Source organism: Olsenella uli (assembly GCF_016900775.1).
GTDB lineage: Bacteria > Actinomycetota > Coriobacteriia > Coriobacteriales > Atopobiaceae > Thermophilibacter > Thermophilibacter uli_A.
Genome location: NZ_JACJKN010000012.1, coordinates 1 through 56,819, shown reverse-complemented (window position 1 = coordinate 56,819; position 56,819 = coordinate 1). Strand labels below are relative to the sequence as shown.

Here is a 56,819-nt window from a genome sequence, read left to right as displayed (position 1 = left end):
TGGGACGAGATCGACCACGTGGCCGCCTCGGTGATGTTCGGCGGCCGGCTGATCCCGCGCTTCGCCATCTTCACCAAGCAGAACGGCCACTATGCGTTCTCCACCCGCAACAACCACGCCACGCTGCGCGCCATCCGCGACCACGTGGGCAACGAGAAGGTCGTGCGCTCGCTCAACTTCTTCGATGTGATAACGGCGGGCCTGCGCGGCCTCTGGCGTCGCATCACGCGCCGGGCGTGACGGGGGACGGGGGAGTTGCCGGCGCTCCGGCCGCGGTCACATGGTAGATATGTGACCGGGGCCGGAGCGCCGGCAACTCCCCCGTCACGACGGTGCTAGACTACATACCCGTATGCAGCACGACAAGAAAGGCGTCCCATATGGCAACCATCAGCACCGCAGACTTCAAGAACGGCATGGGCCTCAAGATCAACGACAAGTACTACACGATCGTTGAGTTCCAGCACGTCAAGCCCGGCAAGGGCGGCGCCTTCGTCCGCTACAAGATCCGCGACCTCAAGAGCGGCCGCGTGATCGATCAGACCTGCAACGCCGGCACCAAGTTCGAGAACGTGCAGCTCATCACCAAGGAGATGCAGTACCTCTACAACGACGGCGACACCTACTACTTCATGGACAACGAGACCTACGAGCAGGTGGAGCTCCCGGCCGACTTCATCGGCGACAACGCCAAGTGGTTCAAGGAGAACGACAACGCGCAGCTCCTCTACGCCGACACCGAGCTTCTGGGCGTGGAGCCCCCGATGTTCATCGAGGCCGAGATCACCGAGACCGACCCGGGCTTCAAGGGCGACACCGTCCAGGGCGGCACCAAGCCCGCCACCATCGAGACCGGCGCCGTGATCCAGGTCCCGATGTACCTCAACCAGGGCGAGCGCATCAAGGTGGACACCCGCACCGGCAAGTTCGTGAGCCGCGTGTAGCAGCTGCCGCAGCGCAACCATGACGGCCGTCGCCCCAGGGCGGCGGCCGTTTTTTCGCGCGGGAGGGACCGGGTCCGGGGCCCCGCTTGCGAGATTGCTTTATTACGCTAAAGTATTGCGGGGCATGACGCGAGGAGGGAGACCAATGCACGAGCGAGCAGCCGAGAAGAACGAGGTCACGAGGCTCCTCGCCGCGCTCTGCTCCCTCGAGACGCCCGAGGAGGCGCGCGCGTTTCTCGCCGACCTCTGCACCGCGCGCGAGATCGACGACCTCTCGCAGCGCCTCGAGGTCGCCTCGATGCTCTCCGCCGGCGCGTCCTACGTGGACGTCTCCCAGGCGACGGGGGCCTCGTCGACGACGGTGTCGCGCGTCTCCAAGTGCCTCAACGGCCCCGCAGGCGGCTACCGGACGGTCCTCGCGCGCATCGGCGACGGGGCGTGACGTCGTTTCCGTCCGGGCGCTGCGCTACGATTTCTGGCGAGAAGAACCGTCGAGCCGTGAGGACCGCATGTCGCTGCATGTCGTGAGAACAACCGAGGAGCCCCTCGTCGGAGCCGTCGTCGAGGGGGCGCTGAGAGAGGCGCTCGAGGCGGGCGGGCGCGCCGCGCTGCTCGTCCCGAGCTTCGCCCAGGCGCTCGACGCCGAGCGCACGCTCGCCGCGCGCGGCCTCGCGCTCGGCGTCACCGTCACCACCCCCTCCGCCTGGGCCCAGGAGCGCTGGGAGGTGTGGGGGGACGGCCGGCGCGTCGCAGACGCCGTCTCGCGCGAGGCCATCTGCGCGCGCGTCCTCGCCCGCGCCGCCGCGCGCCCCGCAAGCCCCCTGCGCGTGTCGCCCGGCACCTCCGCGCTGCTCGCCCGCCTCGTGCGCCGCGGCCTGCCCTGGATGCCCGACGCCTCTGCGGCCGAGGGCGTGACGGCGGCGGAGCGCGCGCTCGTGGGGCTTCTCGGCGCCTACCGGGAGGAGCTCGCGGCCGCCGGCCTCGTCGAGGAGTGCGAGGTCATGGCGGGCCTCGCCGGCGTGCTCGCGGACGGGGGCGTCGCGGCCCCCGGGATGGTCCTCGCGGGGTTTCCCGAGATGCCCCGGGCCGTGCGCGAGCTCGTCGTCGGGCTTGCGGCAGGCGGCGAGGTGACGGTCGTGTCCCGGGCGGGCGCGGGCCCCGCGCTCGCCGGGCGCGAGGCGCTCGCGGCGGAGCTCTGCCGGCTCGCCCGCGCTCGCGGCGTCGAGGCCCGAGAGGCCCGGGCGGGCGACGCTGGCGCCGCCGTCGCGCGCGCGGGCGAGCTGGGCGCCCTTCTCGACGCGCTCTTCCGGGCCGGGGGCGCCCCGTGCCGCCCGACGGGCGCCGTGCGCGTGCTGCTGCCCGCCGGTCCCTCGGCGCGCGCGGAGCTCGTCGCCCGGGAGGTCGCGCGCCTCGCGGGCGAGGGGGCGTCCGAGGTCGTCATCGTGGCGCCGGACGCTGCCGCCGCGTGGCGCGAGCTCTCGGCGCGCCTCCTCGCGCGCGGGGTCTCGGTGCGCGCGCAGCTCACCCTCCCCGTGGATAAGACCGAGTGCGGCCGCGCCTACCTCCAGTTTGTCCGCGCCGTCGCGCGCCTCTCCGAGCTCGCCCGCTCCTGGCCTCCCGCGGAGCCGGTGGAGGGCGGCGTGCGCGTGGCGCTCGCCGACATGTCCTGGTGGCCGCCGCGCGAGCTCTCGGACTTCCTCCTCTCGGAGATCTCCCACGTCGGCGCCGCCCGCGCCCGCGCGCTCGACGCCTCCTGGCGCGCCAACCGCCTGCTCACCCCCGTCGCGCTGCTCGAGCAGCTCTCGTCCGAGCGCGACACCTCCCTGCAGGTGGCGGCCGCCACGCGCGAGCTCATGCGCGGCAGGCTCGGGTCCGCGGCCTCCAAGCTCCTCTCGTCGTTCGTGCAGGGCGAGGACGCCGCCTCGCCCGTCGCGCCCGAGGCGGCGGCCGTCCTCTCGGCCGTCCTGGCGGCGGCCAAGTGCCTGAAGGAGCTCGGGCTCACGGCAGACCCCGCCGAGCCCGGGGCGGTCCCCCTCGCGGAGCTCGTCTCCGTCGCCGAGGCCGCGCTCGCGGCGCAGCCCGCCTCGATGCGCCTCGAGCATGCGGCCCCGGGGGCCCGCTGCGTCGCGCGGGTCGTCCCCCCGTCCGCGGCGGCGTCCCTCGCGCCCGGCTCGGCCGACGCGCTCGTCCTTCTCGGCCAGACCTCCACGGAGTCCGCGGTCCCCGTGGCGGACGACGTGGCGTCGGCGCTGCTCGAGGCCTATGGCGTGGAGCCCCGCCCGGACGCGCTCCCCGCCGCGCGCGACGCCTTCCGCGCCGCGCTCGCCGCCGCCCGCTCCCACGTGGTGCTCGAGCGGCCGCTCTTCGGCGCCGACGGCCGCCCCGCCTATCCCTCCGTCATGCTGACGGAGCTCCTCGCGTGCTACGGCCTTGCGGCGGACGCGGGCGCGGAGGACCTGCGCCGCGCCCTGGGCGGCGCGTCCGTGCGCATGGGGTCGGAGACGGCCGTGGGGAAGAACGCCGCGGCGACTGGCCGCGCCCCCGCCCGCGTGGGCTCCGAGACGCCGGCCCCCGCCGGCCGGATCGACGACGCGAGCCGCCCGCTCGTCTCGCCGCCGCCCGAGGGCATCCCGGCCGAGGAGGCGCGCCCGCTCCTCTCGGCCTCCCAGATAGAGACCTACCTCGAGTGCCCCTACAAGTGGTTCAGCCTGCGGCGGCTGCGCCTGCGCGACGCCGACGCCGGCTTCACCGGGGCCGAGATGGGCACCTTCGCCCACCGCGTCCTCGAGGTCACGCACCGCGACCTGCTCGCCCGCGCGCTCGAGCGCAGGCTGGGCGCGCACGTGCTCGAGGACCTGCGCGCCGCGTCCCCGGACGCCATGCAGTCGGAGGAGTACCGCGCGCGCGTGGAGGAGCTCGTCGCCCTCGCGCAGGCGGCTCCCGCCGAGCGCGTCCCCGGCTCGGCCCCGCGCTCGCCCGAGGAGCTCGAGCGCGCCCGCGCCGTGCTGGAGGAGGAGTTCGACGCGCACCTCTCGCACCAGTACCAGCTCATGGGCAAAAAGCGGCCCCGCCCGCTCCCGCAGGCGCTCGTCGCCCACAGCGCGCAGCAGGCCGGGCAGCTGCGCGCCCTCAGGCGCGACCTCGCGACGCTGCTCGACTACGAGGCGGGCCTCTTCGAGGGCTTCGAGCCGCGCCTCTTCGAGTGGGGGTTCGGCCGCGGCGGCGCGGAGGTGGAGTACGCCGGCGTGCGCCTCACCGGCACGATCGACCGCGTGGACGTGGACGCCCACGGCCAGGCGGTGGTGATCGACTACAAGCACAAGTCCGACGTCGGCTTTGCGCGGGAGTACGACGTCTTCCCCAAGGGCGGGCCCGCGCCCGGCGCCCCGGCGCTGCCCCGGCGCGTGCAGTCGCTCATCTACGGCCAGGTGGTGCGCCGGGCCTTCCCCGGCCTCGCCGTGCGCGCGGCGGTCTACCTCTGCACCAAGGGCGGGCATGCGCTCGCCGGCGCCGTGGACGAGAACCTCGCGGAGAACGTCTTCGGCGGCCGCGCGCCCTCGGCCGCGCGCCTCGAGCGGGTCTGCGTCCCGCGCGCGGAGGGCTTCGGCCGGGCGGGGGAGCGCGGCATGGAGGCCCTGCTCGACTCCTGCGAGGAGGCCGTCGCGGCCGCGATCTCCCGCATGCTCGCGGGCGACATCGAGGCCGCGCCGGTCGATGCCGACGCGTGCCTGTTCTGCCCGGTGCTCAACTGCGAGAGGAGGCTCAGGAAGTGAGCGAGAAGGACCTGGCGCCCGCGATCGACCTCTCCTGCCTGAACGAGCGGCAGCGCATCATCGCCGAGACCCTGGACGAGCCGCTCTTCGTGGAGGCGGGCGCGGGCTCGGGCAAGACCTTCACCCTCACGCAGCGCGTGGCCTGGGCGCTCTCGCCGGGCTCGGGCGCGGGCGGCGCCCCCTTCCTCGACGGGCTCGACCAGGTGCTCGTGATCACCTTCACCGAGGCCGCCGCGCGCGAGATCAAGGAGCGCGTGCGCTCCACCCTGCGCCGCGCGGGCATGGGGGAGGCGGCGCTCGCGGTGGACGAGGCCTGGATCTCCACGATCCACGGAATGTGCCGGAGGATCCTCTCCCGCCACGCGCTCGACCTCGGGCTCGACCCGTCCTTCTCGGTGGTCGCCGACTCGCGGCAGCAGGCCCTGTTCGAGCGCGCCATGGACGACGTCATGCGCGCCGCGCGCGGCGAGGCCGCCCTCGCCCCCGTCTTCGCCGAGTTCGAGCTCGGGACCTCCGCGCCCCAGGGCGGCTACACCGGGGCGATGGGGCTCGTCGAGCGCCTCGTGCGGGAGGGCGGGTCGCTCCCGGGCGGGCTTGACGACCTCGCGCCGGCGCCCCGCGACCCCGGCTCGGTCGCCGCGGCGCTCCGGGACCTGACGATGCGCGTCGAGGAGCTCGGCGCCCTCCGGCTCACCGCGGCCGCCGCCGCGAAGGTGGGGCCCTCCCTCGAGGCGCTGCGCCGGCTGGAGGGGGCGTCCCCCGCGGAGCTCACCGCCGAGGCCGTCTCCGCGGCGCTCTCCGAGGTCTCCCTGCCCCAGGCGCGCGGCGCGATCAAGGGCGAGGTCGCCGCGGCCAAGTCCGCGCTCGCCCTCGCCCGGGCCGAGGCCGAGTTCGCGCGCGTGGCGCCGCTCGCGGAGGGCCTCCTCGAGCTCGCCCGCCGGGTCCGCGCCCGCTACGACGAGCTCAAGCGCGAGCAGGCCTGCCTCGACAACGACGACCTCGTGCGGCTCGCCCTTCTCGCCGTGCGCGACCACGAGGAGGTGCGCCGCGCGTACGCCGGGCGCTTCCGGCTCGTGATGGTGGACGAGTTCCAGGACACCGACGAGATGCAGCTCGAGCTCATCGGCCTGCTCTCCGGGCAGGGCGCCCGCCATCTCTGCACGGTGGGCGACGCCCAGCAGTCGATCTACCGCTTCCGCGGCGCCGACGTGGGCGTCTTTCGCGGGCGCGGCGCCCAGGTGGACGAGAGGAACGTGGTCAGGCTCGACACCAACTACCGCAGCCACGCGGACGTGCTCGCGCTCGTGGAGCGCGTGTGCGCCGGCGGCGCGCCGGGCCAGGGGGCCATGCCCGACTTCATGCACCTCGACGACAGCCCCACGCGCAAGGACCGCTATCGCGCCCGCGAGCTGCCGCGGATCGACATCGAGGTCTGCGCGGGGCAGGGCCAGTCGGGCCGGGCGACCCGCCACCAGACCGCGACGATGGCGGCGCAGGTGGCAGACGCCCTCGCGCGCTACCGCGACGCGGGCGAGCGGCCCGGCGACATGGCGCTGCTCCTCGGCGTCACCACGCACGCGGACGCCTACATCGACGCCATCCGCGCGCGCGGGATGGAGTGCGTGGTCACGGGCGGCTCCACCTTCACCTCCACCGACGAGGTCAAGGTGGTCCGCGCGCTGCTCCACGCCCTCGCCAACCCCGCGGACACCCAGTCGGGCCTCTTCCCCCTGCTCGCGAGCGAGATGTTCGGCCTGGACGCCAACGACTTCTGCGAGCTGGGGACGCGCGCCCAGGTCAAGCTCGACGCCCCCACCAAGCGCACGATCGACCGCGGCCTCGCCGACATGGCGTTCTATCGCGACGCCGCGCCCTCCGAGCGCCTGGCCCGCGCCCACGAGGTCCTCGCCCGCGCGCTCGACGACGTGCGCCGCCGGCCCGTGGCCGACGTCGTGGCCGACGTCGTGCGCGACTCGGGCTGGCTCGCCCGCCTTGAGGCGGGCGGGCCGGAGGGGCTCGCCCGGGCGGCCAACGTCCTGGCGGCGGTGCGCTACGTGCGCGACCTCACCTCCGAGCTCGGCCTCGGCGCCGCCCGCGCCGCCACGGAGTTCGACCTCTGGCTCGCGGCGTCCAAGGTCCCGCCCGCCTCGCTCGCGGGCGGGGAGGGCGAGGCGGGGGAGGGCACCGTGCGCGTCATGACCGTGCACGCCTCCAAGGGCCTCGAGTTCGGCGTCTGCGCCGTGGCGGAGTGCTGGGGCAACCCGCGCGGAGAGGCGCAGATCGCCTGCGGCCCCGCGGCGGGCGGCGGGCGCGTCTTCGTGCTCCGCCCGGCGGAGGCGCCCAGGCTCGCGGACGTGGACCCCGAGGAGCTCGAGGAGGGCGCGGACCGCTCGCGGCCGATGCCCCTCGCGGCGCGTTACCTCGCGCTGCGCGCGGCGGACGACGCCGCCGAGGCCCAGGAGCGCGCGCGGCTGCTCTACGTGGCCCTCACGCGCGCCCGCGAGGCGCTCGTGGTGGGCGTCTCCGCGGCGTCCGGCAAGGGGGGCGTCTCCTCGGCGCTTGCCGCCTCCGCGCTCGCGGCGCTCTCGGGCGGCCCCTGGGACGGCGCGCCGGGCGTCCGCGCGGTGGACTACGGCGGGTCCGCGCCGGCGCGACTGCGCTGCGTCGTCGTGGAGCGGCAGGGGAGGGGCGCCGATGCGCCCGTCACGGCCAGCTCGGACGGCGCGCTTCCCGGCTTTGACGGCGAGCTGCCGGCGGACGCCGCCGAGCTCGCCCGCTGGGGGCTTTCCGACGCGGCCCGTCCGGCCGACGACGGGCCCGCCCCCTTCGACCTCTACGAGGCCGACCCCGCGGCGCGCCCCGGAGCGCCCGGGACCTGGCGCGCCCGCGAGGGGGTCTTCAGCTACTCGAGCGTGCACACCCTGCTCGACGCCGCCGACGGGGCGCCTCGGGCGCTCCCCACGCGCGAGGAGCGCGAGGCGGAGGCGGCGGGCGCCCCCGCGGCCGAGGACGCCGACCGCGCCACCAACCTGGGCTCCGCCTTCCACGAGCTCGCCCAGGCGATGGTCGAGTCTGGGCGCGCCGTCGGCGAGGCGCGCGTGTCCGCGCAGGTCCGCCGCTGGAACCTCTCGCCGCGCGCCGAGGCGCGCCTTCGCGCGGCGCTCGCGCGCTGGGAGGGGTCGGCCGTCCGCGCCGAGGCGCTCTCGTGGCCGCTCGTCCGCGCAGAGGTGCCGTTCTTCCAGCGGGTGGACTCGCCCTACGGCGACTACCTCGAGGGTGCCATCGACCTGCTCTGCACGGACGCGGGGGCGCGACGGGCCCTCGTCGTGGACTACAAGACGGGAGATGCCGGGCTCACGCCCGAGGAGGTGCGCGGTCGCCACGCGATGCAGGCGGAGTTCTACGCCGGCGTCCTGCTCCGCGAGGGCTTCGAGCGCGTGGCGTGTGCCTTCGTCTGCGTGGAGCGCGACGACCCGGACGCGCCCGGCGAGCCCCTCGTGGCCCGCTACGAGTTCGGCGGAGGGGTCCCGCTCCCATAGGGTGCCCGTCCCGCTCCCAACCTGTCGCCAGGCCCCCGCACGGTCAACGTGCGGGGGCCTGGCGACGTTTCTCCGGCAGAAGGTGTCGCCAAGCCTCCGCTCAATCGGCGCGTGGGGGACTCGCGACAAACCCGGCGCCGGGAACGTCGCCTCAGCCCCGCGCGGCCGCCGCGCGGGGCCTTGGCGACAGAGCCGCGCGGTTCTGCGCTGTTCCGTGCGGTTCGGGGCCGCCGTTCTTCCCGCCGGCGGAACATGACAGAAAGCTGCCACGAAACTGCATGGAGAATAAATTATAGACTTAAATTATAGCTAGATAAATATACGAACTTGTGATATTCCCGATAGATGTGGAGGAGGTGCGTCAAAAGAGAGGGGGTCGCATGAGTCGGGCCGTGGAGCGGGAGGTCGCGGAGCTGCTCGCCGAGGCGGAGGGGCGCGGGCGCTGCCTCGCCCTGAGGGGGCGCGGGGCCGCGCGCGTCTATCGGGCGCTCGAGCGGAGGGTCGCCGCGGGGAGGGTGGTCTCGCCCGCCCGCGGGCTCTACGTGAGCGCGCGCCGCTGGGAGGGGCTCAAGGCGGACCAGCGCACGCTGTTCCTGGCGCGCGGGCTGCAGGACCAGCATCCCGACTGGGTGTTCTGCGGCCCCACGGCCGCCGTCGCGTACGGGGTCGACGTTTCGTGGTCGCTCCAGGGAAACGTCCACGTTGCGACCACGCGCGCCGGGCACAGCCCCAACGGCCCGCTGGTTCACCGCCATCCCATCCTGCGCGCCGGGCCCGGGGAGGGCCGCATCGAGGTGGTCGGTGGGCTGCGCGTCACCGGCCCGGAGCGGACGCTGTTCGACTGCCTCCGGGGGACCGACTTTCCGCGCGGGCTCGGGATGATCGACTCCGCCCTGCGCGCCGGCGTGGTCGCGCGCGACGAGTTCGCGTCGTATGTCGAGTCCATGCGCGACGGGTCCCGGGGGAGGGACCTCGTCCGCGGCACCCTCGCCTGGGCGGACCCGAGGAGCGAGAACGGCGGGGAGTCCATCGCGCGGGCGCGCATGCTCCTGCTCGGCTTCGTGTGCCCCGAGCTGCAGGTGGAGGTGCCCAACCTCGTCGAGGGAGGCGCGCCCTTCCGGGCGGACTACTGCTGGGTGCGGGCGGACGGCGTCGTTATCCTCGGCGAGCTCGACGGCACGGACAAGTACGTGGAGGAGGGGATGACGCGCGGCCGGAGCCTCGAGGAGGTGCTCGCGGACGATAAGGACCGCGAGTCGCGCATCACCCTCTACGACGTCGTGGTGATGAGGTTTCGCTTTGGGCTGACGGACGACCCGGTCGCGTTCGCCGCGCACCTCGACCGCTATGGCGTGCCCCGGCGCGGCTCGGAGCTGGCGTTGCCGGACGGCGCGCGCATGGTCCCGGACTGGGAGGCGCTGCGGCGCGTCCGCTGACGGCGGCTCGCCAGCCCCGCGCCGCGGAAATGTCGCCCGGGCCCCGCGGCCCGTCCCGGCGGGGGTGCGGCGACGTTCTTCGGGCGGGAAATGTCGCCCGGGCCCCGCGCAACTTGCCTGCGGGGGATTCACGACAGACCCGGGGCGGGAAGCGTCGCCGCGGCCCCGCACAGCCGCCGCGCGGGGGATTCGCGACAGGCCCGGGGCCGAAAATGTCGCCCGGGCTCCGCACGTCCTTCTCGCCTGCCGTCGTGAAGAATTCCTGTGGTCGTCACCTGCGCAAACACGGAGGTCCGCAGGTCGGGCGCCCCGCCGCCCGCCGCCGCGCGTCCGGGGCATCGGCTAGACTAGGTGACACACGACTGACGCACAGCTGACGGGACCCACGCATGGCATTCGTTCACCTGCACAACCACTCGGACTTCTCGATCCTCGACGCCGCCACCCGCGTCTCGGACATGGTCAAGCGCGCCGTGGACCTGGAGATGCCGGCGCTCGCGCTCACGGACCACGGCTACATGTTCGGCATCCCGGACTTCGACCTCGAGTGCCGCAAGTACAACGACGCCCAGAAGGACATGGGCCAGTGGCGCCACGACGTCGAGTGCTTCCAGAAGGGCTGGGAGCTCGAGGAGCCCGAGCCCGACGCCGCCGACGCCAGGCCCCACGACCGCGTCCACGCCCAGTGGGCCTCAGACGTCAAGATCTGGAACGAGACCCACGACCTCGACGCCGTGCGCGCCAACCGCCCCTCCCTGCTCATCAAGCCCATCTTTGGCTGCGAGGCCTACTTCATCACGGACGACTGCATCGAGAAGGGGACCAAGCAGCACCGCTACCACCTGATCCTGCTGGCCAAGAACGAGACCGGCTACGTCAACCTCATGAAGATGATGAGCGAGGCGGCCTCGGGCGAGATGTTCTACTACTACCCGCGCACCACGCTCGACATGCTACGCCGCTACCACGAGGGCATCATCTGCACGTCGGCCTGCGTCTCGGGCATCATCCCGCGCATGTACTTCCAGGGCCGCCCGGACGAGGCCAAGCGCTGGGCGCTCACGTACCGGGAGATCTTCGGCGAGGACTTCTACCTCGAGGTCCAGGACCACGGCCTGGCCGACCCCAACTGGGGCGGCTTCACGGACCGCACGCTCTCCGAGCAGATCCTGCGGCTCGGCCACGAGCTCGGCATCAAGGTCATCGCCACCAACGACAACCACTACCTCACGCGCGAGGACGCGCCCACCCAGGACGTGCTCTCGTGCATCGGCACCGCCTCCAAGCTCGACGACGAGAACCGCAAGCGCATGACCGGCACCGAGTTCTACCTCAAGAGCGAGGCGGAGATGCGCGAGCTCTTCTCGTGGGCGCCCGAGGTCATAGAGAACACGCTCGAGGTGGCCGAGAAGTGCAGCTTCGAGCTCGACTGGTCGCACATGTACCTGCCCAAGTTCCCGGACCTCGACCCCGGCGAGACCTCGGAGGAGCGCTTCCGCAAGGAGTGCGAGACGGGCCTCGCCCGCCGCTACGGCGAGAACTGGCGTGAGCTTGAGATCGGCGGCGAGAACGTCCGCGAGCGCTTCGAGTACGAGTACAAGGTCATCTGCGAGAAGGGCTTCGCCGACTACTTCCTGATCGTCCAGGAGTACGTGCGCTGGGCCAAGCGAAACGGCATCGGCGTGGGCCCCGGCCGAGGGTCGGCCGCCGGCGCCATCGTGGCCTACGCGATGGACATCACGACCTTCGACCCGCTCGACAACGGTCTCATGTTCGAGCGCTTCCTCTCCCCGCAGCGCTCCGAGATGCCCGATATCGACATGGACTTCGACGACGAGCGGCGCCTCGAGGTCGTGGAGCACGTCCGCCAGCTCTACGGCCCCGAGCGCGTCTGCCACGTCATCACCTACTCCACGATCAAGGCCAAGCAGGCCATCAATGACGCCGCGCGCGTGCTGGGCTTTCCCGTCTGGCAGGGCCAGAAGCTCTCGAAGATGCTCGCCAACGACCCCAAGCTCACGCTCGACCACGCCCTCCACAAGTCCGAGAAGGCGCCCGACCAGTACTCCCCGGACTTCGAGGACGCCTATAAGAACGACGCCGACTCGCGCTCCATCATCGACGCGGCGCTCTCCATCGAGGGCATGCACCGCGGCGAGGGCGTCCACGCCTGCGCCGTCCTCATCGCCCCCACGCCGGTGAACGACCACGTGCCCACCAAGGTGGACACCAAGGGCGGCGTGGAGATCACCCAGTACGAGGGCCACTCGGTCGCGGACATGGGCCTGCTCAAGATGGACTTCCTGGGCCTGCGCACGCTCACCGTCATCTCCAAGGCGCTCGCCAACATCAAGGCCAACCACGGCATCGACATCAACGTCGACGAGATCCCCTTCGACGACCCAGAGATCTACAAGCTCATGCGCGAGGGCCGCACGGCGGGCGTCTTCCAGATCGAGTCCGCGGGCATGACGTCCACGATCAAGAACATGCGCCCGACCGAGTACAAGCAGGTCGTCGCCCTTATCGCCCTCTACCGCCCCGGCCCCCTGGGCGCCGGCATGGTCACGAGCTACATCAACCGCATGAACGGGCGCGAGGAGGCCGTCTCCTACGACCCGCGCCTGGACGACATCCTGGGCGAGACCTACGGCACCATGGTCTACCAGGAGCAGGTCATGAAGATCTCGATGAAGATGTCGGGCTTCTCGGCCGGCGAGTCCGACTCCCGCATCAGAAAGCCCGTGGCCAAGAAGAAGATCAAGCTCCTCACCTCCACGGTCTTCCACTGGGACGACGGCAAGGACGAGACCACCTACGACCACTGGATGAACGGCGCCGTCACCAACGGCTACAAGAAGGAGATCGCGCAGCGCATCTGGGACGACGTCCTGGAGTTCGCCTCCTACGCGTTCAACAAGAGCCACTCGGCGGGATACGCCATCCTCGTCATGCAGACGGCCTGGCTCAAGGCCCACTACCCGCGCGAGTACATGGCCTCGGTCCTCACGTCCTACATGGGCAAGACCGACAAGATCGTCCACTACGTTACGGCCTACCGCCACGAGGGCGTGGCCATCCTGCCGCCGGACATCAACGAGTCCGGCCGCGACTTCACGGCCGTCCCCGAGGGCGTGCGCTTTGGCTTTGCCGGCATTCGCGGCGTGGGCGAGGGCGTGGGCGAGGCCATCATGGCGGAGCGCGAGAAGAACGGACCCTTCGCCAACCTCCACGACTTCGTGGACCGCATGGACTCGGGCCAGGCCAACCGCCGCGTGGCGGAGGCGCTCATCTGCTCGGGCGCCTTCGACTCGACGGGCTACACCCGCATGCAGCTCATGCGCTTCGTGGACAAGACCAACCCCGAGAACATCATCGACGCCGCCGCCAAGCGGCAGAAGACGCGCGCGGCCGGGCAGTTCTCCATGTTCGACCTCTTCGGCGACGTGGAGGGCTCCGGCTTCGAGAACACCGTGCCCGAGCCCGACGGCGTGGAGTGGGACCGCTCGGTCAAGCTCGCCAAGGAGCACGAGGTCCTCGGCCTCTACGTCTCCGACCACCCGCTGCGCCCCTACGAGTACGCGCTCGCCAAGAACCGCGACTACACGATCGCCGAGATCGAGGTGGCCGAGGAGTACACGGACCCCGCGGGCGGCGTGCACGAGCGCTTCCGCGTGCCCGAGGGCAAGGTCATTCGCCTCGCGGGCATGGTCAACGCCGTGCAGAAGAAGACCACCAAGAACGGCGACTCCATGGCCATCGTGACGCTCGAGGACATGGAGGGCGAGGTCACGCTTGTGGTCTTCCCCAAGCTCTACAAGAAGTGCGCCGGCGCCCTCGTGGGCCAGGTCGACGAGGAGACGGGCGAGACCCAGGGCGACGTCTTCGTGAAGGTGGAGGGCAAGCTCGAGCGCGGCGACCGCGGCAACCAGATCATCTGCATGAACGTGGAGCCGCTCGTCCTGGACGAGCGGAGCAACCGCCCCAAGGTGCTCGAGGTGAACATCCCGGCGGGCCTGCTCACGCGGCCCTACATGGACAGCCTCTGCTCCATCCTCGGGCGCTACCCCGGCCTCGACCGCGTTGAGATGCGCGTGGAGTCCACCTCGGGCGACATCATGCGCATGGAGCTCCCCGCGCGCATCGACGCGCACAACATGGTCCTTCTCGCCGAGATGGTCGACCTCGTGGGGCGGCAGGGGCACGTCAAGGTGGCGTAGGGGCGCCGGGCGGCGCCGGGCGGAATGTCGCCTCGGCCCCGCGGGGCCGGCGTGCGGGCGGTTCGCGACGCCTCGGGCGAGAAGAGCGTCGCCTTGCCCCCGCGCGGCGGCCCTGCGGGGGATTCGCGACGCCCGTCCGCCGACCGGGCGCCCCGCGCCGTGGCTAGAATTGCGTCCGGATGGGTATCAATAGAGGAAGGGCGACGCAGCGGGCGCCGTCCCAACCCAGAGAGAGGACCCATCATGGCCGAGGTCAAGTTCTATCGCTGCAACCACTGCGGCAACATCGTTGCCGTCGTCAAGGACGGCGGCGTCACGCCGAGCTGCTGCGGCGAGCCCATGGAGCTGCTCCAGGCCGGCTCCACCGACGCCGCCACCGAGAAGCACGTCCCCGTGGCCGCCAAGGACGGCAACCACATCGTCGTGACCGTCGGCGAGGTCGCCCACCCCATGGTCGAGGAGCACTACATCGAGTGGATCGCGCTGGCCACCGACGGCAAGCTCTGCCTCAAGCACCTGAGGCCGGGCGACGAGCCCACGACGAAGTTCGGCGCCTGCTGCTCCGAGGGCGGCGCCGTCTACGCCTACTGCAACCTCCACGGCCTCTGGAAGGCCGAGCTTGCCTAAAAGGGGACAGGCCCCTTTTAGGCATATCTGACGCGGCGGGGCCTTGGGAGACCGGGGCCCCGCCGCGTGTGGCACAATCGGATGCAGGCGGGGAGCGAGAGGAGCGGGGGCTGACATGAGGATTGCGATCGCGCAGATGCGCACGCGCGCGGGCGACTTCGAGGGGACGTCGAGGCGCATGGCGGAGCAGTCGCGCGCGGCGGCCGAGAAGAACGTGGACCTGCTCGTCTTTCCCGCGACCGCGCTCTGTGGCGCCTCGCCCGTGCCCTACGTCGACCGGGAGGGGTTCCTCCTGGACCTGGCGGAGTGCCTGCTCGGCCTGGTCGACGAGCTCGCCTGCCCGTGCCTCGTCCCCGTGCTCACCGACTTCGACGGGGTCGTGCTGCCCGAGGCGATGCTCGTCTCCTCGGGAGGCGTCGTCCCGGTGCGCCTGACGTCGTATCTGGAGGCCGCCGCCTCCGAGGAGGGGGACGCCCACGCCCTGCCCGAGCTCGAGTTCGCCGGGGCGCGGATTGGCGTCGCCTTCACCTACGAGGACCTGGACGAGTACGACGAGTTCGAGTACGACGTCGACGTCATCCTCTTTCTCTCGGGCTATGGCTTTGCGGCCGACGACGTCTCGAGCGCGCTCGGCAGCTCGCTGCTCGAGGGGCGCTACCTCGCCGACGCCGAGGCGACGGGGGCCTGGGTCGTGGGCGTCGGGGGCGTGGGCTGCTACGACGGGCAGGTCTTCTGCGGCTCGAGCTTCGTGCTCGCGCCGTGGGGGGAGCTCGCCGCCCAGGCGCCGAGCCTCGAGGAGGCGCTTCTGGTCTGCGACGTGGACCCCTCGGCGGAGGGCCCCCTCGCCGAGCCGCTCGCGCCCGAGGTCTACGACGCCCCGCTCATGACCTGGGGGGCGCTCACGGCGGGCCTCGCCGAGGAGTGCCCCGGCGAGGAGGGGGCGTGCGTGCTCGTCGACGACCGCATAGGGTCGCTGCTCGTGGCCACGCTCGCGACCGACGCGCTCGGCCCCCTGCGGGTCCGCGCCCTCCTGCGGCGCACGGGCGACGCCGCGCGCGACGCCGTGGCGGAGTCCCTCGTGCGCGCGCTGCGCATCCCGGAGGAGCGCGTCGGGCGGCTCGAGCCGGTCGACGGAGCGGACGAGGAGCTCTCGCTCGACCTCGCGCAGGCGCGCCTCGCCGAGCTCGCCCGGCGCACGGGCGCGGTGCCGCTCGGGTGCGCCGACAAGACCGCCCTCGCGCTCGACGGGAGCGCCCGCTCGAGCGCGGCGCGCCTCCAGCCGCTCGGCGACCTCTACCGCTCTGACGTCGTGGCCCTCACGCACCTGCGCAACACCATCTCGCCCGTGATTCCCGCCGAGGCGAGCATCCCCGGGCCCGAGCTCGACCTGGGGGCCCTCGAGCGCTCGCACCCCACGCCCGAGGCGCGCCTCTCCTTCGTGGACCTCGTGCTCTCGAGCTACGTCGAGTGGGAGCTGCCGGTCTCCGACATCGTGGCCGAGCGCGGCCACGAGGAGGTCGTCATGGCCATCGTGGGGCGCCTGCGCGGGCTGGACTCCGCGAGGGTGCCGCGTGGGCTCGTGCTCGAGCTCTCGTCGAAGACGCTCGCCGAGGCGCGCGCGCCGCGCGGCCTCGCGTGGCGCGACCGCGTGCGCGCGGAGGACGAGCGCGCGGCGAGCCGGGCGGCCGAGGCCCTCGAGATGCTCCGCGAGGCGGAGGGCGAGGGCGGGGCGGACGGTGCGTCGGCGCGTGCGGGATCGCCCGCGGGCGAGGACCACGAGCACGACGTCCGCGACCTTCTCGGCTACCTGCGCGACTTCTCGCAGGGGGGAGGCCTTTCTCCCTTTGGGACGCCCTCGGGGGAGGCTCCCGGCCGGCACGGCTCGTCAGGCGCCGGCCCGCGGCTGCCCTGGGAGGGGCCCTTCTCGGAAAACTGAGGCTTGCGGGACGCCACCCCCGTGCTATGATAGAACGAACGTTCGAATCATGGAACGACGGGAGAGAGGCAGATGGTCGTACTCGGCATCGACCCGGGGCTCGCGCACACGGGCTGGGGCGTCGTTGAGACGAGGGGCTCCACGTGCCGCGCGCGGGCCTACGGCTGTGTGACCACGCATGCCTCCGAGCCGATCGACATGCGGCTGGGCAGGATCTACGCGGAGCTCAGGGGCGTCATCGACCGCTACGGCCCCACCGAGCTCTCCATCGAGAGCATCTACTTCGGGGAGAACACCAAGTCGGCCATCGCCACCGCGCAGGCCCGCGGCGCCGCCATCGTGGCGTGCTCGACGGCGGGGCTTGCCGTGGGGGAGTACACTCCCATGCAGATTAAGCAGGCCGTCGTGGGCACCGGCGCGGCCGACAAGTACCAGGTGATCTACATGGTGAGAAACATCCTGGCGCTCGACCACGACCCGCGCCCCGACCACGCGGCCGACGCGCTCGCTGCCGCCGTGTGCCACGCGAACGTCGTCAGAACGAAGAGCCTCGGGGAGGCAAGGAGGGCCCTCACGTGATAGTCCAGCTCACCGGCACGCTGATCGAGGCGCTGCCCACCCACGTCGTGCTCGACGTGGGGGGCGTGGGCTTCGAGCTCGGCGTCTCGTCGACCACCGCCGCGTCGCTGCCCCACGTGGGCGAGGCGGGCGTGACGCTGCTCGCGCGCATGGTGGTGCGCGACGGCTCGATGGAGCTCTACGGCTTCGCCACCCGCGAGGAGCGCGCCCTCTTCGACCAGCTCCGCGCCATCTCGGGCGTGGGCTCCAAGCTCGCGCTCTCGGTGCTCTCGACCTTCTCGCCCTCCGTGCTCGCGCAGATCGTGACCACGCAGGACGCGGCGCGGATGGCGCAGGTCCCGGGCGTGGGCCGCAAGAAGGCGAGCCGCCTCATCGTGGAGCTCTCCGACGTCTTCTCCAAGAGCGCCGAGCTGCGGGGCCTCGTGGGGCTTTCCGAGCCCGACGTCGCGCCGCTGAGCGTGGCCACCGCGGGCGCGGGCGTTGCCGCCGAGGCGACCGAGGCCCTGCTCTCCATGGGCTTCACCTCCCAGGAGGCCGAGCTCGCCCTCGAGGGCCACGAGGAGGCCGGGGCCGTGACCATCGAGCAGGTCCTCGCCTACGCCCTGCGGCGCCTGGGGAGTGGCCGATGATGTGGGAGGCGAGCGAGAAGGACCTCTTCGCCGGCGCCGCGGCGCCGCGCCCCGCGGGCCCGCGCGACGTCACGGGCGAGCTCACCGCGGACGACCTCGACCAGGACCGCACCCTCAGGCCGCGCACGCTCGACGAGTACATCGGCCAGGAGCGCGTGCGGGAGAACCTGCGCGTGCTCATCCAGGCCGCGCGCGACCGCGGCGAGGCGCTCGACCACGTGATCTTCTCGGGCCCGCCGGGCCTCGGCAAGACCACGCTCGCGGGCATCGTCGCCAACGAGATGGGCGCCAAGATGCACACCACCTCCGGACCCGCCATCGAGCGCGCCGGGGACCTCGCCGCCATTCTCACCAACCTCGAGGCGGGAGACGTCCTCTTCGTGGACGAGATACACCGTCTCAACCACCAGATCGAGGAGATCCTCTACCCCGCGATGGAGGACTTCTTCCTGGACATCGTCATCGGCAAGGGGCCGGCCGCGCGCTCCATCAGGATCGACGTGCCGCACTTCACGCTCGTGGGCGCCACCACGCGCACCGGCCTGCTCACGGGGCCCCTGCGCGACCGCTTTGGCATCTCGTACCGCCTCGACTACTACACGCCTGCGGAGCTCGGCGTCATCGTGAGCCGCTCGGCGCACATCCTCGGCGTGGAGATAGACGAGCAGGGCGCGGCCGAGATCGCCTCGCGCTCGCGCGGCACGCCGCGCCTTGCCAACCGCCTGCTCAAGCGCGTGCGCGACTACGCGCAGGTCAAGCGCGAGGGCACAATCACCTGGGAGGTGGCCGCCGAGGCGCTCGAGTTCTTCGAGATAGACGCCATGGGCCTCGACACCATGGACGTGCGCATCCTCACCGCGCTCTGCAGCACCTTCCGCGGCCGCCCGGTGGGGCTCACCACGGTGGCGAGCGCCGTCTCCGAGGACCCCTCCACGCTCGAGGATGTCTACGAGCCGTACCTGCTGCAGCGCGGGCTCATCGTGCGCACGCCGCAGGGCCGCCAGGCCACGCTCGCCGCCTTCGACCACCTGGGGATCGAGCCGCCGGCGCGCTAGCGTGTCCTGCGTGCCCGCCGCGTAACCGCTATCATGGGGCGTGGGCCGGGGCTGCCGGGACCCCGCCGCACGCGAAAAAAGGAGGCTCACGTGAGCGACTTCGTCAGGGCAGAAAACGTCTTTGTCGGCCAGAGCATCGACACGCGCGAGGACATGCTGCGCTTCATCTCGGAGCGTGCTGCCGAGCTCGGCGTTGCGAGCGACGCCGACGTGGTTTGCGACGCCTTCCTTGCCCGCGAGGCGATGGGGGAGACGGGCATGACCGACGGCTTCGCCGTCCCGCACGCAAAGTCGCCCGCCATTCTCGAGGCCTCGGTCATCGTGGTGAAGAACGACCACCCCATCGCCTGGCCGAGCTTCGACGACAAGCCCATCGACGTCGCAATCTCCCTGCTCGTCCCGGAGGGCGAGGCGGGGACCGTGCACATCAAGCTCCTGTCCAAGACCGCCGTCCTGCTCATGAAGGACGACTTCAAGACCGTCATCCGCGGCACCGACGACCCGCAGGCCATCGCTGACGCCATCAACGCGGGAATCTCGGAGGACTAGCGTCGCCGCGGCGCGGCGCAACCCAGAGGAGGCAACATGTTCAAGCAGGCAAGCGAGAAGCGCGTGGCCGTGTTCGTGGCGCCCGGACTCGAGGAGATCGAGGGCCTCACGGTCGTTGACCTGCTCTTCCGGGCGGGCGTCCCCTGCGACACCGTGGCGATCACGCCCGATCGCGAGGTGACGTCCTCGCACGAGGTCAGAATCGTCTGCAAGCGCTCGCTCTTCGACGAGGGCTTCTCGTTCGCGGACTACGACATGCTCGTGCTGCCCGGAGGTATCCCCGGGACCCCCAACCTGCGCGCCTGCGAGCCGCTCTGCGCCGAGCTCTCCGCCCGCGCCGCGGCGGGCCGGCCGCTCGCCGCCATCTGCGCCGCCCCGTCGATCCTGGCTGAGCTCGGCCTGCTCGAGGGGCGCCGCGCCACCTCCAACCCCGGCTTCCAGCACGTGCTCGCCGAGCGCGGCGCCGTCCTTCTCGCCGACGAGCCGGTGGTCGTGGACGGCAACCTCATCACGAGCCAGGGGGCGGGCACGGCGATGCTCTTCGCGCTCGAGATCGTCCGCCACTACCTGGGTGACGAGGCGGTGGAGCGCGTCCGCGAGGGCGTCGTTTTGCGCTAGGCCCTCGGCCTGCGCCCCGCTCCGCCCGCCGCCCCGGGCGAGTGATAGCTTCTGAACGAACGAGGCCCCGAAAGGGGCCTCATCTGGTCGAAACGTGTCAGTCGGACCGGCGTCAGCTCGTCCAGACGGCCCGTCCTTCTCGCTACATCCTTCTCGCTACGCGCTCTTCTGCTCCAGGTCCACCGAGACGTCGTTCAGCACGATGATGGCGTTCTGGAACTCGATGCCGGACACCCACGGCCGGCAGACGATCTGGCGCTTGGGGTAGTAGAGTGGGATCGTGCCCCAGTCCTGCTGCGTGAGGATGCGGTCGGCCTGCTGGGCGAGCTCGGCGCGCCCGCCCTCGTCCAGCTCGGAGAGGGCCTCGTCGCAGGTGGCGTCGAACTCGGGGTTGGCGTAGAAGGAGCTCCGCTTGGCGGCGTTCTCGGTCTTGAACCACGAGGAGAGGTGCACGGCGCCCTCGAGCGGCACGGTGGTGAGCCAGGTGACGATGGTCGCTGGCATGCCGCCCTGGGCGCGCGTGTCGGTCCAGACGCCGTTGTCGAGCGTCTCCACCTTCACGTCCACGCCGACCTCGGCCCAGTAGGCCTGGAGCGCCACCATGATGTTCTGCTCGGAGGCGCGCGTCATCGCGGTGAAGGAGAGGTTCTCGGCGCCGGCCTCGGCGAGCAGCTCGCGGGCGCGCTCGGGGTCGTAGGCGTAGGCCTCGCGCGTGTCGTCGTAGCCGATCTCGCGCGGGTTCAGGAACTGCGTCGCAGGCGTTCCCGCGCCCGAGAGCAGGGTGTCCACGAGCTCCTGGCGGTTGATGGCCAGCGAGAGCGCCTCGCGCACGCGCGGGTCGGAGAACTCCGGCATGCTGAGGTTGATGTTCACGAAGCAGGTGCCCATGGGCTCGTAGGACACGATCTGGTCGGCCACCTCGGCGTCGTTCTGGTACTGGGAGAGCAGGGTCGCGTCGAGCTCGCAGGCGTCGACGTCGCCGGCCTTGTAGTTGAGCATCTTGGTGTTGTTGTCGTCGATGTAGACGATTTCGAGCCGGTCGAGCGCCGGCGCCCCGCCGTGGTAGTCGGGGAAGGCCTCGAGCGAGACGCCCGTCTCGGTGCTGGAGACGAGCCGGTAGGGGCCCGTGCCCACGAGCGTGCCGATGCCCCAGTCGTCGCCCGCCGCCTCGCAGGCCTCGTGGGGGAAGATCTGGGCGAAGGCGAGCGTGAGCGCGCTCACGAAGGGCGCGTAGGGGTACTCGAGCCGGATGGTGAAGTGGCGCTCGTCCTCCACGGTGAAGCCCTCGAGCTCGGTGGCCGCCCCGTCGAGCATGGCCTGGGCGCCGACGATCATCACGTAGTAGCCGGAGCACACCGACGCCTGCTCGGGGACGAACATGCGCGTGAAGGTGTAGCGCACGTCCTCGGCGGTGAGGGCGGACCCGTCGTGGAAGGTGATGCCCTCCGCGAGCTCGAAGGAGTAGGCAAGGCCGTCCTCGCTCGCCTCGGGAAGGCCGGTGAGGAGGACGGGGGACACGGTGCCGTCGTCCTGCGAGAAGGACACGAGGCACTCGCAGATTGCGCCCGGGATGGTCCCGTTCTGCGTGGAGTGCTGCATGTCGAGCGTCTCCTTGGTGTTCTTGACGCCCCAGGTGAAGACCCGCTCCTGGGCCCCCTCGCCCGCGGCGTCCCCGTCATCCGAGCACGCGGCGAGCCCAAGCGCGAGCGCGCCCGCGCCGGCGAGCGCGCAGCGACGGGTGATGAGCGGCGTCGTTGTGGGGTTAGGGTGCGACATGGTGGCCTCCAAGGTTTCTGAATGTCCGGTTTAGCGTATCGTAGCAACTGAGGGACGACGCAACGTCGTCATGTCTGTGGGAGGCGCCATGTCGTTTGCCAGCGCGTGCGAGGACCTGCTCCGGGGCGTCCCGGACTACCCGTGCTTCCTCACCGTGGACGAGCTCGAAGCGGCCACGGACGAGCTCGCCTGCGCCCGCGCGCATGCCGTGCGCGTGACGGAGCTCGGGCGCTCGCGGGGCGGACGGCCCGTGAGGTGTCTCACCGTGGGGGCGGGGGAGCGCGCCGCCGTGGCGCTCGGGGCGCCCCACCCCAACGAGCCCGTGGGCGTGATGACGGTGAGCTACCTCGCCGAGCGCCTCGCTGCCGAGCCCGCGCTCGCCGCGGAGCTGGGCGTCACCTGGCACCTCGTCAAGGCGTGGGACATAGATGGCCTGGCCCTCAACGAGGGCTGGCTCAAGGGCCCCTTCACGCTGTACCACTATGCGCGCCACTACTTCCGCCCCGACTTCGCCGACCAGCCGGACTGGACCTTCCCCGTGCGGCACAAGCGGCTCGCGTTCAATGCGCCCACGCCCGAGGCGGCCTGTGGGATGCTCCTCATCGACGAGGCGCGGCCCGACCTTCTGCTCTCGCTTCACAACTGCAGCTTCGGCGGGGCCTACTGGTACGAGACGGAGCCCACCCCCGCGCTCTGGGAGCCGCTCCGCGACGCGGCTCGCCGCAGGGGCGTCCCGCTCGACCTCTCGACGCCCGAGATGCCCTACGCCAAACAGCTCGCGCCCGCCGTCCTGGGGGCCCTCGGGGCGGAGGACGCCTACGACTACTACGAGTCCCTCGGCTCCGCGGACCCGGCCGCGCTCGTGGGGCATGGCACGACGAGCGCGGCCTACGCGGCGCGCCGCCACGGCACCTTCGGCCTCGTGTGCGAGATCCCCTACTTCTATGACCGCGCCATCGAGGACGGCTCGGGCTGCGGGCGCCCCCTCTCCGAGGTCCTTCTCGCCCGGCTCGACTGGGTGGACGCGTGCGGGAGGCTCGTGGCGGGGTGGCTGGGCGCGCTCGGCGGCCTCCTGGGCGAGAAGAACCCGTATCGCCGGGCGCTCGCCGCGGGGTCCTTCGCGGCCTCCGACGCGGCCCTGCGGCGCCAGGCGACGTCCGACCCGGCGTTCGCGCGCGAGGCGACCGTCGCCGAGGCCTTCGACGCCGACGTCGTGCGCCGCTTCTATCGCTCGCGGAACGTGGGCATGCTGCTCTCCGCCATCGACTGGGAGGCGTCCGAGCGCCGGCTCTCCTCCTCCGAGCGCGTCGTGGCCGCGGAGGTGGGCGCCGAGGCGGAGGCGTGGCTGCGCGAGGCGTGCGCCGGCTTCGAGGCGCGCTCGCGCTACCGGACGATCCCCATCCGCGACCTCGTGGCCACGCAGCTCGAGAGCGCCCTTCTCGCCGTTGCGCACGTGCGCGGGCTGGCGTGACGGCCGCCCTCCTCGGCCCCGCTACGCGAGTGACGGGTTTTGGCCGGACGAGGCCCCGCAGAGGGGCCCGTTTGTGCGAAACCAGTCACTCAGGCGGTCGTGACGCCTACTCCGTGGGGGCGAACTGGGCCTCGTAGATGCGCCGGTAGCGCCCGCCGGCGGCGAGGAGCTCCTCGTGGGTCCCGCGCTCCGCGATGACGCCGTCCGCCATCACGCAGATGAGGTCGGCGTCGCGCACGGTGGAGAGGCGGTGCGCCACGACGAAGCTCGTGCGCCCGGCCATGAGGTTGGCGAGGGCCCGCTGGACCAGGAGCTCGGTGCGCGTGTCGATGTTGGAGGTGGCCTCGTCGAGGATGAGCATTGCCGGGCGGGCGCAGATCACGCGCGCGATGCACAGGAGCTGGCGCTGTCCGGCGGAAAGGGCGCTCGAGCCGTCGAGCACCGTGTCGTAGCCCTGCGGCAGGCGGCAGATGAAGTCGTCCGCATAGGCCTCGCGGCAGGCGGCGCGGACCTCGTCGAGCGTGGCGTCGGGCCGGCCCATGCTCACGTTCTCGCGCACGGTGGCGCGGCGGACCCAGGTGTCCTGCAGCACCATGCCCCAGCCGGCGCGCAGGCTCTCGCGCGTCCATTCGCGCACGTCGCGGCCGTCCACCCGCACGGCGCCCGCGCTCACGTCGTAGAAGCGCATGATGAGGTTGATGAGGGTGGTCTTGCCGCAGCCCGTCTCGCCCACGAGGGCGATGCGCGTGCCGGGGCGCACGGCGAGGTCGACGTCGGTGAGCACCGGGCGGCCGGCGTCGTAGCCAAAGGCCACGTGGTCCAGGCGCACCTCGCCGCGGGGCCGCTCGAGCACGGCGGCGTCCGCGGCGTCGGGCTCCTCGGCGGGCTCGTCCAGGAGGGAGAAGAGCCTCCGCGCGCACGCCACGGAGTTCTGGAGCTCGGTGGCCACGCCCGAGATGTCGTTGAAGGGCTTGGCGTACTGGTCGGCGTAGCCGAGGAAGGCCGAGAGCCCGCCCACGGTGATGCCGCCCCCCATGGCCACGAAGGCGCCGAAGATGCCGATGGCGGCGTAGACGAGGGCGTTCGCAAACCGCGTGGTGGGGTTCACCAGAGACGAGAAGAACACCGCCTTGAAGCTCTCCTCCCCAAGCGCGGCGTCCGTCTCGGCGAAGCGCGCCGCGACGTCCTCCTGCATCTGGAAGGTCTCGACGGCAGAGATCCCACCGACCATCTCCTCCACGTAGGCCGTGAGCTCGCCGCGGATGCGCGTCTGGCCCGAGAAGTGCTTGGCGCTGTGCGTGGCGATGAAGCGCGCGGTGAAGACCGAGACGGGCGTGAGCAGCGCCACCACGCAGGCGATGGCGGGGTTGAGCGCGAACATGAAGACGAGCGTCACCACGATGGTGAGGATGCCCGTGGGCAGCTGCTGGAAGGCCATGAGCAGGCCGTTCGTGAGCATGTCGGCGTCCGTGACGATGCGGCTGGCAAGGTCTCCGTGGCCGTGGGCGTCGAGGTAGGAGAGCGGGAGCACCTGCAGGTGGTCGAAGCAGCGCCGGCGCAGGTCGAGCGCCGCGCCGAAGGCGAGGCGGTTGGTCACGGCCGTGAGCGCCCACTGGCAGGCGGACGTGGCGGCGAGCGCCCCGGCGATCCAGGCGAGCGCGGCGCGCAGGCCGGCGAAGTCGACCTCGCCCGGGCCCACCACGCAGTCGACCGCCCGGCCGGAGAGCACGGGCAGCGACAGCGTGCCCACCACCACGGCCACGGTGAGCAGGGCGCTCAGCGCGAGCGCGCCGCGCCGTCCGGCGATGAGGCCGACCATGCGGCGGACGGTGCCGTCCGAGGGGCGCCCGCCGCCCCTGCGCGGGTTCTTCTCGCTCATCGGGCCACCTCCTCGGCGGTGAGCTGGGACTCGCAGATCTCGCGGTAGACGGGGCAGCCCTCGAGGAGCTCCTCGTGGGTGCCGAGCCCCACCTGCCGCCCGCCGTCGAGCACGAGGATCTGGTCGGCGTGGCGCACGGCGGTCACGCGCTGGGAGATGGTCACGACGGCGGTGCCCGCGCAGTCGCGCGCGATGGCGCGGCGCAGCGCGGCGTCCGTGGCAAAGTCGAGGGCCGAGGAGGCGTCGTCGAGGATGAGGACGCCCGGGCGCCGGGCGAGCGTCCGCGCGATGGCGAGCCGCTGGCGCTGGCCGCCGGAGAAGTTGCGGCCGAACTGCTCGACCTCGGCGGCAAGGCCGCCCTTGCCGTCCACGACCGAGGCGGCCTGCGCGGTGGCGAGCGCGTCCTCGAGGTCCTTCTCGCCCGCGTCCGCGCCGCCCCAGCGCAGGTTGGACTCGATGGTGCCCGAGAAGAGCGTGGCGCCCTGCTCCACGAGCGAGACCTCGCGCCGGAGGCTCGCGCGCGTGAGCTCGCGGACGTCGGTGCCGCCCACGCGGACGGCGCCCTCAGTGGCGTCGTAGAAGCGCAAGGCGAGGCTCGCGAGCGTGGACTTGCCCGAGCCGGTGCCGCCTATCACGCCGAGCGTGCGTCCGGGCGCGAGCGCAAAGCTCACGTGGCTGAGGGCGTGTCCGGCGCCGCCGGCGTAGGTAAAGCTCACGTCGTCGAAGGCGAGAGCCGGCTCGCCCGGCGCGAGCGCGGCCTCGCGCGTGCCGTCTGCCAGGGAGGGGCGCGTCTCGAAGACCTCGTTCACGCGCTTGGCGCAGGCCGAGGCCTTGGAGAGCAGCACGATGAGGTTCGTGAGCTTGAGCAGCTCCACAAGCGCCTGGCTCACGTAGCTCACGAGCGCCACGAGCTGGCCCTGCGTGAGGTGCCCGGCGTCCACGCGCAGGCCGCCGAACCACAGAAGCGCGATGAGGCCGCAGTTGATGGCCGCGTAGGTGAGCGGGTTTACGAGGGCCGAGATGTCCCCGGTGGCGACCTGGCGGTCCCGCACGGTGCCGGCCGCCTCGGCAAAGGCGGCCCGCTCCGCGCCCTCGCGGCGGAAGGCGCGCAGCACCCGGACGCCCTCGAGGTTTTCCGTGGTGGCCAGGAGCACGTCGTCAAGTCCGCGCTGGATCTCGCGGTAGCGGCCCGTGGTCACGCGCATGAAGCCCATGACCACGCCGCCCGAGACGAGCACGGCCACGAGCAGCGCCGCGCCCTCGACGCCGTCCACGAGAAAGGCCGCGACCACGGTGCCGAAGGTCACGAAGGGGGAGCGCAGGATGAGCCTGAAGAACATGTTGAGGCCGTCCTGGACCTGCTGGGAGTCGTTGGTGAGGCGGGTGACCAGGCTCGCGCGGCCGAGGCGCTCAACGTCCGCGCGCGAGAGGCTGAGCACGTGGCGGAAGAGGTCGTCGCGCAGCGCCGTACCGAAGGCGGAGGCCAGCCGGGAGCAGAAGTACTGCGCCGTGACCGAGATGGCCCAGGCGAAGACGCCCATCCCGGCGAGCAGCGCACCGTGGGCGAGCACGTAGGAGGCGGCGCGCGCGGCTATGCCGACGTCGATCACCTGCGCCATCACGAGCGGCACGAGGAGCTGGAGCAGCGCCTCGAGCATCTTGAAGAGCGGCGCGAGCACGCACTCGGCGTAGTGCCCGGCGAGGTAGCGTCTGAGCTTGAACATCTGGCCTCCGAGAAGAACGTCCAACCGCTCAAGTGTAGCGCGGGGTGCGGATGGGCGTCCTTCTCGGCCGCGGCGCGGCGGGTCGGCCGGGGTCGTATCTCGCCCCCCACGTGCCGCGTTCCCCGCCCGACTGGGTGGCATCTCTGATATCAAAGCTGGTCTTTATCAAAGGTGCCGCCCAGTCATCCCGAATATGTGGCGAGCGGATAAAGCCGTAGTTTAAGTTTGTCCTCAGTGCGCGCTCCGGGCCCGTCGGCACATCAAACATGCCACCCAATCGCGCCGGTCTCCTGCGGGGCGAGAAGGACGGACGGTCCGCGGGCGGCCCCTCCCGCGGCACGGAAAACGGGCGGGTCCCGGACGGTCGCGCTGGGAGAGCCGTCCGGGACCCGCCCGAATTCTGCGGCGGGCAGGGGCTGTCCGCTACTCCGCCGCGAGGACCTTGCTCGGCAGGATGGGGAGCTCCCGCACGTAACGGCCCGTGGCGTGGGCCACGGCGCTCATGACGGCGGGCGAGGGCGTGTTGATGACGACCTCGCCGATGGACTTGGCGCCGAAGGGCCCCGTGGGCTCGAAGCTCGGCATGAACTCCACGCGCGGCTCGGGCACGTCCAGGCGGCAGGGCACCTTGTAGGTCATGAAGCTGCCGGTGCGCAGGCTGCCGCGCTCGTCGCGCGCGACCTGCTCGGTGAGCGCCATGCCGATCCCCTGGGCGATGCCGCCCTCGGCCTGCACGCGCGCGAGCGCCGGGTTGATGACGGTGCCGCAGTCCACGACGGCTGCGTAGTCCGTGACGGTGACCTTGCCCGTGGCCTTGTCCACCTCCACCTCGGCGATGCCCGCCATGTAGGGCGGAGGCGACGTGGGCTGGGCGTTGGTGCCGTGGCCCTCGAGCATGCCGGGGTTGAGGCCAAATCCGATGAGCTTGTTGGCGAGCGCCGCGACCGTCATCTCCTGCTCGGTACCGTCCGCCCTCGCGCAGCGCGCGGACTCGCCGTCCGCCTCCACGTCCTCGACCGAGACGTCCCAGATGCGCGCCGCCTGCTCGCGGATCTGGCGCAGCAGGTCCTCGGCCGCGCGCACGACGGCTCCGCCCGTGGTGTAGGTGCCCGAGGAGGCGTAGGCGCCGGTGTCGAAGGGGGAGGTGTCAGTGTCCACGCCCTTGGTGACGATGCGCGCCGTGTCCACGCCGAGCGCCTCGGCGGCCATCTGGGCGAGGATGGTGTCCGCGCCGGTGCCCACGTCGGTGGCGCCGATGGAGAGCACGTAGAAGCCGTCGTCCTCGAGGCGGATGTCCACGTTGGCGATGTCCACCATCGCGATGCCGGAGCCCTGCATGGTGAGGGCCACGCCGAGGCCGCGGACCTTCTCGCCCAGGTCCTCATGGAGCGGCCGGTCGCGCCAGCCCACCATCTCCATCGCGCGCGCGAGGCACTCGTCGAGCCGGCAGCTGTGGAGCGGCTCGTCGTTCAGCTGCCAGAGGGTCTCGCCGGGCTTGACGAGGTTCTTGAGGCGCAGCTCGCACGGGTCCATGCCCAGCTCGTCGGCCATCTCGTTCACGGCGGACTCCACGGCAAAGCAGCCCTGCGTCGCGCCGTAGCCGCGGTAGGCGCCGCCCGGCGTGGTGTTGGTGTAGACCACGTCGTAGCTAAAGCGGCTCGCGGCAACGTGGTTGTAGATCGGCAGCGCCTTGCCGCCCACCAGGGTCACCGTGGTGGTGCCGTGGTAGCCGTAGGCGCCGGCGTTGGAGAGCGCGTGGAGGTCGATCGCGGTGAGGGTGCCGTCGCGCCGGGCGCCCACGCGGACCGTGAGGAGCATCTCGTGGCGCGTGTTGGAGCAGCACATGGTCTCCTCGCGCGTCTGGACGCAGAGGCAGGGGCGTCCCGTGGCCATCGCGGCGAAGGCGGCGAAGGGCTCGTTGCAGCCGCTCTGCTTGGCGCCAAAGCCGCCGCCCACGCGCGGCTTGATGACGCGCACCTGGCTCTTGGGGATGCCGAGGGCGTTTGCCACCTGCCGGCGGATGTGGAAGGGCACCTGGGTGGAGCTCACCACCGTGAGGCGGCCGAAGGCGTCGGCGTAGGCGAAGGAGCGGAACGTCTCCATCATGGCCTGCTCGGTGGCCTGCGTGCGGTAGGTGCGCTCGATCACCACGTCGGAGGCGGCGAAGGCGGCCTCCAGGTCGCCGTGGACGCGCTGGCCGTGCGCCACGAGGTTGCGGCTGGGGTCGCCGGACTTGTCGCCGCCGGGCGTCCAGTCGTCCTCGTCGTGGATGACGGTGGCGTTGTCCAGCGCCTCCTCGACGTCGAGCACGGCGGGCAGCTGCTCGTAGGTGACCTTCACGGCCTTCACGCCCGCCGCGGCCGCGGCCTCGGTCTCGGCCACGACCATGGCGACCTCGTCGCCCACGTAGCGCACGTGCCTGTCGAGAAGGACGGTGTCGTAGGGGCTCGGCTCGGGGAAGCTCTGGCCCGCAAGGGTGAAGCGGTGGTGCGGCACGTCGTCCGGGCCGAAGACCGCCACGACGCCGGGGACCTCGAGCGCGCGGCTCTTGTCGACGCCCGTGATGATGGCGTTTGCGTGGCGGCTGCGCACGAGCTTCACCACGAGCGCGCCCTCGGGCGCGAGGTCTGCGGTGTAGACGGGCGCGCCGGCGAGCAGCGCCGCGGAGTCCTTCTTCGCCACCGGGCGCGCAATCTCGCGGTGCGGGGCGCCCGACTCGGTGGTGGCGTCCGCGGGCACCTCGCGCGGCGGCAGCGCGCCGCCGTTTGCGTGGCGGGCGAGGAAGCGGCGGATCGCGCGCATCTGGCTCGCGTAGCCGGAGCAGCGGCAGAGGTTGCCGGAGAGGTAGCGGCTGACCTCCTCGTCCGTGGCGCCCGGGCGGGCTGCGTCGAGCGCGAGCACGGCCATCTCGAGGCCCGGGGCGCAGAAGCCGCACTGCTCCGCGCCCTCCTCGGCGAGGCACTGGGCCAGAAGCTCGCGCCGGCCGCCGCGCATGCCCTCGAGGGTGGTGATGTCGTGGCCGTCCGCGCGCGCCATCATGACGGAGCACGAGAGCACAGGCTCGCCGTCCAGAAGCACGGTGCACAGGCCGCAGTTGGAGGTCTCGCAGGCGCACTTGACGGACTTCGCACCGTGCGCGCGGCAGAAGTCGAAGAGCGTCATGTCCGGGCGGACGTCCTCCTCGAGGCGCGTGCCGTTCAGGGTGAGGGTGATCTGCATGGCGTTACGCCTCCTTCTCGGCGCGGGGCTTGGCGGCCGCGCGCTCCACGGCGCGGCGGACGAGCGCAGGCGCCACGGCGCGGCGCCACGCGGCGGTGCCGCGCAGGTCGTCGCCGAAGTCCAGGCTCTCGGCGAGCTCGCACGCGGCGGCAAGCTCGGCGGGGGAGAACTCGGCGCGCAGCGGGATGCGCTCGCCGCCGGTCACGAGCGTGGCCTTCTTGGGGCGCGCGCCCACGGTGACGTGCCAGGAGCCCTGCCAGCAGGCCGCGGCCGCGTTGAGGGCGGAGAAGTCCGTCGCGGCGTTGCGGACGGACTCGAAGGCGGCCCGGTAGCGGTGCTTGCGCACGATGACGTGCGTGAGGATGTCGTTTCTCGCCCCGCGCTCCACGAAGGGGATGATGGGCATGGTGCCCGCCCCCTCGAGCTCGACCTCGGCGTCGAGCGCGAGCAGCGCCGTGACCACGTCCGAGAAGCCCATGCGCGCGTAGAGCGAGCCTCCCACCGTGGCGAGGTTCCTGAACTGCGTGCCCACGATGTCGCGGACCGCCTCGGTGAAGATGCCGCAGGTCGCGGCCTGGAAGCGCTCGTGGCTCTCCAGCTCGCCGAGGGTCACCATCGCGCCGATGCGCCATGCGCCCCCGGTCTCCTCGATCTTGTCGAGCCCGCAGCGGGAGAGGTCGATCCCGAGCGGCGAGGTCCGGTCGGCGAGGCGCAGCCACATCATGCCGCCGATGACGGTGGCCTGGCGGTTCTCCCGCAGGAGCTCCAGGGCCTGCCGCGCACTGCCGGGGCGGACGTACTTCTCGAAGGTGAGCACGTGTCCTCCTCTTTGGTTTTTCTCGGTAGTCACCTAAGGATACCGCAGGTAGGAGGCATCGCGCGTCGCACCGTTATGCTTTCGCGGAAACAACGGTTGCCGACAGGGGAGGCCGGGATGCGCCCCGACGGCCGGGGGGCCGCCGGGGCGCGCTGTCGGAGGGAATCCGCCGGGAAGGGAGGGCTGATCGGTCGCGCTACGCGTCGCGGGCCGCGAGGAAGCGGCGCACCGCGATGACCTCGAGCGCCACGAGGGCGACCACGATGACGCCGGACACGATGTAGTCGACCCACTGCCACGCGAGGATGCCGACCTGCGGGATTCCGTTCTCGTACATCCAGCTGTTGCCGGCCATGTAGAGGATGTTATGGGCGGCCTCGCGCATGGCGAGCACGGAGGTGGCCGAGTCGTCGGTCACGTGGTTGGTGGTGTCGGTCGAGGCGAGCATGAGGTCGTTGCCGTTGCGGATGCACTGGTCGGCGTTCTGGTAGCCGAAGCCCCCGTAGTAGTCGGTGATGACGGCGCCGCGGAATCCCCACTCGCCGCGGAGCACGGTGTCGAGGAGCTCGGAGCAGCCGCCGGAGTACGTGGTGCCCACGTAGTTGAAGGAGCTCATGATGGCCGTGGTTCCGCCGTCCTTGACGGTCAGCTCGAAGGGCCTGAGGTAGACCTCGCGGATGGACTGCTCGTTGGCCCAGGTGCACAGCATGCTCTCGCGGTTGGTCTCCTGCTCGTTGAGCGCGAAGTGCTTGACGTAGGCGTAGACGCCGCGCTCCTTGGCCCCCGCGACCTCCTGCGCCGCGATGGCGCCGGTGAGCAGGGCATCCTCGGAGAAGTACTCGAAGGTGCGGCCGCAGAACGGGCTGCGGTGGATGTTGACGGCGGGGGCGTACCAGCCGGTGGTGTCCATCTCGATGGCCATGTCGCCGATGACGAGGCCGTACTCGTACGCGAGGCCCTTGTTCCACGTGCATGCCACGGAGACGCTCGAGGGGAAGCCGATCGACCCCACGCCGGTGAAGTTGTTGTTGAGCGCCGCGGGCCCGTCGAGGTCGTACTGGTAGGCCTTGGAGATGCTCTCGATGGAGGCGTTGCCATAGCCGCCGGAGGCGATGAGCGTGTCCATGTCCTCGAAGGTGAGCTGGTCGAGCAGGCTGTCCCAGGCGGGGTCGTCGTAGTCGAGCCCGTACATGTCGGCGAGGGACAGGCCGTTGTCCGCGCCGGTCGTGGGCATCTCGTCCGAGGGGTCGTCAAACTCCGTCGGGTCGTAGCTGGAGTTGTTCACGAAGGTCGCCTTGAGCTCCTCGGGCAGGGAGAAGTCGGTGGGCGCGGCGACGGCCTCCTCGTAGTTGGCAAACCCGTTGGCGCGCGAGAGGTAGGGGGCGTCGATCTCGACGTCCTGGAACTGGTTGGCGGCGACGGCCTTGTCGGAGGAGCGGGGGTTGTCGGCGTCGTAGACGATGGTCTCGGGGCAGGACCAGGTCTGCTCGGAGATGACGTCGTGCGAGTTCTCGTTCAGCGAGATGACGTAGTCCCCCGACTCGAGCACGTAGGCCCCGGCGCCCTCCGCCGCCGTCGTGTCATAGGACGCCATGTCCTCGACGTCGAACGTGACCTCGATGGTCTGGGACTCGCCCGGCTCGATGAGGCCGGTCTTCTCAAAGGCGACGAGGTTGGCGCTGGCCTTCTCGAGCCCGCCGTTCGTGTACGGCGGATTGTAGTAGGCCTGGACGACGTCCTTGCCGGCGACGTCGCCGGTGTTGGTCACGGTGACGTCGAAGGACACGCTGCCGTCTCCCACGCTCAGCGGCCCCATCTCCTGCTCGAAGGCCGTGTAGGACAGGCCGTGGCCAAAGGGGTAGACGATGGCGCTGTCGTAGTCGACGAGCCCCTCGTCGGCCGCGGTCTCCCAGAAGCGGTAGCCGACGTAGATGCCGTCGGTGTAGGTGACGAACGAGGGGATCGTGGGCCTGCCGCGGAAGCCGCCCGCCTCGAACTCGTCCATGTTGTCGTAGATGAACTCGCCGAAGTTGTTGAAGGACGGCGCCTGCGTGAAGTCGGCGACGAAGGTGTCGGAGGTGCGGCCGGAGGGGTTGATGTCCCCGGCGAGGATGCGCCCGAGCGAGACGAAGCCCGTCTGGCCCGCGGGGGGCACCCAGAGCACGGACGAGATCTGGGGAATCTCGTCGACAAAGCCGAGCTCGAAGGTGTTCGCCCCGTTGTAGACGAGAACGACGTCGTCGAAGTTGGCGCAGACGAGCTCGATCATGTCGCGCTCGGTGCGGGAGAGCTCGAGCAGGTGCTGCCCCGCCTCGAAGTCGTCATAGTCCGCGGAGTTGTTGAGGTACTTCTCGTAGGTGTTGCCCGTCTCCTGCTCGTACTGCGCGGCGTCGACGCTGTCCTCGCCCCGCACGGTGATGGCGTTGACGTCCTTGGGGAGGTCGGCCCCTCGCCGCCCACGCGGGTGATGACTACGACGGCGGTGTCGGAGAAGCTCCGCGCGTTGGCGAGAAGCTCGTCGGAGTACTGGTCAACGGGGACCTCGGGCACGGTCCAGTCCTGGTCGCGCGGCGTCACCGCGGGGCGGTCGGCACGGTAGCTCGTGTAGAGCTCGGTCAGCTCGTCGTTCGTCTCGAAGCCCGCCTCGTGAAGCCCGTCAAGCAGCGAGGTAATCGGGTAGGTGTCGCTCACCGACCCGGAGCCCACGCCGCCGTAGACGCCGTTGGTGGAGCCCCAGCCGAAGACGTTGAGCCTCGTGGTGTCCTCGAGCGGCAGCGTCTTGCCCTCGTTCTTGAGAAGGACGATGCCCTCTCCCTCGATTTCCTCGGTGAGGTCACTCGCGCGCTCGATGGTCTCATCCGAGAGCGTTCCCTCGCCCGAGACGAGCGAGAGGACGGTGCTGAGCGGGCCGTGAAGCATCGAGTTCACCGAGACGAGCGCGACGGCGGCCACGACGATCCAGGTCTGGGCGCGGACCATTCGGCGCGTGGCGGCCCGGCGCACGGTCCTCCTGTTCACGGCGAACGTGATGACGAGGCCCGCGACGAGCGCGACGCCGATGGCGATGAGCTGGGGCGCGAGCGACTCAAGCATCACGAGCACGTCTTCCATCTGCAGTTCGAGCATTGCCTTTCTCCCTTCCGCATCAGAGTTTTTTCAGGTGCCTTAGGAAGAAGGTATGTTCGCGGGATGCGGCGAGGAAGGGCAAGGCTCAGGAGCCGCCCTGCGCTTTTCTCAGGTTAGGGGAGGCTGATGGTCGGCCGACGCCCTGAGCGCCCCCGGCGCCATGCCGAAGTGGCCGCGGAAGGCCCGATAGAAGTTCGACGTGCTGCGATAGCCGACCATCCGAGCCACCTCGTCGACGCTCAGGTCGGTGCTGCCCAGCAGGTCGCGGGCCCGGCCCATGCGCTGCTCGGCGAGAATCGCGGAGAAGGTCTTCCCCGTCTCCTGGTGAAGGAGCCCCGAGAGGTAGTTGGGATGGTACGCAAAGTGCGCGGCCACCGCCTTGAGGGTGGTCACCTCGGGGTGCGCGGCGAGGTAGCGGATGACGCGCCGGGACACGAGGTCGTCCTGAGGGCGGCCGAGCCCGTCGTCGCAGCGCCGCGCCACCTGGACGAAGGCCGCAATCGCAAGCGCCTTGAGCTTGGTCTGGCTGTCCTCCTGCGGCCGCGCGTACTCGCAGACCATAAGCGCGAGCAGGTCGCGGATGGGGTCGTCGGCATCGAAGTGGACGTGCAAAGATCGCGTGGAGAACTCGTTCTCCCGAGGCTCCACGAAGAAGTCGTAGAGGTCGCGCTGCGCGGAGAGCACCGGGAGGAACGTTCGAAAGAACGCGTCTTTGCGGATGAGCACGCCGATGATGACGCAGCCGCGCTCGTCGAGGGACCTCTCGAGGGCGTATGCCGAGAAGGGCTGTCCCACGTAGCAGTCGTCCTCGTGGACGTGGATCCGGTTGTCGGCGGACCCGCTGAGTGCCGTGTAGCCGCCGCGGTACGCGTAGTTCAGAAAGAAGAAGTCCTGCCGATGAAAGCGCTCCTCGATGGCCGTTCCCCTGAAGGCGCAGACCTGTATCTCGTCGTCTCCCGCATGCCAATGAAACATGAGCTCGGCGCCCGCGTCCCCGGCTGCGCGCCGCGCCTCGCCGGAGACGTCGTAGTAGGCCCAGTCCCGCTCGCGAAACCGCTCCGCGAGGGTGTTGATCGCCCTGTTGAGCTGGCTTCGCTGCATGCTCGGAGCCCCTCGTCCCTCTCGTCCTCGTCCCAACGCCACCTGAGATTTTAGCATGCCAACTCGTGATGGTCGGGAGGTCTCCGCCCGACGGCGCGCCCCGTGCGCGGGGCGATGGCATGGCGCGTGCGGCGGAGTCTCGCTACAATTGTCGACGCTGTGTCAACTATCGAGGGGGCGAGATGGGCGAGAAGATCGTGGAGGCGCGCGGCGTCAGCCACGCGTACGCGCGCAGCCGCCCCACGCTGCGCGACGTCTCGCTCGACGTCGCGCCGGGCGAGTTCGTGGCCATCGTGGGCGAGAACGGCTCCGGCAAGACCACGCTCGCGCGGCACCTGAACGCGCTCGTCCCCCTGCAGGCCGGAGAGCTGCGCGTCGCCGGGATTGATGCGGCGGACCCGACGCGCGTCTGGGAGCTCCGCCGCGCCTGCGGGATGGTCTTCCAGAACCCGGAGAACCAGTTCGTCTCGTCGGTGGTGGGGGAGGACGTGGCCTTCGGGCCGCTGAACTTCGGCGCGGACGAGCGGCGCGCGCGGGAGGCGGCGTCGGCGGCCCTCGCCGCGGTGGGGCTCGCGGGCTTCGAGCGGCGCGACACGCACGCCCTCTCCGGCGGCCAGCAGCAGCGCGTGGCCCTCGCGGGCGTGCTCGCGTGCGACGCCGCCGTCATTGTGCTCGACGAGGCGACCTCCATGATCGACCCGCGGGGGCGCGACGAGCTCGTGCGCGCCGTGACGCGGGCGCGCGCGGAGCGGGGCGCCACGGTCATCTGGATCACCCACGACATGGAGCTCGCCGCCCGGGCGGACCGCGTCGTGGTCATGCGCGCCGGCGAGGTCGCGGCCGCCGGCGCCCCGGCAGACGTCCTCGCGGACGAGGCGCTGCTCGAGGGCGCCGGGCTGGAGCCGCCGCTCGTGGTGCGCACCTGGCGCAGGCTCGAGGAGGCCGGCGTCGTGTCCGGGCCCGCGCCCGTGACGGTGGAGGGGCTGGTGAGCGCGCTGTGCGAGTGAGGCTCGAGGGGGCGTCCGTCACCTACGAGGGGGCGGCGGGCGAGAGGAACCGTGCACTCGACGGCGTGACGCTCGAGCTCGCCGGCGGCGTCACCGGGCTCATGGGCCAGACGGGCTCGGGCAAGTCGACCCTGCTCGACGTCCTCGCCGGCGTGCTGCCGCCCGACTCCGGGAGCCTCCTTCTGGACGGCGCGGACGCGCTGCGGGGCCCCGGCGCGCGCCGGCTCGCCGCGTCCGTGGGGCTCGTCTTCCAGATTCCCGAGCGCCAGTTCTTCGAGGCCACGGTGGAGCGCGAGGTCTCCTTCGGGCTGCTCGCGCGCGGCGTGGGCGCCCGCGAGGCGCGCGAGCGGGCCGCCTCGGCCCTCGCGCTCATGGGGCTCTCCCTGGACGAGCTGGGGCATCGCTCGCCGTTTGCGCTCTCGGGCGGCCAGCAGCGGCGCGTGGCCATCGCCTCGGTGCTGGCGCTGCGCCCCGCGCTCCTGCTGCTCGACGAGCCCACGGCGGGGCTCGACCCGCGCGCCCGCGCGGCGTGCCTCGGCGCGGTGCGCGCCGCGGCCGGGGAGGGGGCCACCGTCGTCATGGCCAGCCACGACGCCAACGCGCTCGCCGCCGTCGCCGACCGCGTGGCGGTGCTCGAGTGCGGCCGCGTGACGCTCGAGGGCCCCGCGCGCGAGCTTCTCGGAGACGCGGAGCTCATGCGCGCCCACGGCCTCGAGGGCGCCTGCGCCGCGCGAGCCGCCTCCGCGCTGAGGAGGGCGGGCCTGGACGTGCCCGGCGCGCCGCTCACGGCCGGGGAGCTCGCGTCCGCCATCACGCGGGGGAGGGCGTCATGAGGTCGCCTTTCGGCTACGTGTGGGCGGACTCGCCGCTCCACCGCATGGGTGCCGGCCCCAAGCTCCTCGTCCTTCTCGCCTGCGTGGTCCTTGTCGTGCTCGCCTCGAGCCCGCTCGAGCTTCTCGCCGCGGCGGCGGGCGTGGCCGCCCTCGTGGCCGTCTCGCGGGTGGGCTGGCGCGCCGCCGGTCGCGCCGCCTGGGGCCTAAGGTGGTTCCTGCTCATGGTCCTCGCCATGAACGCCCTCTTCTTCAGCGACGCCGACCCCATCTGCTCGCTCGGGCCCGCGCACCTCACGGCCGCGGGGGTCGCGCAGGGCGCGCGCGTGGTGGTCCGCACGCTTCTGGTGGTGGTCCTGGGGACGCTCCTCACGGCGACCACGCGCCCGCAGGAGCTCGTGGGCGGCGTGCGGCGCCTTCTCGCCCCGCTCGCGCGACTGGGCCTGCCCGCCGAGGCCGCCGCGCTCGCCGTGGGCGTGACGGTGCAGTTTGTCCCCACGCTCCTGCGCGAGAGCCGCCAGCTCATGAGCGCGCAGAAAATACGTTGCGGCGGCGTCGCTTCTCATGGTATTGTGCGACGAGCCGTCAGCTATGTGCGGCTGCTCGTACCCATCTTCGTATCGGCGATGAGGCGAGCCGACGAGCTCTCCTGCGCCATGGAGGCCCGCGGGTACCGGATCGCGCGCCCGCGCGCCGCCGCTCCGACGGGAGAGGGGAAGAGGTTCCATTGAGTCAGGTGAAGAAGGTCGTCATCGCCGCGGTGTGCGCGGCGCTCGGGATCGTGCTCCCGATGGCATTCCACTCCATTCCCAACGCGGGCGCCACCTGGCTGCCCATGCACATCCCCGTGATGATTTCCGGTCTCGTGGCGGGCCCCGCCGCGGGGGCCGCGACGGGCGTGCTCGCCCCCGTGCTCTCCGGGCTGCTCACGGGCATGCCGCCCGCCCCGATGCTGCCGCCCATGACCTGCGAGCTTCTTGTCTACGGCCTGGTCTCGGGCCTGCTCTCGCGCGTGGTCCGCACCGGCAACACCACCGCCGACCTCTACGTCTCGCTCGTGGGCGCCATGCTCGCCGGCCGCGTGGTCTCGGGCGTGCTGCGCGCGCTCATCTTCTCGGCGGGGTCCTACTCGCTCGAGGCCTGGCTCGCGGCGTCCTTCGTGACGTGCATCACGGGCATCGTGCTGCAGCTCGCCGTGGTGGTGCCGATCGTGGTCTCGCTCGAGCGCGCCGGGCTCGTCCCGCCGCGCTACCCGGACTCGGAGGAGTAGCCGCGCCCGTCCGCCCGGATTCGCCGCCTGCGCCCCGCACGGTTGCTATGCGGGGCTCTGGCGACAGGATGGGCGAGGGAACTGTCGCGAGCCCCCCGCACGACGGCCGTGCGGGGGGCTCGCGACGTTTGCATCGAGAAAACCGTCGCCAGGCCCCCGCTCCGTCACCGTGCGGGGGCTCGCGACAATCGTGCCGAGAAGAACGTTGCGAACGCCCCGCTCCGTCACCGTGCGGGGCCCTGGCGACAAAAGAGCCGAGAAGAACGTCGCGAGGCCCCCGCAGCTCTGCTCCGCGGGGGGCTCGCGACGCTTTCTGCGCGGCGGGCGCCGGCCCGTCGTCACGCCGGCCGCGTGCTCGCGCGCTCGATGACGGTGCCGGGGACCTCCACCCGCTCGGTCGGTCGGGCCGGGTCCTTCGCCCGCGCGAGCACGCGCACGAGGACCTCGCCGGCCATGCGTGCCGTGTCCTGCGCGACCGTGGTCACGCCGCCGAAGAGCACGCGGTTCCAGGCGTAGTCATCAAAGGTCGCGAGCGCCACGTCGCGCCCGACCGCAAGGCCGCTTCCGCCGAGGGCCTCCACGAGGCGCAGGAAGACGAGGCCGTTCACCGCCACGAGGGCGAGCGGCCCCTCGCCGCGCCCGCGCGCGAGGCGGCCGAGCACCTCGTCGACGCCCGCGCCCCCCTCGCCGAGCCCCTCGACGGAGCCCTCCATCCCGTGCCGGGCGAGCCCGGCGGCGAAGGCCTCGGCACGGGCGCGCCGCGTGGCGCTCGTGGAGACGGGCTCGGTGAGCAGCGCGGCCCTTCTCGCCCCGCGCCGCTCGAGCAGCTCGAGCAGGCGCTCCACGAGCCGCGCGTTGTCCGAGGTCACAAGGTCCACGCCGCAGGCGCCGCCCTCCGGGCCTGCGATGGCGCGGTCGAGCAGGCATGTGGGGACGCGTGTCGCCGTCTCGGCGATGAGCTCGTCGTTGCCGCCGGTGGTGTTGACCACGAGGCCGTCCACCCGCGCGTCCACGAGCCGCTCGATGGCGTCCGCCTCGCGCGTGGGGTCGTTCTCGGAGAAGGAGCACATGAGCGTGTAGCCGGCGGCCTCGGCCTGGTCGCAGAGCTCCTGCAGGACCTCGCCGGAGTAGGGGTTTCGGACGTCGGCCATGACCACGCCGAGCGTGTGCGAGGTCTCCAGGCGCAGGCTCCTCGCCACGCTGCTCGGCCGGTAGCCCGTGCGCTCCACCACCTGCGCGATGCGCTCGCGCGTCTCTGCCGACATGGAGGTCCAGCGGCCGTTCAGGAACCGCGACACGGTGGCCGGGCTCACGCCCGCCTCGCGGGCGACGTCTCGGATGCTCGTGCGCGCCATGCCGCCCTCCCGTTTTTGTCGAGACTTCGTGTGCGCGCGGGCCCGCGCGCAGATCGTTCTTCTCGGTACTATACTACATGCCGTTGGGAAATCGATTTCCTAAAGCTAGACACACTGAAGATGGGAGACGTGGTGGACGAGAAGACCAAGGTGCTCGCGTTCGGGGAGATCATGATGCGGCTCTCGCCGCCGGACAACCTGCGCCTCGAGCAGGCCTCCACCTTCGACGTCCGCTACGGCGGCGCCGAGGCCAACGTCGCGCTCTCGCTCGCGTTCCAGGGCGACGAGGCGGCCTTCGTCTCCATTGTCCCCGCCAACCGCGTCGGCGACTGCGCGCTGCGCTCGCTCGCCGCCTACGGCGTGGACGTCTCCCGCGTCGTGCGCTCGGGGGACCGCCTGGGATCCTACTTCTTCGAGGTGGGCGCGTCGGTGCGCTCCAACGGCTGCGTCTATGACCGCAAGTACTCGGCCATCTCGCTCGCGCGCCACGACGAGCTCGACTGGGACGCCATCCTCGAGGGCGTGGGCGCCTTCTACGTCTCCGGCGTGACGCCCGCCGTCTCCGAGGAGATGGCCCTCGCCTGCGAGGAGGCGCTCGCCGCCTGCCGCGCGCGCGGGATCACCACCGTGCTCGACCTTAACTACCGCGGCAAGCTCTGGAGCCCGGAGCGCGCCCAGGCCGTGATGGCGCGCCTCATGCCCCACGTGGACGTCTGCGTGGCCAACGACGAGGACGCCCCCTCCGCGCTGGGGATGACCTGCGTCTCCGGCTCGCTCGCCAACGGGATCGAGGAGCGCGAGGACTACGTGGAGATGGCGCGCCAGATCTGCGAGCGCTATGGCTGCGGGATGGTGGCCTCCGTCATCCGCGACGTCCGCTCCGTCGAGGACTCCGACTGGATGGGCATGGTCTACGCGGACGGCGAGCCGCACTTCTCGTCCGTCCACCACGTGCACGTGCTCGAGGGCGTGGCCGCCGGCGACGCCTACGGCGCCGGGCTCGTCCACGCGCTGCTTCACGGCTTCGACCTCGACCACGCGAGCGAGTACGCCATCGCCGCGAGCGTCCTCAAGCTCACGATCCACGGGGACTCCAACCTCGTGACGCCCGCCGAGATCGAGGCGGTGGCGTCGAAGGGCGCCGGCACGCGCGTCGCCCGCTAGCATGACAAAGGTGACAGGGTCGTCTGTCAGGTTTTGCCGGGGGTCCCGGCAGGAGGGGAGAGACATGGGGTATATGGACGGGTTCTATAGCCAGGTGGAGAAGGTCGGCGTGGTGCCGGTCGTCGTGCTGGACAGGGTGGAGGACGCCCTTCCGGTGGCGGACGTCCTCGTGAGGGGCGGCCTGCCCTCCGCCGAGGTCACCTTCCGCACCGCCTGCGCCGCCGACGCCATCCACGAGATGAGCGAGAAGTGCCCCGACCTGCTCGTGGGCGCCGGCACCGTGCTCAACCTCGAGCAGGCGCGCCGCGCCGTGGACGCGGGCGCGCGCTACATCGTCTCCCCGGGCTACAACATGCAGGTCGTCGACTGGTGCCTCGAGCACGAGGTGCCGGTGCTGCCGGCCGGCGTCACCCCCACCGAGGTCACCGCGCTCGTGAACGCGGGCCTCGAGGTCACCAAGTTCTTCCCGGCGGCGCAGTACGGCGGCCTTGCCACCATCAAGGCGCTCGCCTCGGTCTTCGTGGGGCACCGCTTCATGCCCACCGGCGGCGTCTCCGCCTCCAACCTGCGCGAGTACCTCGAGTGCCCGGCGATTCTCGCCTGCGGCGGCACCTGGATGGTCAAGCCCGACCTCATCCGCGCCGGCGAGTTCGACCGCATGCTCGAGCTCACCTCCGAGGCCGCCGCGCTCGTCCGCGAGATCAGGGGCTAGCCGTGGCCGTCCACGTCATCGAGGAGGCCAACCGCTGCCTGGGCTGCCGCCGGGCGATGTGCCAGGAGCGGGGCTGCCCCGTCCACACGTCCATCCCCGAGGTCATCCGGCTCTTCAAGGAGCGCCGGATGGACGAGGCGGGCGCCCTCCTCTTTGAGAACAACCCCATGAGCGCCGTGTGCTCGCTCGTGTGCAACCACTCCAACCAGTGCGAGGGCAACTGCGTCCAGGCCCGCAAGGGCAACCCCGTGCACTTCTCGAGCATCGAGCACTACATCTCGAGCACCTACCTCGACCGTCTGGAGCCGGCGCGCCCGGAGCCCTGCGGGAAGTCCGTCGCCGTCATCGGCTCGGGGCCCGCGGGGATTACGGTGGCGATCAAGCTCGCCGCGCGCGGCTGCGCCGTCACGGTCTTCGAGCAGCGCACGGAGATCGGCGGCGTGCTGCAGTACGGCATCCCGGAGTTTCGCCTCTCCAAGGAGCTCGTCCAGCGCTACCGCGAGGTCATGTGCGCGCTCGGCGTGCGCGTGCGCCCCTCCACCACGATCGGCGGGGCCCTGCACATCGACGACCTCTTCCGCGACGGCTACGACGCGGTCTTCGTGGGCACCGGCACCTGGCGCGCCCGCAAGCTCGACATCCTCGGCCAGGCACGCGGCAACGTCTTCTTTGGCATCGACTACCTCGTGGACCCCTCGAGCGTGGCCATCGGGCGCGACGTGGCCATCATCGGCGTGGGCAACGTCGCCATGGACGTGGCGCGCTCGGCCCTGCGCCACGGGGCGCGCCGCGTGACGCTCTACTCCAACACGCGCGAGGTCACCGCCAGCTCCGAGGAGGTCGAGTACGCCGAGCTCGAGGGCGCAGAGATCGTCTACGGCAAGGACGTCGTCTCCATCGACGACGAGGGCCCGACCTTCCGCACCGCGATCTTCGACGAGAAGAACCAGGTTGTGGGCTACGAGGACGAGCTCGACCACGTGCGCTGCGACACCGTGATCATCGCCGTCTCGCAGCTGCCCAAGAACAAGCTCGTGCTCACCACGACGGGGCTTGCCACCAACGAGCGCGGCCTGCTCGAGGTCGACGAGTCCTGCATGACCACCGTCCCGGGCGTCTTTGCCGCGGGCGACGTGGCCACCGGCCCGCGCACCGTGGTGCACGCCGTCGCCGGGGCCAAGCGCGCCGTCGAGGGGATGGTCGCCTACATGGGGCTCTCCGCCGCCGCGCCGACAAAGCCCTAATCCGCCTCGCTGTTCCATCTCGGCGCGGGGTCCCGCCATGCGCCCCGCGCCGAGCCTCCTTTCCAGTGCCCCTCCCCGCCCTCCAGCCAGGGCGGGGAGGGGCGTTTTCCTTGGGGCCGCGCGCCCCTAGCCGCTTGCGCGCTCGAAGAACGCGAGCGCGTTGCCGGAGCAGAGCCGCTCGCAGACGTCCTCCCCAAAGCGCGCGGCGAGAAGGGCCTGGAGCTCGGGGAGCGCCTGTGCCCCGTCTACGAAGGCGGGGACGGTGGCGCCGTCGAAGTCCGCCCCAAGCGCTATGACGTCCTCGCCGCCGAGGTCGAGCCAGTGCTCGACGTGGGCTGCCACGTCGTCGAACGTGACGTCGCCGGCGTCGGCGCCCTCGCGCAGGAAGCCGCAGCAGAGGTTGAGGCCCACGAGGCCCCCTCGGTCGCGAATCTCCAGGAACTGCCGGTCGGTGAGGTTTCTCGGGTGCGTGCAGACGGCGCGGGAGTTCGAGTGGCTGGCCACGACGGGGCACGCCGTGCGGGCGAGCGCGTCCGCGAGGCCCTCGTCGTTGAGGTGGGAGACGTCGAGCACCATGCCGGCGCGCTCCATCTCCGCGAGCGCCTGCGCGCCGAGCGGGGTGAGCCCGGCGTGGGAGTCGCAGCCGCTTGCGAGCGGGCCCTCGGCGTTCCAGCTGAGGGAGGCCATGAGGACGCCCTGCTCGGCGAGGCGTGACACGAGGCCGAGGTCCGCGGCAAAGAGGCGCGCGTTCTCTATTGTTCGGATGGCGGCCATGCGCCCGGCCGCGAGGAGGGGGCGGATTTCCCCGGCCGCCCGCACGACCGTCACGGCGTCTGCGCACTTCCTCGCCTGGGCCTCGAGGTACGTCGAGACGTGCCGATAGAAGCGCTCCGCCTGTCCGGGGGAGAGCTCGTCGGGGATGAAGCAGGCGAAGCACTGCGCCCAGGGTGTCTTGCCGACGGCCTCGAGCGAGACGTGGCAGCGGCTCCGGGCGAGCTCGCGGCAGCCTGCGGGGTCGTCCGCGTCGCCGGGGCCGTAGAAGTCCGCCCCGCAGGCGCGGCGCAGGTCCTCCGGAAGCGTCTGCCATGCGATGCGGTCCGCGGTGTCGCAGTGCAGGTCGAATACGGGACAGGTCATCGTGCTCCCTCGGTCCTTGTGGTCGGCAGGGCGATGGCGCAGATGGCGGGTCGCTGCGCAACCAGCGCCTTGGTGCGAAATTATGGGCGTCTTTTGCGCAGTCAGTGCCTTGGTGCGAAGGGTTTTTCGGGACATTCCAAATAGTGACGGCCCGCCAACTGCGGCTTTTCTTCGACGAGAGGAGATATCCCGCTGCGGGAACGCATCCAGGGGGCAAACTCCCTTCGCGCCAAGGGGCCAATTGCGCAAGCGGGACCGCTTTCTTCGCGCCAAGGGGCCAACTGCGCGTCCGGGGGGCCGGGAGCGCGCCTACCTGCCGGCCCGCGCGCCCTCGAGCAGGCCCCCAAGGCGCGCGATGCAGTAGAGCGCCCCTGCCGTGGCGACGACGCCCCCGACAATGCCGACCGCCCCCACGCCGACGGCGTCACAGACGATGCCGCCGACGATCGAGCCGGTGCCGATGCCCACGTTGAAGAGGCCGGAGAAGATCGACATGGCCACCGGCGAGGCCTCCTCGGAGGTGATGCGGATGATCTCGGCCTGGGCGGCGACGTTGAAGGCCGTGGCGGACACCCCCCAGAGGGCGCAGACCGCGAAGGGTCCCGCCGCCATGCCCGCGAGCGGGGAGAGGAGGAGCAGCGCGGCGGCGACGCCGACCATCGTGGCGGTGAGGAAGGCCCTGCGGTGCCCGTCGAAGAGGCGCGCGAAGAACCAGCTCCCGACGAGCCCGGCGACGCCGAACACGGTGAGCGCCACGGTTATGAGCGCGTCGGGCATGGCGGCAACCTGCTGGAGGAAGGGCTCGATGTAGCTGTAGCCGGTGTAGTAGCCGGTCGCGAAGAGGATGGTGGCGAGGTAGAGGCCCACGAGCGCGCGGCTGCGCGCGAGCTCGGGCAGGCGCGCGAGCGTGAACGGCGCGCCCGCCTCAAGACGCGGGAAGAAGGCGATGAGCCCGAGGAGCGCCACGGCCGCCGTCGCGCCCACGCACACGAAGGTCATGCGCCAGCCGAGCGCGAGCCCGAGCGCGCGCCCGAGCGGCAGGCCGAAGATCATGGCGACCGAGGTCCCGGTGACGATCATGCTCATGGCGAGCGAGGAGCGCTCGGGCGCGGCGACGCGCACGGCGAAGGGGGACGCTACGGACCAGAAGACTGCGTGCGCCGCCGCCACGACGAGGCGCGAGGCCACGAGCAGCTCGAACGTGGGGGCGAGCGCCGAGGCGACCTGGCCCGCGCAGAAGACGGCGAGCACCGACACGATGAGCGCCTTGGGGGAGATGCGGCTCGCGGCGAGCATGAGCGGCAGGGAGAGGAGCGCCACGGCCCAGGCATAGATCGAGATCATGAGCCCGGCCCCGGACTCGCTGAGGGAGAACGCGCCGGCTATGTCCGTGAGCAGGCCGATGGGCACGAACTCGGAGGTGTTGAGGAGGAAGGCCGAGAGCGTGAGCGCGATGAGCGGCAGGAGCTCGCTGGCCTTCATGCGGGGTGCGGGCGAGGTGGCCATGGGGTCCTTTCGGGGCGTGCGTTATTTGCTGGGGAGACTGTATCGCATCCGATGCGCGAGCGGTGGTAGCACCATGTCAGGTAGCATGCCACTTTACAGGGTTTTCTGACTATACGGGCATATTCCCCCGCGAGATGTGTGTCGAGGAGGTCGACCGGCGCGGCATGCGAAAGGCGCCCGCCCCTGGGACGGACGCCTTTCGCGTGACACTCTTGGCAGCCTCTCGCGCGCCTCAGCGCTCGGCCTGCTCCTTGACCTTGCCGGAGAGCACGACGCACAGCACCGCAAAGACGATCGAGACGGCGTACAGGCTCGCGTTTGCGGCCGCCCCGTCGAGGGCGACGCCGAGCACGAGGCCAACGACGGAGCAGATGACGGCGACGACGCTCATGGCGCGGAAGGGGCCGATCTTGCGCGGGGTGTTGGCGCCGCGGATGCCCGCCCCGGCAAAGACGAGGTAGAAGACGCCGGAGAGGATGCCCCAGACGCCGAAGATGACGGCCCAGGCCTGCAGGTTGAAGTCGATTCCGCCCACGCTCACGACGTCGGCGGGGTCGAGAAGGCCCATCCCGGCGAGCGTGACGCCGCCGAGGGCGAGGCAGGCGACGGCATCGAGGACGTACAGGAAGCAGATGATCTTGAGGAGCTTGCGCTCTTTTGACATGGTTCCTCCTTAGGGCGACGGTCCTCTCAACTATACCGCGAGCCGTCTCGCGCCACCCCTATAATGGGGCGGGTGAAGGTATCCGACGAAGGGTAGGTCATGACCAGGCTGGCACTCATCTTCGGTGGCGTCTCCACCGAGCACGACATCTCCTGCAAGTCCGCCGACAACGTCGTCTCTGCGCTCGGCGGCCGCTTTGAGCTCGTGCTCGTGGGCATCACGCGCGACGGCCGCTGGCTCCGCTACGAGGGCGACCCGGCGGAGCTCACCGGCGCGTGGGAGCGCCACGACTGCACGCCGGTGGCGCTCGTGCCGGGCGCGGGGCTCGTCGAGCTCCCCGAGGGCTGCGGTCCGCGTCCACTCGAGGTTGACGTGGCGCTGCCCGTCCTGCACGGTCAGGGCGGGGAGGACGGCACCGTCCAGGGGGCGCTCGAGGTCGCCGGCGTCCCGTACGTGGGGTGCGGCGTCATGGCGAGCGCCGTGTGCATGGACAAGGACGCGTCGCACCGGCTCGCCGCGGCGGCCGGCGTGCGCTCCCCGCGCTGCGAGGTGCTCTGGCGCGGCTGCCCCGCCGAGGCGCGCGCCGCGGCCGTGGAGGCCTGCGGCGGCTACCCGGTCTTCGTGAAGCCCGCGCGCGGCGGCTCCTCGATCGGCGTCTCCCGCGCGGCGGACGAGGCGGCCTATGCCGAGGCGCTCGAGGCGGCGTTTGCCCTCGACGAGAAGGTCGCCGTGGAGGAGGCCATCACGGGCGTCGAGGTGGGCTGCGCCATTGTGGGCGATGCCGCGCGCGGCACCTGGATGGGCGAGCCCGACGAGATCGTGGTCTCCGGCGACGGCTTCTTCCGCATCCACCTCGAGAAGGACCCGGGCGCCAACACCGAGCTCCGCTGCCCCGCGCAGCTCCCCGAGGACGTCCTCGCCCGCGTCCGCGCCGCCGGCACGGCCGTCTATGAGGCGCTCGGGTGCGAGGGCCTCGCGCGCGTGGACCTCTTCGTCACGCCGGAGGGCGAGGTCGTCTTCAACGAGGTCAACTCCATGCCCGGCCTCACGTACTACTCGCGCTTCCCTCAGATGATGCGCGTCGCCGGCCACGAGCTCGGCGACGTCCTCGAGTCCCTCGTCGCCGAAAAACTCGCCTAAAAGGGGCCTGTCCCCGTTTAGGCGAGTTTTCGTGGAGGGCGCATCGCGACGCGTGCCGTGGGTAGGATACGGTCGGAAGAGCCCGACTCGAGAGGAGCCACCATGCCCGCGTCCGATTCGCCCTCCCACCGTCTGTTCATCATGCCCGGCTGCCCGTACTGCCAGAAGGTCCTCGCCTACATGGCCCGCGTGGGGCTCGACGACGGGCGCGTGGCGCTGGAGGACATCACGGCAGACCCCGCCGCGCGCGACGAGCTCGTCCGCGTGGGCGGCAAGGGGCAGGTCCCCTGCCTCTTCGTCGACGGCGCGCCGATGTACGAGTCTGACGACATCATCGCCTATCTCGCGGCGAACCTGCGCTAAGCGTGCCTCGCGGCGGCCTGCGGCCGCACGGCGGGCGAGAAGGACCGGGCCGGGCCGGAGCGCATGCCCCTGCGCCCGGCCCGCTTATTATTTCCCGGATGCCCGCGGCTACCTGACGCGCATGCAGCGCATGGCGTTCAGGATCGCGATCATGGCCACACCCACGTCGCCGAAGACGGCGAGCCACATGTTGGCGATGCCAAAGGCGGCGAGCACGAGGATGAGGAGCTTCACGCCCAGGGCGAAGACGATGTTCTGCCACACGATGCGCATCGTCCTTCTCGCCACGCGCATGGCGGCCGCGATCTTTGAGGGGTGGTCGTCCATGAGGACGACGTCGGCGGCCTCGATGGCGGCGTCTGAGCCCATCGCGCCCATGGCGATGCCCACGTCCGCCCGCATGAGCACGGGCGCGTCGTTGATGCCGTCGCCCACGAAGGCGAGGCGCGCGCCGTCCCTCTCGCCCGCGAGCAGGCGCTCCACCTCGTCGACCTTGTCCTCGGGCAGGAGCTGGGCGCGCACCTCGTCGATTCCCAGGCGCGCGGCCACGGCCTCGGCCACGTCCTGGCGGTCGCCGGTGAGCATGACGCAGCGGCGTACGCCGGCGGCGTGGAGGTCGCGGATCGCCTCCTCGGCGTCCTCCTTCACCACGTCGGCGATTACGATGTGGCCCACGTACGCGCCGTCCACGGCGACGTGGAGGATCGTGCCCGTGAGGTCGCAGTCATGCCAGCGGGCGCCGTGCTCGGCCATGAGCCTGTCGTTGCCCACGAGGACCACGTGCTCGCTCACGCGGGCACTGACGCCGTGGCCGGACTCCTCGCGCACCTCGTCGATTATCTCGCGGTCGATCTTGCCGGCGTAGGCGGCGCGCACCGAGACGGCGATGGGGTGGTCCGAGAAGGACTCCGCGTGCGCCGCCATGGACAGCACGTAGTCCGGGTCCACGCCCGCCTCGGGGTGGACGGCGACCACGTCGAAGGTGCCGCTCGTGAGCGTGCCGGTCTTGTCGAAGACGACGGTGTCCACGCGGGCGAGAAGCTCGAGGTAGTTGGAGCCCTTGACGAGGATGCCGAGGCGCGAGGCGCCGCCGATGCCGCCGAAGAAGCTGAGCGGCACGGAGATGACGAGCGCGCACGGGCAGCTCACCACGAGGAAGGTGAGCCCGCGCAAGATCCAGTCGGACCACGCCCCCAGGCCCGCGAGCGGCGGGATCACCGCGAGGGCGAGCGCGGAGAGCGTGACCGCCGGCGTGTAGACGCGGGCGAACCGCGTGATGAAGTTCTCCGTGCGGGCCTTCTTCTCGCTCGCGTTCTCCACGAGCTCGAGGATGCGCGCGACCGTGGACTCGCCGTAGGGCCTGGTCGTGCGGATGTGCAGGACGCCCGTCATGTTGACGCAACCGGAGACGACCTCGGCGCCCGCCTCCACGTGGCGCGGGACGGACTCGCCGGTGAGGGCGGCGGTGTCGAGCTGGCTTGCGCCCTCGATGACCACGCCGTCTATCGGCACGCGCTCGCCGGGCTTGACCACGATCTGCGTGCCGGGCGCGACCTCGGCAGGGTCGACCTGCACGAGGGCGCCGCCCCTCTCGACGTTGGCGTACTCGGGCGCGATGTCCATCATGGCCGCGATGGACTTGCGGCTCTGGCCGACGGCGTAGCTCTGGAAGAGCTCGCCCACCTGGTAGAAGAGCATGACGGCGGCGCCCTCGGCCATGTGGGGGTCGGCCTCGGGGAAGGCGACCATCGCGAAGGCGCCGAGGGAGGCCACGGACATGAGGAACGCCTCGTCGAAGGGGTCGCCGCGGCGGATGTTGCGCGCCGCCTCGAGCAGGGTCTTGTAGCCCGCGATGAGGTAGGGGACGAGGAAGAGCGCGAAGCTCGCGTAGACGTCTCCCGGCGAGCCGAACGCGCGCGTGAGAAGGCCGGTCCCCTCGACGGCGAGCGCCGCCGCAAAGAGGACGAGCGCCAGTATGATGCGGTTGCGCCACCGCCGCTGCTTCCTGTTCATAGCATCTCCTCTGCAATTTGGGGAAAAACACGTCCCCAATTAGTGCAATTAGCGGATGATCTTGCAGTCGGGCTCGAGCCTGGCCGCACGCGCGACCACGCGGGAGAGGACGTCGTCGAAACGGTCGTCGGCCGCGGAGAGCGTGAGCTTCTGCGTCAGGAAGTTCACGGAGACGGCGTCGACGCCGTCTACCCTGGCGAGCTCGTCCTGCAGCTTGCGCGCGCAGTTGGCGCAGTCGATCTCGTCGAGCCTGAATGACTTGCGCATGGGGCCTCCTTACTCGCAGATGTGGGACATGCCCTGGTTGAGCATCGTGTAGACGTGGTCGTCGGCGAGCGAGTACAGGACGTTGCGCCCGTCTCGCTGGAACCTCACCAGGCGCGCCGACTTGAGGGTCCGCAGCTGGTGGGAGACGGCGCTCTGCGTGGAGCCCGTCTCCTCGGCGATGTCCGCCACGCAGAGCTCGCGACCCATGAGCGCATAGAGGATCTTGATGCGCGTGGTGTCGCTGAAGACCTTGAACAGGTCGGCGAGGTCATAGAGCAGCTCCTCGTCGGGCATCTCGGTGGGGGTGGGCTCCTCGGGCATGCGCTCTCCTCTCGCTGAATGAACATCTGAGCAAACATTCATACGATGTGCTCAAACATGATTATATGAGCATGTGTTCATATGTCAACGATAATTTGGCCGCTCCGTCGCCCTTTTTGCGGCTTCGTCAGGGCATTTTTCCACTTCTAGGTGTTTTTCTTGGGTTATCCAAGTAGAGGGGCAATCGTCCGTCAGAAAAGACCTGCTCAGAGGCGTGCTCGCAGCTGGGCTACTTCACGAGGCCCGAAAAAAACACCTAGAAGTGAAATGTCGACCGCAGCTGGGATAGGGGCCTACGCGAACTCAATCTCCCCGGTCTCTGCGTTCATCGACTTCACCACGGCGAGCGACTCCACCTGGTAGCCGCGCTTGCGCAGCTCGGCGCCGCCAGGCTGGAAGCCCTTCTCGATGGCGATGCCGATGCCCTCCACGATGACGCCCGCCTCGTCGCAGATCTCGAGCAGGCCATTCATGGCGCACCCCATGGCCATGAAGTCGTCGATCACGAGCACGTGCTCGCCGGGCGTGAGGAAGCGCTTGGCCACGATGACCTGGTACTCGCGGCCCTTGGTGTAGCTCGTGATGTTGGTGCGGTACTGGTCTCCGTCGAGGTTCTTGGACTCGGTCTTGCGCGCAAACACCACGGGCACGTTGCCAAAGTGGGTCGCGGCGACGCACGCGATGCCGATGCCGGAGGCCTCGATCGTGAGGATCTTGTCGATGCGCTTGCCGGCAAAGAGGCGCGCCCACTCGGCGCCCATGCGGTCGTAGAGGGCCACGTCGCACTGATGGTTGAGGAAGTTGTCCACCTTGAGGACGTTGCCCTCGCGAACGATCCCGTCCCTGCGGATGCGGTCCTCAAGCTCCAGCATGCGTGGCCCCTCTCGATCCTGTTGGCGTTCCGTCCATTATGCACGCTCGGCGCGCATTTGGTTCCGCTCACCTGAAAGTTTGTCGCTGTTTATCGACTATCGATAATTAGTGGAAGAAGAACGATAAGCGCACGGCGAGAAGAACGGAGGGAACCATGACGGAGGACATGCAGGCGAGAGGGCAGGTCGACCTCAGGGGCAGGCACACGGCCCGCGTCGCCTCCTGGTTCTGCGCGACGGTGGCGGCCGTGTCGATCGCATACGCCGCGCTTTCGCTGGCCGCGGCCCTGGCCGTCACGCAGGCCAGCATGGCGAGCACCGGCCGGGACCCGATCACCGCGTTTCTCACGGCGAACGAGACGTCCGGCACGGTGGTCCTCCAGAGAAGCGAGTACGGCGGGAACGTGACGCTCTACGGCAATCCCGTGCAGGTGATGGCCACAGGGGTGGCAAAGGGCGCGCTCGCCGGCGCGGCGTTTGTCGTCGCGTGGCGCATGTGCCGGCGCATCGCCCGGACGGGGCGGGCCTTCTCGCCGGAGCGCGTGCGCGAGCTGCGGACAACGGCGGTTCTGCCCCTGCTTTCGGGCTGCGTGCCCACCGCGCTCGCGGCGCTGGGCAACGCGCTCTCCTCCGCCGCGGTCAGGGAGCTCCTGGGCCGAGGCGAGGCGGTTGCCTACGGCCTGGTGCCCCTGGGGTCCTCGGGGTTTGACCTGGGACTCGTCGCGCTCGGCGTGCTGCTTGTCGCCATCACCAAGATTTTCGAGTACGGGTGCGTCCTGCAGCGGCAGGACGACGAGACGCTGTGAGGGTCCGCAAATGATCGTGCTGCGCCTCGACCGCGTCCTCGCGGACCGCAAGATGCGCTCGAAGGAGCTTACCGAGCGCATCGGCCTCACCGAGGTCAACCTCTCGCGCATCAAGTGCGGCAAGATCTCCGCCGTGCGCTTCTCCACGCTCGACGCCATCTGCCGCGAGCTCGGCTGCCAGCCGGGCGACATCCTCGAGTACGTGCCGGACGAGTAGCGCCGCGCGGCGAGCGGGGCGCGGGCGAGAAGGACGTGCGCCCGCTACTTGGCGCGCCGTCCGAAGAACGGCAGCCGCGGCAGGCGCCCGCGATACGGGCTCACGAAGTCCTCGTCGCCGATCTGCTCGGAGGCCTCGACCTCGGGCGGGACGCTCTCCACCACGCCGTTGGGCACATCGGCGACGGGCATGTCCGTGATGTCGGGCACGACGGTGGCGACGGGGCGCTCCTCGCCGGCGGCCTGCGCCGCGGCCTCGGCCTTCTCGCGGTAGCGGACCATCATGTCGCGCTGGAGCTCCACCACGCTCGGAGGCGCCCAGATGAGCGCGTTGGCGCCGGCGGCGACGGTGGCCGCGGCCGTCGCGTCGTCACGCCCGCCGGTGGCGATGATGGGCAGCGTGGGGAAGGCGGCGCGCAGCTCGGCGATGACCTCGGGGGTGCGCCGCCCGGCCGCGACGTTGATGATGCGCGCGCCGCGGCCGATCTTCTCGGCCGCCTCGTTGTCGAAGCGCGTGATCGTGGCGATGACGGGGATGTCTACGGTGGAGGACACCTGCGCCACCATCTCGGGGGTGGCGGGGGAGTTCAGCACCACGCCCGCCGCGCCCTGCATCTCGGAGACCGCGGCGAGCTCGGCGGCGCGCCGGCCGGTGGTGGTGCCGCCGCCCACGCCCACGAAGAGCGGGGCCTCGGCCACCGTGAGCAGCGCCTGCGTGATGGCGGGCTGCGCGGTGAACGGGTAGACGGCAAAGATCGCGTCCGCGTTGGAGTTGCGGATCGCGGCGACGTCGGTGGAGTAGAGGAGCGTCCGGATGCGCCGGCCGAAGAGCGTGAAGCCGCTGCACTCCTCGTAGTTGTCCGGCACGCGCAGCGGCGCCTTGCGCAGGCGCCCCTCGATGGGCTCGGGGCCGTCCGCGGCGGGGACGACCTCGTTGGGCGAGTGGCCCACCTCGAAGATGCCGGGGCTCGCGAAGTGGGCGCGCTGCTCGGGGGCCGGGTTCTTCTCGTCGTACGTGTCTGCCATGGGGCCTCCCGGGTCTCGTCGTTTTTCTGACAGTTTTTTGTTCCCCGCGGGGGCCCGGTGTATTCACACGCCGAGAAAAACCTCTGCCTCGGCGAGGCAGAGGCTTCGCCCGCGTCCCTAGGCCTCGGTCTCGAACTCGGCCGCCACCTCGCGCAGGAGCTCGCGGATGGGCAGGTGCTGCGGGCAGGCGCGCTCGCAGGCGCCGCAGCCCACGCACTCGGAGGCCAGGCCGTGGCCGTGGCCCGTGTGGACGGACTTGTAGTAGAAGCCGGCCGAGTCCTCGCCGTAGGCGCGCTTGGCGTTGAGGCAGGAGAAGACGTCGGGGATGTTGATCTTCTTGGGGCAGCCGTCCACGCAGTAGCGGCAGGCGGTGCACTCGATGGCGTTCTGGCCGCGCAGGATCTGGGTCACGCGGTCGATGGCGTCGCGCTCGGCGGGGGAGAGCGGCTCGAGCGGCGAGAACGTGGCCACGTTCTCCGCGATCATCTCGGGCGTGCCCATGCCGGAGAGCACCATCTCGACGCCCGGCAGCCCCGCGGCGAAGCGAAGCGCAAAGCTCGCGGGCGAGCCCGGGCCCGCGGCGGCAAGCGCCCGGCGCGCCTCCTCGGGCAGGTTGACAAGCCGGCCGCCCTTGACGGGCTCCATCACGATGACGGGCTTTCCGTGGGCGGCGGCCACCTCGCAGCACGCGTGGCTCTGGATGACACCACTCTCCCAGTCGAGGTAGTTGACCTGCAGCTGGACGAACTCGACGTCGGGGTGGTCGGTGAGGATCTTGTCGAGGAAGGCCGCGTTGCTGTGGAACGAGAAGCCCACGTGGCGCACCAGCCCGGCGTCGCGCGCGGCGAAGGCCTCCTCGTAGGCGCCCTCGCGCTGGTACTTCTCGTAGTTGCCCATGCCCTGCGAGTGCATGAGGTAGAAGTCGAAGTAGTCCACGCCGCAGGCGCGCAGCTGGTCCTCGATGAGCGGGCGGATGTCCTCGCGGCGCTCGAAGCCGTTGGGGGAGAGCTTGTCCGCGAGCAGGAACTCAGAGCGGTCGTGGCGCGCGGCGAGCGCCTGTGCGAGCGCCGGCTCGGAGCCGCCGGAGTGGTAGGGGCGCGCGGTGTCGAAGTAGTTGAGGCCCCCGTCGAGGAAGGCGTCCACCATCTCCGTGAACGTGGCGATGTCGATGGTGCCGTCCTCGAGCTTGGGCAGGCGCATGCAGCCGAAGCCGAGCTTTCCGCGCGCGCCCTCGAAGGGCGCGGCGTGCGTGGTGGGTGCGGTGGCGTTCATGGGGTCCCCTCTCCCTCGGATGTGCCGGGACCATTGTACGCCGTCCCCGCCCGCCCCCGGCGAGAAGGGGCCCTTCCGGCAGGTCGCCCTACCAGAGGGAGTAGGCGCTCACAAAGAGGTCGGAGAGGCTGTCGGCATCGACGACCCACGCGTCGTCCTCGAGCGTGAGGTCGAGCGAGTAGCTCAGAGACTCGCCGGCGCCCGCGGCGCCCGCGGCGTCCACGGCGTCCTCGAAGAGCGTGGCCGCGACGGCGCGCTGGTCCTCCGAGAGCGGCGCGGCGTCCTCCGAGTAGCTGCCCCAGAGGTCGTTCTCCATGAGGTAGTCGGACAGCCCCTCGTTCGCGGCCCAGAAGATGTCGTTGACGTTGGGCGCGACGATGTCCACGTAGACGGTCGCCGTCCCGTCCTCCCAGTCGTAGCCCCCGTCGGTCGAGAAGGACGTCTGGGAGACGGCCCAGGTGGCGAAGGCGTCCGCGTCGATCCCCAGCTGCTCGGCGGAGTAGCCCTCGATGGTGAGGAGCTTCTCGTCGAGGTACTCTGCGATGCGGCCGTGCAGGGCGCCCGACTCCGGGTCCGCGAGCGCGCCCGAGAGGGCGGCCGAGGCGGCGAGCTCGAGGGCCTCCTCGTCGGCATCGTCACTCTCGTGGACCAGGTAGGAGACGTCCTCGGTAGACGAGGACACGTTCTCCGCGGACTCGCCCACGAGCATGAGGATGGGAGCCGCCACGTTCACGGCGATGATGATGGCGACGACCGCCGCGACGAGCTTCCCGACCCTCGAGCCCGAGGCCCCGCGGGTGCTGACGGGCTCGGTCGCCGCGGGCCGCCCGCGGCGATTCCGACGCCGCGGCGCCGGGGGCTCGTCGGTCGAGGGGGCGTCGTAGGCGTGGCCGCGCGTGGTGGGCGCCTGGTAGTTGTCGTCGGGCTTGTGCGGCTGGCCGCCTGGCTCGCCGTGCGGGGCGTAGTCGGGTCCCTCGGTGCCCGGCCCCTCGGGCGCGGCGCCGGGAAGGTCGGGCTCGTCGCAGGGGAGCTCGGGCTCCCCTGCGTTGAAGGGGTCCACCTGGGACTCGTCGGGGCGCGAGAAGCGGAAAGCGGACATGGGGGCTCCCTCCGTCCGATGAAAATGCCAGCTCACGGTAAAAACTCTGCCCCCAGTATATTGTTGTCCGGCCAGTTGGGTATGCTGAGAAGAACCTGTTGGACGTTCTAGGGAGTGACCATGGAGCTCTTAGGCTTCGTTCTTCTCGTCCTTGTCGTGTTCTTGATCGTGGGCCTTGTCACCGGCAACCTGTTCTACGTGGTCAAGCAGCAGCACGCCGTGATCATCGAGCGGCTGGGCAAGTTCCACCGCATCGTGGGCGCGGGCTTCCACGCCAAGATTCCGTTCGTGGACCGCAAGGCCGCCACGGTGAGCCTCCGCACGATGAAGAACGGCTTCAACATCGACGTCAAGACCGAGGACAACGTCACCATCGGCCTCGAGATCTCCGCCCAGTACCACGTGAGCTACGAGACCGGCGCCACCCCGCAGCAGTCCGGCGTCTACAAGAGCTACTACATGCTGCAGCAGCCGGTGGCGCAGATGCGCGACTTCATCACCGACGCGCTGCGCTCGTCGATCCCGGTCTACACGCTTGACGAGGTCTTCGCCAAGAAGGACGACATCGCCAAGGACGTCAACGCCACGGTGTCCGAGCAGATGGCCGCCTACGGCTTCACGCTCGTCTCCACGCTGATTACCAAGATCGCGCTGCCGGCCGAGGTCGAGGACTCGATGAACCAGATCAACGCCGCCCAGCGCACCAAGGCCGCCGCGCAGGACCTCGCCGAGGCCGACCGCATCCGCCGCGTGACCGAGGCGCAGGCCGAGGCCGAGGCCATGGAGAAGTCCGGCGAGGGCATCGCCAACCAGCGCAAGGCCATCGCCGCCGGCATCTCCGACTCGCTCGCCACGATCCAAGAGACGGGCGTCTCGGCCGCCGAGGCCAACCAGCTCTTCATGTTCACGCAGTGGACCGAGATGATGGGTGAGTTCGCCAAGGCGGGCAAGAGCTCCACCGTGGTGCTGCCGAGCGACTTCACGCAGACCGCGGGCATGTTCGAGCAGATGCTCGCCGCCGGGCAGGCGAACGAGGGCTCCAAGGTTCCGCCGGCGGCCCCGCAGAAGTAGCCGCGCGCCTTCGGGCTCCACCTCGGGCGGGCTTCGGTCTCCCTCATCTGGGGGCGTCCGGGGCCCGCCCGTTCTTCTCGCCTTCCGGCCGCCGCGGCCGGGTCGCTCCCTTTCCGTCCCCGTGGCCGGGCCGCCCCCGCCCCCGTCCCCGCGCAGACTGCGCGCGATTGGGTGGCATCTTTGATGAACGGGAGCGCACTCGTTGGTCAGAAGGGCAAACTTAATCTTTTAGTTGTAGATTCTGCCATAAAGGGGGCGTGGTTGGGCGCGTCCCTTGATGGGTTCGGCTTTCTATATAAGGGATGCCACCCAGTCGCGGGGGTTCGGCGCGTCGGGGTGGCCCTGGCCGGCCTCAAGGTCCATGCCCACCCAGTCGCGCGGGGTTTCGGCGGCCGGGGGGCAATCGGGCGGCAGTTCGGGGCGGGTTCTGTCTCTTATACACATCT

Annotated in this window: 46 protein-coding genes (1 of these 46 running past the window's edge); 27 read left to right on the top strand and 19 right to left on the bottom strand. The window is 71.0% G+C overall.

Annotated elements, in window-relative coordinates:
- From H6A23_RS08090 to H6A23_RS08025, 14 genes are all read left to right on the top strand, one after another.
- On the top strand, window positions 1-240 hold the 3' portion of the coding sequence (locus H6A23_RS08090) for a DUF956 family protein (protein WP_204831684.1). It extends 147 nt beyond the left edge of the window; 240 of the gene's 387 nt are visible here — the last part of the coding sequence; the start codon falls outside the window, past its left edge; it ends in the stop codon at window positions 238-240.
- A gap of 140 nt (window positions 241-380) precedes the next feature.
- Window positions 381-944 carry an elongation factor P gene (gene efp / locus H6A23_RS08085; protein ID WP_075280558.1) on the top strand — a complete coding sequence of 188 codons (564 nt, stop codon included), beginning with the start codon at window positions 381-383 and terminating at the stop codon, window positions 942-944.
- Between the two features lie 145 nt (window positions 945-1,089).
- Window positions 1,090-1,386, top strand: coding sequence for a YerC/YecD family TrpR-related protein (locus tag H6A23_RS08080; RefSeq protein WP_204831683.1), 297 nt, complete (start codon window positions 1,090-1,092; stop codon window positions 1,384-1,386).
- 67 nt (window positions 1,387-1,453) lie between these two features.
- Window positions 1,454-4,717: a PD-(D/E)XK nuclease family protein gene (locus H6A23_RS08075; protein ID WP_204831682.1), complete on the top strand. Its 3,264-nt coding sequence runs from the start codon at window positions 1,454-1,456 to the stop codon at window positions 4,715-4,717.
- On the top strand, window positions 4,714-8,256 hold the full coding sequence (locus H6A23_RS08070) for a UvrD-helicase domain-containing protein (RefSeq protein WP_353653038.1): 3,543 nt from the start codon (window positions 4,714-4,716) through the stop codon (window positions 8,254-8,256). The genes H6A23_RS08075 and H6A23_RS08070 overlap by 4 nt, the downstream gene beginning before the upstream one ends.
- A 380-nt stretch (window positions 8,257-8,636) precedes the next feature.
- A complete protein-coding gene (locus H6A23_RS08065) occupies window positions 8,637-9,692 on the top strand; it encodes a type IV toxin-antitoxin system AbiEi family antitoxin domain-containing protein (RefSeq protein ID WP_204831681.1) in 1,056 nt (351 codons plus the stop codon).
- A gap of 389 nt (window positions 9,693-10,081) precedes the next feature.
- Window positions 10,082-13,912 (top strand): DNA polymerase III subunit alpha, encoded by a 3,831-nt coding sequence (gene dnaE / locus H6A23_RS08060; protein ID WP_204831680.1) that lies wholly within the window; start codon window positions 10,082-10,084, stop codon window positions 13,910-13,912.
- 243 nt (window positions 13,913-14,155) lie between these two features.
- Window positions 14,156-14,539 (top strand): desulfoferrodoxin, encoded by a 384-nt coding sequence (locus H6A23_RS08055; RefSeq protein WP_204831679.1) that lies wholly within the window; start codon window positions 14,156-14,158, stop codon window positions 14,537-14,539.
- 115 nt (window positions 14,540-14,654) lie between these two features.
- A complete protein-coding gene (locus tag H6A23_RS08050) occupies window positions 14,655-16,475 on the top strand; it encodes a nitrilase-related carbon-nitrogen hydrolase (RefSeq protein ID WP_204831678.1) in 1,821 nt (606 codons plus the stop codon).
- Between the two features lie 72 nt (window positions 16,476-16,547).
- Window positions 16,548-17,054, top strand: a complete 507-nt coding sequence (gene ruvC, locus H6A23_RS08045; RefSeq protein ID WP_204831677.1) for a crossover junction endodeoxyribonuclease RuvC — start codon at window positions 16,548-16,550, stop codon at window positions 17,052-17,054.
- Window positions 17,051-17,683, top strand: coding sequence for a Holliday junction branch migration protein RuvA (ruvA, locus tag H6A23_RS08040; protein ID WP_204831676.1), 633 nt, complete (start codon window positions 17,051-17,053; stop codon window positions 17,681-17,683). The genes ruvC and ruvA overlap by 4 nt, the downstream gene beginning before the upstream one ends.
- Window positions 17,683-18,738 carry a Holliday junction branch migration DNA helicase RuvB gene (gene ruvB, locus H6A23_RS08035; protein ID WP_204831708.1) on the top strand — a complete coding sequence of 352 codons (1,056 nt, stop codon included), beginning with the start codon at window positions 17,683-17,685 and terminating at the stop codon, window positions 18,736-18,738. The genes ruvA and ruvB overlap by 1 nt, the downstream gene beginning before the upstream one ends.
- A 90-nt stretch (window positions 18,739-18,828) precedes the next feature.
- Window positions 18,829-19,287, top strand: a complete 459-nt coding sequence (locus H6A23_RS08030) for a PTS sugar transporter subunit IIA (RefSeq protein ID WP_204831675.1) — start codon at window positions 18,829-18,831, stop codon at window positions 19,285-19,287.
- A 36-nt stretch (window positions 19,288-19,323) separates the two neighbouring features.
- Window positions 19,324-19,905 (top strand): DJ-1 family glyoxalase III, encoded by a 582-nt coding sequence (locus tag H6A23_RS08025; RefSeq protein ID WP_204831674.1) that lies wholly within the window; start codon window positions 19,324-19,326, stop codon window positions 19,903-19,905.
- A gap of 156 nt (window positions 19,906-20,061) precedes the next feature.
- Here the strand turns inward: H6A23_RS08025 and H6A23_RS08020 are convergent, their stop codons facing one another.
- A complete protein-coding gene (locus tag H6A23_RS08020; RefSeq protein WP_204831673.1) occupies window positions 20,062-21,681 on the bottom strand; it encodes an ABC transporter substrate-binding protein in 1,620 nt (539 codons plus the stop codon).
- A gap of 88 nt (window positions 21,682-21,769) precedes the next feature.
- Between H6A23_RS08020 and H6A23_RS08015 the strand changes: the two genes are divergently transcribed.
- Complete coding sequence (locus H6A23_RS08015) at window positions 21,770-23,152, top strand: M14 family zinc carboxypeptidase (RefSeq protein WP_204831672.1); 1,383 nt, start codon at window positions 21,770-21,772, stop codon at window positions 23,150-23,152.
- Window positions 23,153-23,258: 106 nt separating this feature from the next.
- On the opposite strand, the gene H6A23_RS08010 is transcribed toward H6A23_RS08015, so the two are convergent.
- From H6A23_RS08010 to H6A23_RS07985, 7 genes are all read right to left on the bottom strand, one after another.
- Window positions 23,259-25,031 (bottom strand): ABC transporter ATP-binding protein, encoded by a 1,773-nt coding sequence (locus H6A23_RS08010; RefSeq protein WP_204831671.1) that lies wholly within the window; start codon window positions 25,029-25,031, stop codon window positions 23,259-23,261.
- Window positions 25,028-26,755, bottom strand: coding sequence for an ABC transporter ATP-binding protein (locus H6A23_RS08005; protein WP_204831670.1), 1,728 nt, complete (start codon window positions 26,753-26,755; stop codon window positions 25,028-25,030). Before H6A23_RS08005 ends, H6A23_RS08010 begins: the two co-directional genes overlap by 4 nt.
- A gap of 423 nt (window positions 26,756-27,178) precedes the next feature.
- A complete protein-coding gene (locus H6A23_RS08000; RefSeq protein WP_204831669.1) occupies window positions 27,179-29,974 on the bottom strand; it encodes a molybdopterin-dependent oxidoreductase in 2,796 nt (931 codons plus the stop codon).
- A gap of 4 nt (window positions 29,975-29,978) precedes the next feature.
- A complete protein-coding gene (locus H6A23_RS07995; RefSeq protein WP_204831668.1) occupies window positions 29,979-30,791 on the bottom strand; it encodes an FAD binding domain-containing protein in 813 nt (270 codons plus the stop codon).
- A 196-nt stretch (window positions 30,792-30,987) separates the two neighbouring features.
- Window positions 30,988-33,060 (bottom strand): glycoside hydrolase family 3 N-terminal domain-containing protein, encoded by a 2,073-nt coding sequence (locus tag H6A23_RS07990; protein ID WP_286165910.1) that lies wholly within the window; start codon window positions 33,058-33,060, stop codon window positions 30,988-30,990.
- Window positions 33,057-33,917: a glycoside hydrolase family 3 C-terminal domain-containing protein gene (locus tag H6A23_RS11555; RefSeq protein WP_286165907.1), complete on the bottom strand. Its 861-nt coding sequence runs from the start codon at window positions 33,915-33,917 to the stop codon at window positions 33,057-33,059. Before H6A23_RS11555 ends, H6A23_RS07990 begins: the two co-directional genes overlap by 4 nt.
- Before the next feature lie 108 nt (window positions 33,918-34,025).
- The gene (locus H6A23_RS07985; protein WP_204831666.1) at window positions 34,026-35,018 is read right to left on the bottom strand and encodes a helix-turn-helix transcriptional regulator; all 993 of its coding nucleotides are present in this window, start codon (window positions 35,016-35,018) and stop codon (window positions 34,026-34,028) included.
- Between the two features lie 182 nt (window positions 35,019-35,200).
- On the opposite strand from H6A23_RS07985, the gene H6A23_RS07980 reads away from it, so the two are divergent.
- From H6A23_RS07980 to H6A23_RS07965, 4 genes are read left to right on the top strand one after another with little or no spacing between them, the layout of a single operon-like run.
- Window positions 35,201-36,025 carry an ATP-binding cassette domain-containing protein gene (locus H6A23_RS07980; RefSeq protein ID WP_204831665.1) on the top strand — a complete coding sequence of 275 codons (825 nt, stop codon included), beginning with the start codon at window positions 35,201-35,203 and terminating at the stop codon, window positions 36,023-36,025.
- Complete coding sequence (locus H6A23_RS07975) at window positions 36,016-36,858, top strand: energy-coupling factor ABC transporter ATP-binding protein (protein WP_204831664.1); 843 nt, start codon at window positions 36,016-36,018, stop codon at window positions 36,856-36,858. Before H6A23_RS07980 ends, H6A23_RS07975 begins: the two co-directional genes overlap by 10 nt.
- Window positions 36,855-37,586 (top strand): energy-coupling factor transporter transmembrane component T family protein, encoded by a 732-nt coding sequence (locus tag H6A23_RS07970; RefSeq protein ID WP_204831663.1) that lies wholly within the window; start codon window positions 36,855-36,857, stop codon window positions 37,584-37,586. The genes H6A23_RS07975 and H6A23_RS07970 overlap by 4 nt, the downstream gene beginning before the upstream one ends.
- Before the next feature lie 5 nt (window positions 37,587-37,591).
- Window positions 37,592-38,125, top strand: a complete 534-nt coding sequence (locus tag H6A23_RS07965; RefSeq protein ID WP_353653039.1) for an ECF transporter S component — start codon at window positions 37,592-37,594, stop codon at window positions 38,123-38,125.
- 338 nt (window positions 38,126-38,463) lie between these two features.
- Here H6A23_RS07965 and H6A23_RS07960 read toward each other — a convergent pair whose 3' ends face one another.
- A complete protein-coding gene (locus H6A23_RS07960; protein WP_204831661.1) occupies window positions 38,464-39,480 on the bottom strand; it encodes a LacI family DNA-binding transcriptional regulator in 1,017 nt (338 codons plus the stop codon).
- 132 nt (window positions 39,481-39,612) lie between these two features.
- Here H6A23_RS07960 and H6A23_RS07955 point away from each other — a divergent pair, with 132 nt between their 5' ends.
- From H6A23_RS07955 to H6A23_RS07945, 3 genes are all read left to right on the top strand, one after another.
- Window positions 39,613-40,644, top strand: a complete 1,032-nt coding sequence (locus H6A23_RS07955) for a sugar kinase (RefSeq protein WP_353653037.1) — start codon at window positions 39,613-39,615, stop codon at window positions 40,642-40,644.
- Window positions 40,645-40,708: 64 nt separating this feature from the next.
- Window positions 40,709-41,356, top strand: coding sequence for a bifunctional 4-hydroxy-2-oxoglutarate aldolase/2-dehydro-3-deoxy-phosphogluconate aldolase (gene eda, locus H6A23_RS07950; protein ID WP_204831659.1), 648 nt, complete (start codon window positions 40,709-40,711; stop codon window positions 41,354-41,356).
- Between the two features lie 2 nt (window positions 41,357-41,358).
- A complete protein-coding gene (locus tag H6A23_RS07945) occupies window positions 41,359-42,600 on the top strand; it encodes an FAD-dependent oxidoreductase (protein ID WP_353653036.1) in 1,242 nt (413 codons plus the stop codon).
- Window positions 42,601-42,726: 126 nt separating this feature from the next.
- On the opposite strand, the gene H6A23_RS07940 is transcribed toward H6A23_RS07945, so the two are convergent.
- The 3 genes from H6A23_RS07940 to H6A23_RS07930 form a co-directional block, all read right to left on the bottom strand.
- Entirely contained in the window at window positions 42,727-43,737 is a 1,011-nt protein-coding gene (locus H6A23_RS07940) for a dipeptidase (RefSeq protein ID WP_204831658.1), read from the bottom strand.
- 309 nt (window positions 43,738-44,046) lie between these two features.
- Window positions 44,047-45,243 carry an MFS transporter gene (locus H6A23_RS07935; protein ID WP_286165906.1) on the bottom strand — a complete coding sequence of 399 codons (1,197 nt, stop codon included), beginning with the start codon at window positions 45,241-45,243 and terminating at the stop codon, window positions 44,047-44,049.
- Between the two features lie 232 nt (window positions 45,244-45,475).
- The gene (locus H6A23_RS07930) at window positions 45,476-45,907 is read right to left on the bottom strand and encodes a hypothetical protein (RefSeq protein WP_204831657.1); all 432 of its coding nucleotides are present in this window, start codon (window positions 45,905-45,907) and stop codon (window positions 45,476-45,478) included.
- A gap of 99 nt (window positions 45,908-46,006) precedes the next feature.
- On the opposite strand from H6A23_RS07930, the gene H6A23_RS07925 reads away from it, so the two are divergent.
- Together H6A23_RS07925 and H6A23_RS07920 are read left to right on the top strand one after the other, a co-directional pair.
- A complete protein-coding gene (locus H6A23_RS07925; RefSeq protein WP_204831656.1) occupies window positions 46,007-47,047 on the top strand; it encodes a D-alanine--D-alanine ligase family protein in 1,041 nt (346 codons plus the stop codon).
- A 102-nt stretch (window positions 47,048-47,149) separates the two neighbouring features.
- Complete coding sequence (locus H6A23_RS07920; protein WP_204831655.1) at window positions 47,150-47,410, top strand: glutaredoxin family protein; 261 nt, start codon at window positions 47,150-47,152, stop codon at window positions 47,408-47,410.
- A 108-nt stretch (window positions 47,411-47,518) separates the two neighbouring features.
- Here H6A23_RS07920 and H6A23_RS07915 read toward each other — a convergent pair whose 3' ends face one another.
- From H6A23_RS07915 to H6A23_RS07900, 4 genes are all read right to left on the bottom strand, one after another.
- The gene (locus H6A23_RS07915; RefSeq protein ID WP_204831654.1) at window positions 47,519-49,423 is read right to left on the bottom strand and encodes a heavy metal translocating P-type ATPase; all 1,905 of its coding nucleotides are present in this window, start codon (window positions 49,421-49,423) and stop codon (window positions 47,519-47,521) included.
- Between the two features lie 48 nt (window positions 49,424-49,471).
- Window positions 49,472-49,690, bottom strand: coding sequence for a cation transporter (locus tag H6A23_RS07910; RefSeq protein WP_204831653.1), 219 nt, complete (start codon window positions 49,688-49,690; stop codon window positions 49,472-49,474).
- 9 nt (window positions 49,691-49,699) lie between these two features.
- Window positions 49,700-50,011 (bottom strand): ArsR/SmtB family transcription factor, encoded by a 312-nt coding sequence (locus H6A23_RS07905; RefSeq protein WP_286165905.1) that lies wholly within the window; start codon window positions 50,009-50,011, stop codon window positions 49,700-49,702.
- A 293-nt stretch (window positions 50,012-50,304) separates the two neighbouring features.
- Window positions 50,305-50,883, bottom strand: coding sequence for a xanthine phosphoribosyltransferase (locus H6A23_RS07900; protein WP_204831651.1), 579 nt, complete (start codon window positions 50,881-50,883; stop codon window positions 50,305-50,307).
- 155 nt (window positions 50,884-51,038) lie between these two features.
- On the opposite strand from H6A23_RS07900, the gene H6A23_RS07895 reads away from it, so the two are divergent.
- Both H6A23_RS07895 and H6A23_RS07890 read left to right on the top strand, forming a co-directional pair.
- The gene (locus tag H6A23_RS07895; RefSeq protein ID WP_204831650.1) at window positions 51,039-51,689 is read left to right on the top strand and encodes a DUF2975 domain-containing protein; all 651 of its coding nucleotides are present in this window, start codon (window positions 51,039-51,041) and stop codon (window positions 51,687-51,689) included.
- Window positions 51,690-51,699: 10 nt separating this feature from the next.
- Window positions 51,700-51,906, top strand: coding sequence for a helix-turn-helix domain-containing protein (locus tag H6A23_RS07890; RefSeq protein WP_204831649.1), 207 nt, complete (start codon window positions 51,700-51,702; stop codon window positions 51,904-51,906).
- Between the two features lie 44 nt (window positions 51,907-51,950).
- Here H6A23_RS07890 and H6A23_RS07885 read toward each other — a convergent pair whose 3' ends face one another.
- The 3 genes from H6A23_RS07885 to H6A23_RS07875 all read right to left on the bottom strand — a co-directional run bounded on the left by H6A23_RS07885 (window position 51,951) and on the right by H6A23_RS07875 (window position 55,302).
- Entirely contained in the window at window positions 51,951-52,931 is a 981-nt protein-coding gene (locus tag H6A23_RS07885; RefSeq protein ID WP_204831648.1) for a hypothetical protein, read from the bottom strand.
- A 117-nt stretch (window positions 52,932-53,048) separates the two neighbouring features.
- Entirely contained in the window at window positions 53,049-54,203 is a 1,155-nt protein-coding gene (locus H6A23_RS07880; protein ID WP_204831647.1) for an aldo/keto reductase, read from the bottom strand.
- An 88-nt stretch (window positions 54,204-54,291) separates the two neighbouring features.
- Window positions 54,292-55,302 (bottom strand): hypothetical protein, encoded by a 1,011-nt coding sequence (locus H6A23_RS07875; protein ID WP_204831646.1) that lies wholly within the window; start codon window positions 55,300-55,302, stop codon window positions 54,292-54,294.
- Between the two features lie 120 nt (window positions 55,303-55,422).
- Between H6A23_RS07875 and H6A23_RS07870 the strand changes: the two genes are divergently transcribed.
- A complete protein-coding gene (locus tag H6A23_RS07870) occupies window positions 55,423-56,373 on the top strand; it encodes an SPFH domain-containing protein (RefSeq protein ID WP_204831645.1) in 951 nt (316 codons plus the stop codon).
- Window positions 56,374-56,819 lie beyond the last annotated feature (446 nt).

What these genes read in the sequence shown, in the direction of transcription:
- H6A23_RS07925 (WP_204831656.1), top strand. Translation starts at nt 46,007, where the DNA reads ATGACCAGGCTGGCACTCATCTTCGGTGGCGTCTCCACCGAGCACGAC.
- H6A23_RS08075 (WP_204831682.1), top strand. Translation starts at nt 1,454, where the DNA reads ATGTCGCTGCATGTCGTGAGAACAACCGAGGAGCCCCTCGTCGGAGCC.
- H6A23_RS07900 (WP_204831651.1), bottom strand. Translation starts at nt 50,883, where the DNA reads ATGCTGGAGCTTGAGGACCGCATCCGCAGGGACGGGATCGTTCGCGAG.
- ruvB (WP_204831708.1), top strand. Translation starts at nt 17,683, where the DNA reads ATGTGGGAGGCGAGCGAGAAGGACCTCTTCGCCGGCGCCGCGGCGCCG.
- H6A23_RS08010 (WP_204831671.1), bottom strand. Translation starts at nt 25,031, where the DNA reads ATGAGCGAGAAGAACCCGCGCAGGGGCGGCGGGCGCCCCTCGGACGGC.
- H6A23_RS07920 (WP_204831655.1), top strand. Translation starts at nt 47,150, where the DNA reads ATGCCCGCGTCCGATTCGCCCTCCCACCGTCTGTTCATCATGCCCGGC.
- H6A23_RS11555 (WP_286165907.1), bottom strand. Translation starts at nt 33,917, where the DNA reads ATGCTCGAACTGCAGATGGAAGACGTGCTCGTGATGCTTGAGTCGCTC.
- H6A23_RS08000 (WP_204831669.1), bottom strand. Translation starts at nt 29,974, where the DNA reads ATGCAGATCACCCTCACCCTGAACGGCACGCGCCTCGAGGAGGACGTC.
- H6A23_RS08025 (WP_204831674.1), top strand. Translation starts at nt 19,324, where the DNA reads ATGTTCAAGCAGGCAAGCGAGAAGCGCGTGGCCGTGTTCGTGGCGCCC.
- H6A23_RS08015 (WP_204831672.1), top strand. Translation starts at nt 21,770, where the DNA reads ATGTCGTTTGCCAGCGCGTGCGAGGACCTGCTCCGGGGCGTCCCGGAC.
- H6A23_RS07875 (WP_204831646.1), bottom strand. Translation starts at nt 55,302, where the DNA reads ATGTCCGCTTTCCGCTTCTCGCGCCCCGACGAGTCCCAGGTGGACCCC.
- H6A23_RS07910 (WP_204831653.1), bottom strand. Translation starts at nt 49,690, where the DNA reads ATGCGCAAGTCATTCAGGCTCGACGAGATCGACTGCGCCAACTGCGCG.
- H6A23_RS07885 (WP_204831648.1), bottom strand. Translation starts at nt 52,931, where the DNA reads ATGGCAGACACGTACGACGAGAAGAACCCGGCCCCCGAGCAGCGCGCC.
- H6A23_RS07960 (WP_204831661.1), bottom strand. Translation starts at nt 39,480, where the DNA reads ATGGCGCGCACGAGCATCCGAGACGTCGCCCGCGAGGCGGGCGTGAGC.
- eda (WP_204831659.1), top strand. Translation starts at nt 40,709, where the DNA reads ATGGGGTATATGGACGGGTTCTATAGCCAGGTGGAGAAGGTCGGCGTG.
- H6A23_RS07905 (WP_286165905.1), bottom strand. Translation starts at nt 50,011, where the DNA reads ATGCCCGAGGAGCCCACCCCCACCGAGATGCCCGACGAGGAGCTGCTC.
- H6A23_RS07990 (WP_286165910.1), bottom strand. Translation starts at nt 33,060, where the DNA reads ATGATCGAGCTCGTCTGCGCCAACTTCGACGACGTCGTTCTCGTCTAC.
- H6A23_RS08005 (WP_204831670.1), bottom strand. Translation starts at nt 26,755, where the DNA reads ATGTTCAAGCTCAGACGCTACCTCGCCGGGCACTACGCCGAGTGCGTG.
- H6A23_RS07970 (WP_204831663.1), top strand. Translation starts at nt 36,855, where the DNA reads ATGAGGTCGCCTTTCGGCTACGTGTGGGCGGACTCGCCGCTCCACCGC.
- H6A23_RS08050 (WP_204831678.1), top strand. Translation starts at nt 14,655, where the DNA reads ATGAGGATTGCGATCGCGCAGATGCGCACGCGCGCGGGCGACTTCGAG.
- H6A23_RS08020 (WP_204831673.1), bottom strand. Translation starts at nt 21,681, where the DNA reads ATGTCGCACCCTAACCCCACAACGACGCCGCTCATCACCCGTCGCTGC.
- ruvC (WP_204831677.1), top strand. Translation starts at nt 16,548, where the DNA reads ATGGTCGTACTCGGCATCGACCCGGGGCTCGCGCACACGGGCTGGGGC.
- H6A23_RS07930 (WP_204831657.1), bottom strand. Translation starts at nt 45,907, where the DNA reads ATGTCAAAAGAGCGCAAGCTCCTCAAGATCATCTGCTTCCTGTACGTC.
- H6A23_RS07915 (WP_204831654.1), bottom strand. Translation starts at nt 49,423, where the DNA reads ATGAACAGGAAGCAGCGGCGGTGGCGCAACCGCATCATACTGGCGCTC.
- H6A23_RS07940 (WP_204831658.1), bottom strand. Translation starts at nt 43,737, where the DNA reads ATGACCTGTCCCGTATTCGACCTGCACTGCGACACCGCGGACCGCATC.
- dnaE (WP_204831680.1), top strand. Translation starts at nt 10,082, where the DNA reads ATGGCATTCGTTCACCTGCACAACCACTCGGACTTCTCGATCCTCGAC.
- H6A23_RS07935 (WP_286165906.1), bottom strand. Translation starts at nt 45,243, where the DNA reads ATGGCCACCTCGCCCGCACCCCGCATGAAGGCCAGCGAGCTCCTGCCG.
- H6A23_RS07895 (WP_204831650.1), top strand. Translation starts at nt 51,039, where the DNA reads ATGACGGAGGACATGCAGGCGAGAGGGCAGGTCGACCTCAGGGGCAGG.
- H6A23_RS07880 (WP_204831647.1), bottom strand. Translation starts at nt 54,203, where the DNA reads ATGAACGCCACCGCACCCACCACGCACGCCGCGCCCTTCGAGGGCGCG.
- H6A23_RS08055 (WP_204831679.1), top strand. Translation starts at nt 14,156, where the DNA reads ATGGCCGAGGTCAAGTTCTATCGCTGCAACCACTGCGGCAACATCGTT.
- H6A23_RS07980 (WP_204831665.1), top strand. Translation starts at nt 35,201, where the DNA reads ATGGGCGAGAAGATCGTGGAGGCGCGCGGCGTCAGCCACGCGTACGCG.
- H6A23_RS08080 (WP_204831683.1), top strand. Translation starts at nt 1,090, where the DNA reads ATGCACGAGCGAGCAGCCGAGAAGAACGAGGTCACGAGGCTCCTCGCC.
- H6A23_RS08065 (WP_204831681.1), top strand. Translation starts at nt 8,637, where the DNA reads ATGAGTCGGGCCGTGGAGCGGGAGGTCGCGGAGCTGCTCGCCGAGGCG.
- efp (WP_075280558.1), top strand. Translation starts at nt 381, where the DNA reads ATGGCAACCATCAGCACCGCAGACTTCAAGAACGGCATGGGCCTCAAG.
- H6A23_RS07870 (WP_204831645.1), top strand. Translation starts at nt 55,423, where the DNA reads ATGGAGCTCTTAGGCTTCGTTCTTCTCGTCCTTGTCGTGTTCTTGATC.
- H6A23_RS07985 (WP_204831666.1), bottom strand. Translation starts at nt 35,018, where the DNA reads ATGCAGCGAAGCCAGCTCAACAGGGCGATCAACACCCTCGCGGAGCGG.
- H6A23_RS07890 (WP_204831649.1), top strand. Translation starts at nt 51,700, where the DNA reads ATGATCGTGCTGCGCCTCGACCGCGTCCTCGCGGACCGCAAGATGCGC.